Raw genomic sequence first — 55811 nt, 5'->3', positions numbered from 1 at the left:
GATAAAGTGCAAGGAAATGGGGTAGCATCCTTCATAAGTATGGCATCACCTTGCTCAGGTAAAATGTACCCTTGCTCCCCCAGCTCCCCCAGCTTCCCCAGCTTCCCCAGCTCCCCCTCACCACAAGACTTATTCAGCAGCCCCTATTGTAGGTTCTCGCGCACTGCCGAAGGTAATCGCGAGACTTTTTGAAGAGTTTGAGCGATCGCACAAGGTCATTCTCCAGCCAGATTCAACACAGCAGCGCGGGTTTGCAGATCGCACCGGAAGCCAAGTGTCTCAAGCTGATTTAAAATGGGTGATATTGCCTCAATGTATCCAGACTGTTTTGCCTTGAGAATTATACCCAATGTTCCTGTGAAAATGATATTTAGTTGACGGGCGCAACGTCTGGCAAGAGCATCATCAAGTAGGACAAGAGAATCTGGAGTTTCTAGTGCTAAGGTTAAGGCTTCTCGCTCCCCTATTCCCAGATCAGAGGCGGATGGCAAAAGTGGTGATTCTTGCACTGGACGAATGGTTATCCAGGAAAGCAAGTCAGGTTCAGGTAGTGCTACACCTAGAGAACGCCCTTGCGCCAATTCCTCAGCAACGCCTTGGGGCATGATAATTTGATTGTATAAACTAGGGAGTAAGTTCAGTAAATTGGTTTGGTAAAGATACTGGATTGGTGACGTATCGGTAATGACTTCAGGCATTAGCTAAATCTTCCGCTAGTTCTGATTCAGTTAAGCGAAAAGTATCAACACCGAATTCAGCAAGTTTAGATAAAAATACGACTCGTGGAATTCTGGCTAGATTTGCTGCGGCTCCAGAAGAAAGTCGCCCTAATTCATAAAGCTTAACGGCGGCGGCTAAAAGGATCTCACTATCGAGTTTTTCAGGAGTTAGCTTCAGTGCCTGTACTGTTTCTTCAGATATGGACAGTGTAATTTCATACATAGCCAAATTCAAATTCAATCTTCTCTCATTGTAGTTGTCGGGTAGACAGTCGATTTGTAGGGGCGCACGGCGTGCGCCCTGTAACCCTGTGCGCCCTGTAACCCTGTGCGCCCTGTAACCCTGTGTGTCTTTCCTGTCGAGGTTGATGGGCACATATTGGGATTTATCGTCGCACACTGGGGAATGGGCGCATACCATGCGCCCCTACGAGCGGGGTGGTTTCATTAAGCAAGTTTAGATAAAAATACGACTGCCTAATAAACTTTTGTAACAAAGCCTTGACGCTGGGGCATCCATCCTTCAATGTGCTAAGATAATCCAAATTAAACCGAAAACTCTTAGCGCCACTCAAAGCTGTTCCCGCAGCTCTGAGCAGCTAACCCCCAAACTGACCAGACCAGTCTGGAAGCTAGAAGAAATACTAACACTCCTCTAGCCACTCCGACTTCTTATGGCAACTTGTGCGGGGTGGCTAAGATTTTGGGTCAATTGATTTTAGGGTTGAGGATTTAGGCGTTTTCCTGGCAAAACAGCCGATATCGCCACAAATCCAACATCAACTGTCCTAAATCAAACCAATGCTACCGCTCATACCCAAATCAGGAGTGATTTACCATGCCTCGGAACTTGATCACGGCTGGAGTTGTTGATCCTTGCCAATTTTCCCTCGACGAAGTACGCCACCAAGTCGCTACATTTCTTAACATTCCCCTCCAGCAAATCGATCGCGTCGAATGCTGGCACCACCAAATCTGGGTCAAGCTAGCCGAATCCCGTGCTATCTTTGTTAGTTATCGCAACTTGCCCCTTTGGATTGAGGCTGGATTGGCGGCAATTGGGCGCTGTACCTCTCGTTCCCAGCTTGATGAATTAGGCGAAATCTTCCGCCGTGAACGCGACTGGTATGATCAGCATGACCAACCCGAAACCGTGCAAACCTGGCGTCAGGCGTGGGCAAAACAGGCGGAATACTTGAAAAACGAGGAAGAATGCCTGAAACCCATTCGCGCCCATCAGGAAGCTGCACAGGATTGGTATGGGGCTTGGAAACGGGTACTCTACTGTTGCCGAGAGTTTAACCGACTTCAGGGATTAGTCGGAGAAATTAATCAACAAAGTCAGGAGTTTCAGGATTTACCTGAGATTATGCAAAAAATGCAGCAATTGTGGCATCAGCGCTGGCATGAACTATCGGGTGCGATCGCCTAAACCGTAGGGGCTTGGTTACCAAGCCCCTACCAATCCCCTACGGGTGGTGTGCCTACATATAGGGTGTAGTTGAATGATGTATCCTTATATGTGGGGTAGCCAGGGTCAATCTGGATGAATCAGGAATGCTATTAGACCCGTCAGCTTACCATGAAGGTGAGCGATCGCACCCCTTAACTGAATCCTTATCTCTCTTTGTCCTATGTCCTTCGTCGGTCTACATATTCACAGTGACTACAGCTTACTTGATGGCGCGTCCCAACTCCCGCAACTGGTGGATCGGGCGGTGGAATTAGGGATGAGTGCGATCGCACTGACGGATCATGGGGTGATGTATGGCGCGATCGAGTTGATTAAAGTCTGTCGGGGGAAAGGGATTAAGCCGATTATCGGCAATGAGATGTATGTGATTAATGGGGATATTCAAGATAAGACGAAGCGACCCCGCAAATATCATCAAGTTGTTTTGGCTAAAAATACCCAAGGCTATAAAAATTTAGTTAAACTGACGACAATTTCTAATCTGAAAGGAATCCAAGGAAAAGGAATTTTTCAGCGTCCTTGTATTAATAAAGAATTACTCAAACAGTACAGTGAGGGATTAATCGTCACCAGTGCTTGTTTAGGGGGAGAAGTTCCCCAAGCCATTCTCAAAGGTGATGTGCAACACGCCCGAAAAATCGCCCAGTGGTATAAAGAGGTTTTTGGTGACGATTATTATCTAGAAATTCAAGATCATGGCTCGATTGAAGACCGAATTGTTAATGTAGAAATTGTTAAAATTGCTCGTGAGTTGGAGATTAAACTGGTTGCCACAAATGACTCTCATTTTATCTCCTGTTACGATGTCGAAGCCCATGACGCCTTACTCTGTATTCAGACGAGTAAATTAATCGAAGATGAAAAGCGGATGCGCTACTCCGGTACCGAGTATCTTAAGTCTGCTGAGGAGATGGCACAGCTATTTCGGGATCATTTGCCCGATGAGGTGATCCAAGAGGCGATCGCGAATACGTTGGAGGTCGCGGATAAGGTAAAACGTTATGACATTATGGGGGAACCACGCATCCCCAATTATCCCGTTCCCAAGGGTCACAGTGCTAATAGTTACTTAGAAGAAGTTACTTGGGATGGATTATTGGAGCGCATGGGATGTCGTTCTCGCAGTGACATCGATCTCGTCTATAAAGAACGGCTGGAATATGAGCTGAAAATGATGCAGCAGATGGGATTTTCCACCTACTTTTTAGTCGTATGGGATTATATTAAATATGCCAGAGATCAGAAGATTCCTGTCGGTCCAGGACGGGGTTCTGCGGCGGGTTCTTTAGTGGCTTATTCCCTGAAAATTACTAATATTGATCCGGTGCATCATGGGCTTTTATTTGAGCGCTTTCTCAATCCGGAACGGAAATCTATGCCTGATATTGATACGGATTTCTGTATTGAACGCCGGGATGAGGTGATTGAATATGTCACCCACAAATATGGGGCAGATCGGGTGGCACAAATTATTACATTTAACCGGATGACATCAAAGGCGGTATTAAAAGATGTCGCCAGGGTTTTGAATATTCCCTATGGGGAATCAGATCGGATGGCAAAAATGATTCCGGTTTCACGGGGAAAACCCACTAAGTTAAAGGTAATGATTTCTGAGAAAACGCCTACACCAGAGTTTAGAGATGCTTACTTAAATAACCCCGAAGTGCAGCGCTGGCTGGATATGGCAATCCGGATTGAGGGTACTAATAAAACCTTTGGCGTTCACGCGGCGGGGGTGGTGATTTCATCCGAACCCTTAGATGAAATTGTTCCCTTGCAGGTGAATAATGAGGGGGCGGTGATTACTCAGTATTTTATGGAGGACTTAGAATCCCTCGGACTCTTGAAAATGGATTTTCTAGGTCTGAAAAATTTAACCACGATTCAGAAAACGGCGGAATTGATTCGCCAACATCAAAATATAACGTTAGATCTGGATCAGTTACCCCTGGATGAACGTAAGGCGTTTGAGATTGTGGCAAAAGGGGAAATCAAGAAAATACCCGATGACATAAAACAGACTTATAAGGTTTTAGAGAAAGGCGAGTTAGAGGGAATTTTTCAACTAGAATCGTCGGGGATGCGCCAGGTGGTGCGGGAGTTGAAACCGTCGAGTATCGAAGATATTTCTTCGATTTTGGCATTGTATCGTCCGGGACCTTTGGATGCAGGTCTGATTCCTAAGTTTATTAATCGGAAACATGGGAAAGAAAAGGTTGAATATCAACATCCGCTATTAGAGCCAATTTTAAAAGAAACGTATGGTACGCTTTGTTATCAAGAGCAGATCATGAAAATGGCTCAGGATTTGGCGGGGTATTCCCTGGGTCAAGCGGATTTACTACGTCGATGTCTGAGTGGTTCAACGGAGATTATTGATGCAGAAACGGGGCGTTTAGTGTCTCTCAAAGACATTGCATCCAAACCTGAGTATTGGTTGGGACGAGAGGTGTTGTCTCTGGATCAGGTAACGCAAAAGATTACTCAGCAACCGATTAGTGAAATTCATCCGAACGGCGTGCGAGATGTTTGGGAAATCATCACGAAAACCAATCGTAAAATTAAAGCGACAGCGGATCATCGTTTCTATTCATTATTAGGATGGCAGCCTCTGGATCAGTTTAAGGTTGGTAGTCGGATTGGACTAGCTAAGATATTACCACTGGCGGCAGAGAGTGATATATCAGATGCTCAAATTAAGCTAACTGCTTATCTAATAGGTGATGGTCATCTTTCGACAAAGAGTCCTTCCTGTAGTTATTTCTGTAATAGTGACCCTGAACTGATTGCTGATTTTAATCATTGTGCAGAACAACTTTTTGGGACGACTGCACCAGTCGATCATCAGTTCCATCCGAATCGTCAATCTGTAACCTATGTCCGGATTGGTTTTCTTTCTGCCTTTAACCATTGGGTTGATCATTATATTAAACGCGCTCATTCAAGAGATAAAAAAATTCCCAAGTGGGTGTTCACACTATCTCGCCGTCAATTGCAACTGTTTTTAGGAACATTATGGTCAACCGATGGCAGCTTTGATAGTAAAATTGGACATACAGACTATACATCAACCTCTGAAATCCTCATCAGACAAATTCAGCATTTACTCCTGCGACTGGGTATTGTTGCCCTGTTTAACGTTAAAACAATTCAGTACAATGGCAAGCCTCACATTTCCTACAGAGCGCAAATTACAGGGCGTGAGGATATGCTTAAGTTCTGTGAACTGATTCAACCCTTTTTGAGTAGCTATAAATGGCAACAAGCTCAAACGTGTTATGCGGTGATAAAGAATAAGTCGCAGAATCAGTCAAAACATTCAATTCCTCCAGACGTGATTTCCTTAATTGCCCAAGCGAAAAAAGCAAAGGGTATGACGTGGAAACAGATTGATCACGCTGCTGGTGTCCGACAGGGAACCATGTCTTCTGGTTTAAATTTCCAGAAAGTTCCCACTCGGAGTTTAGCACGTCATCGAGTCCAGAATTTTGCCACGGCTTTGCCGGATAAAGCACTGATGGCAATTGCGGAATCCGATGTATTCTGGGATGAAATTGTCTCGATTGAATATGTTGGTCAAGAGGAGGTTTTTGACTTAAGTATTTCCCCAACCCATAACTTTATTGCCAATGATTTTATTGCTCATAACTGTATGGGTAAAAAGAAAGTGGCAGAAATGGAGAAACATCGAGAGATTTTTATCGATGGCGCGGCAAAAAATGGTGTAGCAAAACGGATTGCGGAAGAGTTATTCGAGCAGATGATTCTATTTGCTGAATACTGCTTGAGTTATGATACACAGATTCTCACGGTTGAATATGGCGCTGTGGCAATTGGGGAAATTGTAGAAAAGCAGATTGAGTGTACGGTTTATAGTGTGGATGAGCATGGTTATGTTTACACGCAACCCATTGCACAATGGCATAATCGCGGTGAACAAGAGGTGTTTGAATATGTGTTAGAGGATGGTGCTACGATTCGGGCGACAAAAGACCATAAGTTTATGACAGATGAGGCTCAAATGTTACCGATTGATCAGATATTTGAGCAAGGCTTGGAGTTGAAGCAGGTGGAGGTATTGCAACCTGTTTTTTAAGAGAGGGAAGCCGCAGCATTAACCAGCCTTAGGTTGATAGTCCATTTACAGGGGGAAGGGCTGTATTAACACACCATGCTACCGTTAAGGGCTTAGATTACCTTAGCCGCAACTGTAGCTTTTTAACTATTGTTTCTTTCTACGGAAGACCCGGACAAACCCACAGCTAAAATGTTGGAATAGATTTTACCATTGAATCGGGCGCACGCTATGCGCCCCTACGGTTTCGGGGCGTGATTCTAATTCATCAATTAAGGTGTGTCAGTCCAGTAGTCCAGTAGGGTGGGTTAGGCGGGGTTTTAATCAAGACAATAACCCTTCAATGAAGTATCCGCCGTAACCCACCAATGTCTTGAGCAATGATGCATTATGAATGGTGCGTTACGCTTCGCTCTCCTCACGATGGCGTCGGGTTCTTCCAGACTTAGTGTGCTAAACTATCAGCTTTCAGAGTTCATAACGCTTACCAAATAAGGACTGTAGCGCCTGATTCCATCAAAACGACTTGAAATATGGGAAGAAATGCCTAAAGCTCTTACTATTCAATGTTCGGACTAATCAAACTAACAATTTAGCACCCTAAGTACAGAAGACCCCGGTTTTACCCGGTGCTAAATTGCTAAAACACTTGGATCGTAGGGGTTTATGTCCCTGCAGTACCCCTGAACGGGGGGGACTTCAGTTTAAAGATTATGTGAAGATTAAGGACTAGGTTAGTAAAGATTCTGTAAAGATGATGCTTTAATGTAAATTTATGTTAGATTCATCTGTATTCTATTTATGCGAGAAGCGAGGTTGGGGTGAAAAATGCTCTTGGGAAAAACCGATAATGATGACAATACCGTAATTGTTCCCTTCAATGTTTTTACACCCAACCTAGAAGTATCAGCAGCACAAGTAACTGATGCGGATGGGAATCTGGTAACATCGGTAGCGGCAGATGAAAGGGTTAGTCTGTCTTGGACAGTATTAAATAGTAGTACCACGGCAACGGCAGGAGCCAATTGGTACGATAGAGTTTATATTTCCCAAGATACAACCCTTGATAGTTCGGATGTGCGGTTGGTGAACCAATTTATCACTTCACCTACACCGTTAGCGGCGGGAGATGATTATACAATTACCAGTAACTGGACTATCCCGGAAATTGCCACAGGGAATTACTTCTTCCTGTTTAAGGCGGATGGTAGTGAGGCTCAACAAGAAACAGATGAAACGGATAATATTACGGCGATTCCGATTCAGATTGATGCGCCTAACCTAGAAGTATCCTCAGCGCAAGTCACTGATGCTAATGGGAATCCAGTAACATCGGTAGCCGTAGATGAAACGGTTACTCTGTCTTGGACAGTAATTAATAGTAGCACCACGGCAACGGCAGGAGCAAATTGGTGGGATAGAGTCTATATTTCCCAAGATACAACCCTTGACAGTTCTGATGTTCGGTTGGTGAACTATTTTATCAACTCCCATACACCGTTAGTGGCGGGAAATAATTATACAGTTACCAGTAACCCGATTATTCCAGAAATCCCGACAGGGGATTACTTCTTCCTGTTTAAGGCTGATGGCAGTGAGAACCAACAAGAAGCCGATGAAACTGATAATATTACGGCGATTCCAATTCAAATTGATGCGCCGAATTTAGAAGTATCAGCAGCACAAGTAACTGATGCGGATGGGAATCTGGTAACATCGGTAGCGGCAGATGAAACAGTTACTCTGTCTTGGACAGTATTGAATAGTAGTACCACAGCAACGGCGGGAGCAAATTGGTGGGATAGAGTCTATATTTCCCAAGATGAGACTCTTGATAGTTCAGATACTTTATTACTGAGCGAATATACAAGTTCGTTTACACCGTTGGCAGCGGGAAATGACTATACCATTAACCACAATGCGACTATCCCAGAAATTGCTACAGGGGATTATTTCTTCCTGTTTAAGGCTGATGGCAGTGAGAACCAACAAGAAGCCGATGAAACCGATAATATTACGGCGATTCCAATTCAAATTGATGCACCGAATTTAGAAGTATCAGCAGCACAAGTAACTGATGCGGATGGGAATCTGGTAACATCGGTAGCCGCCGATGAAAGGGTTAGTCTGTCTTGGACAGTATTAAATAGTAGTACCACGGCAACGGCGGGAGACAATTGGTACGATAGAGTCTATATTTCCCAAGATACAACCCTTGATAGTTCGGATGTGCTGTTGGTGAAACAATTGATCAACTCACATACACCGTTAGCCGCCGGAGATGACTATACCATTAACCTCAATGCGACTATTCCGGAAATTGCTACAGGGGATTATTTCTTCCTGTTTAAGGCTGATTACAATGAGCAACAGCAAGAAACAGATGAAACTGATAATATTACGGCAATTCCGATTCAGATTAGTCCGCCTGCTGACTTGGTAGTCAACTCCGTAACTGCACCAGCAACAGCCAACTTTGGTGATACCATCACGATTGATTGGCAAGTTGCCAACTCAGGAGTAGGAACCGCTACCAGAACATGGCGCGATCGCGTCTTTCTTTCTAGTGATAATACCATCAGTACAAATGATACTATCTTACTGACCGAATTTGCTCCGACGACTCTCGCTTCAGGTCAAACCTACAATCAGTCAGTATCCGTTACTTTACCCTTAAATAACTCCATCACAGCGGGGACTTACTTCCTCTTGGCTGAGACGGATAACCTTGAACAACAGTTCGAGACGAATGAAACCAACAATGTTAACCTCAGCCAAATTGAACTGACGATTCCGCCAATACCCGACTTAATTGTTAGTGACATTAGCGCTCCAACTACAGGTTTCTCAGGACAAGGAATAGAGGTTTATTGGACATTGACGAATCAAGGGGATGGCACAGCTAGTGGCACTTGGACTGACCAAGTTTTCCTCTCTGACAATCTAACCGTTGGTAACGATCAATTCCTCGATTCCTTTACTTTTACTGGGACTCTGGCACCCGGAGAATCGATAACTCGCACCCAGACAGTAACGCCGCCAATCGACTTAGCAGGTGATCACTATTTCGTCGTTGACACGGATACAGATAACCAAATCTTTGAGTTTACTGATGACAATAATAACAGCGCGATCGCTGACCAGGCAATCAGCCTAGAATTGTCCCCTACTCCCAACCTACAAATAACCAGTGTTACCGCACCAACAACAGCCTTCTCTAGTCAGGAAACCGTCATCGAATGGATTGTCACCAATAGCGGCACGGCGGCTACCAGTACACCGATTTGGATGGATCAAGTCTGGCTATCTCTAGACCAAACCTTAGATAACAATGATACGTTATTGGGTTCAACAACGAATCCCAGCTTACTAAATGTGGGCGATAGTTATAGTAATAGTCTTACCGTTACGCTACCCCAAGGAATTAATGGTGATTACTTTTTCATTGTCCAAACTGATGCCGGAAATCAAGTCTTTGAATTAAATAACGAAACTGACAATAATGGAGTTAGTCAAACTCTCACGATTACCGTTAATGACATTAACGAATCTCCCACGATTACCTCTAACCCTACAGCTAACCTCGATGAAAACACGACTCTAGTTACCACCGTTACTGCAACTGATCCTGATGGCGATATTCCTACCTTCTCGATTATCGGAGGAAGCGATAGTAGTTTATTTACCATCGACGCCAACACAGGAGAATTAAACTTTAACAACGCTCCCAACTTTGAGTCTCCCCTAGATGCGGATGGAAATAACATTTATGACGTAGAAATTACGGCTGATGATGGTAATGGCGGTAGCGATAGTCAAACCCTCACGATTACTGTTAACGACATTAACGAATCGCCCACAATTACCTCTAACGCCACTCCTAACCTCGATGAAAACACGCCTCTAGTTACCACCATTACTGCAACTGATCCTGATGGCGATATTCCTACCTTCTCGATTACCGGAGGAAGCGATAGTAGTTTATTTACCATCGACGCCAACACCGGAGAATTAAGCTTTAACAACGCTCCCAACTTTGAGTCTCCCTTAGATGCCGATGGAAATAACAGTTATGATGTAGAAATTACGGCTGATGATGGTAATGGTGGTAATGATATTCAAATCCTCACAATTACTGTTAACAACATTAACGAATCTCCCACGATTACCTCTAACGCCACTCTTAACCTAGATGAAAACACGACTCTAGTTACCACTGTTGCCGCCACTGATCCTGATGGCGATATTCCTACCTTCTCGATTACCGGAGGAACCGATAGTAGTTTATTTACCATCGACGCCAACACCGGAGAATTAAGCTTTAACAACGCTCCCAACTTCGAGTCTCCCATAGATACCGATGGAAATAACAGTTACGACGTAGAAATTACGGCTGATGATGGTAATGGCGGTAGCGATAGTCAAACCCTCACGATTACCGTTAACGACATTAATGAAAGTCCCCTTGCTAACAACGATAACTTCAGCACTGATGAAGCTACCGCCTTCACAACTGCCAATGTTTTAGACAACGATAATGACCCAGATTCTAGCGATACAATCAGCATTTCTACCCTTGATACTACAACCACTTTAGGTTTAGTCATCAATAACGACGATGGTACATTCCACTACAATCCAAATGGTCAATTTGAATTCCTGGCTGTCGGAGAAACTGCTATTGATAACTTTAGCTACACAATCGACGATGGTAACGGCAACACTGACACTGCCACCGTTAACATTACCATCAACGGCGTTAACGATAGTCCCACAGCCAATGATGATAATTTCACCATCAACGAAAACTCTGCTTTCACCACAGCTAGTTTCTTAGACAATGACAGCGACATCGACAGCAATGATACTCTTACCTTCGCCAGTATCGATACCAGCAATACCCTCGGCACAGTCACGCTGAATGCCGATAATACCCTCACCTACAACCCCAATCATGCCTTCGCTTTTCTTACCCAAGGAGAAACCGCTACCGACAGCTTCATCTACACCCTAGACGACGGCAACGGTGGCATCGATACCGCTACAGTCACCGTCACCATTAATGGTAGCAACGACGCACCCACCCTGAGTACCATTAATAAATCCGGGGATGAAGACACGACGATTTCCTTCACGGCGACTGACTTTACCACTGTATTTAATGATCCTGAAGGGGATAGTCTCAGTCACATTAATATCCTGTCTCTCCCAGCTAACGGTGTCCTCCGTTTAAACGGTACCGCCGTAACCCCAGGGGAAACGATTGCCGCCGCCAACCTAGATAACCTCAGCTTTACCCCCGATGCCAACTTCAACGGCACCACTAGCTTTATCTGGAATGCCTCGGATGGTTCCCTATTTGCTGCGGGTGCCGCGATTAATCTAACCATTAACTCGGTTAACGATGATCCGGTGAGTGGAGATGATAGTGTCACAATCCTACAAGACACAACGGTAACGATTGATGTCTTGGCTAATGATAGTGATCCGGTAGAAGGAGACTCTGTATTTATAGACAGCTTTGATGCCATTTCCCTTCTAGGTAGCACAATTAGCCAAGATGATAACGGCACACCGAATGACTTAACGGATGATCAACTCGTTTATACGCCTGAATTTGGCTTTGTCGGCACCGATAGCTTCACCTACACAATCTCCGATGGCAATGGGGGAACATCCACCGCCACTGTGGATGTCATCGTCGAACCCATCCAGGATATGACTCTCTTGGGCACTCCCCTAGACGATACCCTCGTCGCTAATATCGGTAACGACACTCTCTTCGGTTTAATGGGTGAGGATATCCTGAATGGAAAAGCTGGCGATGACTTTGCCGACGGTGGTGCCGATGATGATCAGCTTCAGGGAGAGGCTGGAAATGATACCCTTCTGGGTAACTCAGGGAATGACTTCCTCGATGGGGGAGAGGATGATGATCTCCTAGACGGCGATACCGGAGATGATATCCTGCTTGGTGGTTTAGGCAACGATACCCTCAACGGTGGTGCGGATCGTGATTTCCTCAATGGGGGAGTAGGAGACGATCTCCTGGATGGTGGCACCGGTAGCGATCGCCTATTTGGTGGTGCTGGTGCCGATAAGTTCCTGTTACAATCGGGTACGGGAGGGGATCTGATTTTTGATTTTAGCGATAGTGAGGATTCATTTTTACTCACCGATGGTCTAACCTTCGGGCAATTAAGTATTATATCGAATGGTTACAGTACCTTAATTCGTGATAATGACACCAGTGAAATATTGGTGACAGTTTTAGGTGTATCGGACTCTTTAATTACTGAAGCTGACTTTACTTGACACTCCCCGGTCTCGCATACAAGGGGATTCTTTCTTCTCAGGGATTCCTATGAATTTACCCTCAGAAAGCATCTTGACCGTGTGTCCCACGGCGGCAAGTCCACGAATGCAGACTATTTGGGCGGCGGCTACATCTCTATCGGTTGTATAGCCGCAATGATGGCATGAATGGATACGCTCAGATAGTAGCTTTTTACCCGTTTCAGTTAGACACTTAGGGCATATCTGGCTAGTTTTCTTGGCGTCTGTTTTCAGGAAAAATACACCACGCTTAAAACAGCATTGTTCTAATATCTGGAGGAACTGACCCCAACCCGCATCTAAACAATGTTTGCCCAACATCCCCTTAGCTAGTGCTTTTAGGTTGAGCGATTCGGCAAATATCATACCCGCCCAATCACAAAGGTTGTGTGCTAGCTCCCAATGGTAATTTTTTCTAATGTTAGCTATCCGTTCATGCAATCGGTTTACTTTGGCTTGTGCCTTTTTCCGGTTATTACTCCCTAGCCGCTTTCTGGATACTCTACGTTGCAGCAATTTAAGCTTGCGTTCAAGTTTCCGGAAGGGCTTGGGATTGGGGAACAATCTGCCGTTAGAAGTGGCGACAAAATGACTGATTCCTACATCATCCCTATGATACACGACTAATTAACTGTCATCAGAACGATTGTTAAGACTGGTGGCTAAAGCCACTAGCCAGACGCCTTGCTCGGTTTCATCCCCCGGTTGAAACGCAAGCTACTGCGTAGTGGTAAGGCATCCGTCTTCAAGCACTACCCGTTTACCATCGTTCTACACGACAGAGAATGGGAAAACTCTACTGTATTACCGTGCGATCGCATCCCTTAAGCATCCATCTGATTCGATTCTGGTAGGAATTTCGGATTCATAACTTGCTCTGGAGTGTAGGGACATTCCTCTGGAAAAACCTGTTCGCCCAACTGAGTCTCTCGAATCGCCAAAGCTAAGCCGAGTTCGTAAGCAGCGAGGAAAACCTCATCGAGATAAGGCTTTAAACTAGGGCTATCCTGCAAAAGTAACCTAATCTGAACCCGTTGTTCTCGAATAGTGCTCAACCAACTATTGCTGCGTTTGTCAGGTTGAAATTGCCATTTCAGTAGATGTCCTAACAACAGTCCTAATCTATTCCTCAGCTCTTGTCGCTCTTTTCTACCCAATGATTCAATTTCCTCAATCAGGTTAACCGTGTCTAATTGCTCCCATTGCTGAGCTTTGAGCAGCGCCGCCTGCTCTTGAGTCCAGCCATAAAAATCTGTTTGATAGAGGTGAGATGTGTGCATTCTGATCAATAGTTGTAGATTGCTATCAGACTTACGAATTTTTTGACGCTGCGCCTTTGGTGCCATTGCACTTACCAATAAGCAGTTAAATAGCAAAGAGTTAAAGTTTGTCCTCTTGCAAAACGCCAATCTTAGGTAGCTCCTTCCACTCCGGCTCAATCGGCGAATAACGGCAATAACACACAACAATCTCGTCATACTCAGCCGAATCAACCGACTTGAATCGCTCAACTCGGCTCACTTCCCAGTCAGACCAACGAATATGAGTGCTAGCATCGGGGAAGTTTGGATCAACTGACTCTTCAAAACGAGCAAACTCACGCAGGCGATCGCCTGATTCTGGCAACACCTGATCAGAACAATCCAAATACTCAGCCAGCATTCGGGTTAAGTGTCCCGCAGGTTGCAACTTGCGCTCCTTCCACCCCTGGGATGAAGCTGATTCAGTTTTGAAGATAATCCATCTCTTCACAAGTTATTCCTCCCTCTCTTGTTTGGGTTCGTAGGGACTAGCTGGAAACTGGGTTTCGCCGTCAAAAACACAATCAACTTCAAGCACTGAATCGCCAGTTTCCTCAACCCTGACAAGATTCCAGCCGTACTTATCAGCCATGTCCTCACACTTGTCTGGGTCAGTTGCGCCATGCCGTGATATGTTCTCATCCGGGTCGTACCGTGGGCTTCTGGTCATTGGTCATTGATACTTCATTGTAAGTTAGTTTATACCAAGCTATACCAAGCTACCTGTAGGGGCACGGCAATGCCGTGCCTCTACCATAAATGGTGTTTGTGCGTAAGTCCTGTTGGTATTAGATTAACGTTTTTATCGCTCACTCAAGGTGCAGGAGAACCATCGCGGCTGCTACTTTTGAGCAACGGAAACGCAATCACATCCCGAATACTCGCCGAATCCGTTAATAACATCACCAAGCGGTCAATACCAATTCCTAACCCCCCTGTCGGTGGCATTCCATACTCTAACGCCGCGAGAAAGTCTTCATCAACCCCTTGGGCTTCCAAATCTCCAGCGGCTTTGCGGGCGGCTTGTGCTTCTAAGCGTTCCCGTTGATCAATCGGATCAGTTAATTCAGAAAAGCTATTCGCCGTTTCTCGCCCAGCAATAAATAACTCAAAGCGTTCTACTAATCCCGGCTTGGAACGATGGGGTTTAGCCAGAGGAGAAATTTCAATCGGGAAATCGACGATAAATGTCGGCTGAATCAGGGTTTCTTCACATTTTTGCTCAAAGCATTCATTGAGCAGTTTCCCTAGGGATGGACAATCTTCTACCCCTTCAATCCCCACCTTTTTAGCCGCAACTTTTGCTTCATCGAATGTCTTGAACTGATTAAAATCTAAACCCGTCACTTCCTGCACTAACTCATGCATCGTGACGCGACGCCAAGGCGGTGTGAAGTCAATCGTCTCACCTTGATAGGTAATTTCCAGAGTTGTCAAACTATCTTGAGTGACGGTGGTAATTAAATTTTCCGTCAACGCCATCATATCGTTGTAGTCGGCGTAAGCCTGGTACACCTCAATTGAGGTAAATTCCGGATTGTGGCGCGTGGAAATTCCCTCATTCCGGAAAATTCGCCCCAACTCAAATACCTTTTCAAATCCGCCGACAATCAACCGTTTCAGGTGGAGTTCGGTGGCAATTCGCAGGTACAACTCCATCTCTAGGGTATTGTGATAGGTGATAAATGGACGGGCTTCTGCACCGCCTGCTTCTGTACTAAAGACAGGGGTTTCAATTTCAATAAAGCCACGATCCTCTAAATAGCGGCGAATGGCGGCGGTAATTTTAGCACGGCGACGGAAGGTTTCCCGAACGGTGGGATTCACCATCAAGTCAACATAACGCTGGCGATAGCGCTTTTCGGTATCGGTGAGACCATGCCACTTATCGGGTAAGGGTAATAGGGATTTGGTCAGGATAGCATATTCACTGACATAGACGGAGAGTTCCCCTTTATCGGTGCGCTTAATTGTCCCCTTTACGCCTAAAATGTCGCCAATATCCGTGAGTTGCTTGAGAGGGGTGAATGGATTCGGCAGATCCGTCATAGTTGCCGTAATCCGCTTTTTGTCGAGATACAGTTGAATCGTTCCAGTTTCGTCTTGGAGATTGAAGAATGCCAACTTGCCAAAGACACGACGCGCTAGAATACGACCTGCGATCGCGACTTCAAAATCAACCTCTTCACCATTCCCCAGATCTGCGAATTTCTCTTGCAGTTCAGCCGCATGGTGGGTAGACTGCCAGTGATACGCATAGGGCTCAATTCCCAACGCTTTAAGCTGTTGGACTTTTTCCAAGCGGGTAGCACGAATTTCTTCCAGAGTGTTTTGGCGATCGGGTGGAGACTGCTCAGGGGACATAATAGGGAACTGCTCGATGCTAATCTTGTAGGATCTCGGACATCTATCTTAACATTCGACAGAACAGATAACCGGAGCCTCACGCGATCGCACCGAACAACCGGATTCTCGCCATGCTGTAACCGAACACGGTAAATCAATCTAGAATACGCGATCGCTTCAGATGGCAAGTGTTATCAATTTTCTAACTGAATTGGATCGCCTGGTGGTGGATGTCGCCCTACGGCTTTGTCCGCCGCACGAATGTTAATGACTCTTTCTCGATTTAAGGCTAATACTGTAACCGTAGTCCGTCCAACTGGGGTTAAACCGATGATGAATAGTCCATCCGCTGACCAAATAAAATGATTACTCCAATTATCTTGTCTGGGGTTAAACAAAGGGACTTCGGCGTCTGACTGAGGATCGATGGCTGTCATTCGATCTGATTTCTTGCGGTTACAATGGAAGCAAGCTAAAGCCAAATTGTCAAGAGTATCAGCTCCATTTTTCGCGAGTGGAATGATATGCTCGATAGTAAAGGTTACATATTGCCATTGTTCAGAAGCATGACAGTATTCGCATAAAAGATTAGCCCGCTGACGAACTTGGTATTGGATCGTTTCAGAAATTGGACGACGAGCAGGCATCGTTTATAAATTGGATTGATTTTGGGTTAAATAAAGATTGCGGACAGTCCGATTTATAAAACTGAGATAGTCATCAATTTCTTCATATAAATCTAGTTCTTTCTCTTCTTCAGTATTGAGTGGTAATTTTTGTTGTTTCTCTAATAGTGTATTAATCCGTTCTTGAACAGTAATGGATGCACGAAATAGAGGAATTCCTTCAACTAATTCAATACGAACCGCTCCTTCAACAGGGAAACTATTTGGTAAGTTGTGCAATTTAGGTAAAGCTAGCATATTTTTTTTGTGTCGTTTTTCAGGTTTAATTATAAGTGCCACAATAGGGTGACAGGCTAAATTTGAACGTAATCCTTGGGCGTCAATCCCCAGATGCAGATGCATGAAACTCTCACAAGCGGGTGTAGCTTGTCGAGACGTGCGAAACTCTATCATCCATAATTTGGCTAAAGAGTCCTGTCAACTTCATGAGATTCAGCCCATGTTGCCACATTGACGGCGCAAATCGTCCCACCGTCAACGCTACCCGCAAATCCCAGGGTAAGGACATTAAACATACATCGAAACTAATAAACGGCGTTTATCTAATGTCGTAATTACCCTGACGACCACTATCTTAGGAAATTCATCGATACTAATCTTGTATGATGCTAGAAATTTATTTTAACATTGGACAAAGAGATGACCGAAAAAGCACGCGATCGCACCGAACAACCGGATTCTCGCCATGCTGTAACCGAACGCGGCAGTAGTGCGAGCATCTTGCTCGCTACATTGAGCATCTTGCTCGCTACCCATTCCCAATCTAAATGTATCTGTACTAATTCAAGTCAGTTTAACAAAACTTATTCAGTTGACAGCATAAATTTGATCACAATTGAGTTAATTTTCAGCCATAAGCGGATAAGATAAAGAGATTCTGAAGCAGAATCACCGCTAGCGTTGGGGCAGTCGGCAATGTCTTCTCACGAACACCTCTGGAAAAAAGGCTTCACTAAGCCCAATTCGACACCTGTGCCGAATCCCTTCAAGATACAGAGGCGTCGTGTCAAAGCCTTATCACCAAATTTATCGCAACAGGAGAAACTACAGCTCAAACAGCAAGCTGATCAAATCTCCCAGTTAGGTGACAATTCCAACAACATTCCGATTAAACCTCCAAACCCCACAACCGTCGCGAATCCGAGTCTGTCAAAATCCGGTGAGGTGGCAAATCAGCCGACAACGCTAGCTGCTGATGCTGTAGATATTCAAGCAGATGCATTAGAGGAACAAGAGCAAGAAGAAACTCAAGAGCGTGACGAGATTTCTTTAGCATCAGCCTCCGATGGTTCCGCATCAGATGGTACTAGAGAGCGTCAGGAAATAGCCGACAGTGACGCCGAGGAAATCACGGAACCCCAGGTAAACAGCGTCGAGAATTAAGAAGAAGAAACTGATATTCAGGCTAAAGCCGAACAACCCGCTCGTAATTTACTCGAAATTCCGGTAAACGTTTCAGGGATACCATCATCCTCAATTCAGAGACAAGTTAATCTGGGCAAGTTCACCAATTCCTATCCTCAGCAAATTCAACCCGCCTCTCACCCCAGATTAAATCAACTCAATGCTTTTCAAACTGGCAAAGTTGTACAGCCGCAGCGAATTCAGTCGCCTGTTAAGCCAGTCAATCCTGTTTTGAATCAGCGACACACTCAAACTGAGGCAGAAACGGTTCAGAAGCAAGGTACACCACAATCATCTGACGCCAGTGAAGTCGAGGCTGCACCCAATATAGAACAGGAGATTGAACAGAAACGAGGTGGCGGACAACCAATTTCCAATAAAATACGCCAGCCAATGGAGCAGGCGTTTGGGGCGGATTTTAGTCAAGTTCAGGTTCACACAGACAGTAAGTCGAACAAGCTGAATGAGTCAATCCAAGCCAAGGCATTTACTACAGGTAAAGATATCTTCTTTAAACAGGGAGAATATCAACCTGATAATCAGCCAGGACAGGAATTATTGGCACATGAATTAACTCATGTTGTTCAGCAAAATGGTAGTCAAGTTCAGGCGAAAACTGATACCGAAGTCGCAACAAAGGGAAATAAGTTACAGACAAAAGAACGGCTGGTATCCGGTTTTCCGACACAACTGAAAATCCAACGTCGAGAAAATCCCCAAGAACAAACAGTAAAACAGAATAAACCCCAGCCAGCACAACCCACTCCCGCACCCGCGCCAGAATCAGGTGGTGACATGGCTCCAGCCACTCCCCAGGTAGCCAATGAAGGTGGGAGTGCAGCAGCACCAGCCATTCCAGAAGAGGCAGGTAAAGCCCCTGCAACACAAGGCGGAAACCAACAAGCGGCTGGAGCAGGTGGGGCATCAGCTACCCCAGGCGGCGGTGGAGCAAAATCCCCCAGTTCCCCAGAAGAAGATCCCGCATTTAAGGGAGTAGTTAATAAGGCAAAGGAAGTAGCCGATAAAGAAAAACAGCATGACCCCGCCGAAGCTGAATCTAAAGAAGCCCAAGACGCCGCTGAACCTCCTGCAAATGAAGTAGAAAGTAAGGCGCAAGAAAAACAAGTTGGGGAAATGAACCAGCAGCAGCCTGGAACCTTTAATGCGAAGGCTTTCAAGGCAAAGCTGATGGAAAAAATTGGCGCAATTATTCCCGACAACGAAGAAGACGCCAAAAAATTCAAGGAGAGTAATCAGCTTGATTCGGTGAAGCAGGATGTCTCCTCACAAGTAACTGACGAGGAAAAAAAAGCAGCCGGTCCCATTGAGCAGAAAACCAAAGCCGCCCCTGATACCAGTGGTGTTGAACCGAAACCCGTCACGCCAATGCAGCCGCCAGAAGCGGGAGCTGCACCAACTGATATCAATGCCGAGAAAGCTGCACCGAAGCCAAAACCTGATGCTGAAGTATCCGCACCGTTTGAGGCAAATAGTCAAGAACTAGATGACGAGTTAGCCAAGGCGAAAGTCCCGGAAGAGACACTGGAAAAATCAAATGAACCACAGTTTGTGGACGCGCTAAGTGCGAAGAAAGAAGCACAAACCCACGCTAAAGAAGCCCCACAAACCTATAGTCGGGATGAAAAAGCCACTATCAATAAGGCTGAAGCGGAAGCACAAACGACGAGCCAAACTCAGCTCCAGGGAATGCATGGTGAGCGTTCACAACTGTTGAATCAGGTGATGGGCGCTCAGAGTGAAACTCAGGGCAAGGATACCCAGGAACGGACTAAAATTGCTAATGAAATTAATGGTATCTACAACAAGACCAAAGAAAAGGTTGAAGAGGTTCTCAGTAACATAGATGAGGAAGTAACAAAGAAATTTGATGCGGGGGCTGCAACTGCCAAGCAGATATTTGAGAATTACGTTGACCAGAAAATGGAGGCGTGGGAGGATGAGCGCTATGGTGAATGGTATGACGTAACCGGATGGGATGAGCGAGTTAGTGATAGTTGGCATGGGTTGCCACCAGAGGTCAATCAATTCTTTGTCGATGGGCGGCAAATGTATCTCGATTCAATGGATGGTACTCTGACCGATATTGCTAATTTTGTTGCCCAAAAACTGAATGAGGCGAAAGAAAAAATTGCTGAAGGCAAGCAGAAAATTCAGGAATTTGTTGCGGATTTGCCGGAAAATCTCCGGAAAGTCGGACAGGAAGCCGCACAGAACATTCAAGGGAAGTTTGATCAATTAGAAGAGAGTGTTAATAGTAAGCAGGATGAGTTAATTGACTCCCTAGCACAGAAATACAGTGAGAACCTGCAAGAGCTTGATGCCGAAATCGAGAAGCGCAAAGAAGCAAACAAGGGTCTGAAAGATAAAGCGAAAGACGCCATCGTGGGAACCGTTCAAACCATCATGCAACTGAAAGACATGCTGATGGGCGTTTTAGCAAAAGCCGCAGGTGCGATTGACAAGATTATTGTAGACCCAATTAAGTTCTTAGGGAATTTGATTTCTGGGATTAAACAAGGGTTTGAAAGCTTTGTCGGCAATATTTGGCAGCATCTCAAGAAAGGATTACTGGGGTGGCTGACGGGGACAATGGCAAAAGCTGGTATTCAAATGCCAGAAACCTTTGACCTCAAGGGTATCTTTACATTAGTGATGCAGGTGCTAGGGTTAGCGTATGACGCGATTAAGTCACGGACAATTAAGGCTCTGGGTAAGAATGGAGAGAAGATATTTAATGGGCTAGAAAAGACCTTTGAAATTTTTGTCATCTTACATGAGAAAGGATTAGGAGGTCTGTGGGAGTTTATTCAGGATAAGATTGGTGACTTGAAAGCGATGGTGATGGACACCATCCAGAATTTTGTGATTGAGAGTGTGATTAAGCAGGGCGTGCTGTGGGTAATTAGCCTGTTGAACCCAGCCTCGGCGTTTGCCAAAGCCTGCAAGATGATCTATGACGTGGTTATCTTCTTCATTGAGCGTGGTAGTCAGATTGTCGATTTAGTCAACGCGGTGATTGAGTCAGTAACGGCGGTGGCGAATGGTGCGGTTGATGGAGTAGGAAAGCTGATTGAGAATGCTTTGTCTAAGGCGCTACCTGTGGTGATTAGCTTCATGGCGAGTTTGTTGGGCTTAGGTGGTATTAGTGAGAAGATTCAGGAAATCATTCAGACAGTTAAACAGCCGATTGATAAGGCGATTGATTGGCTAATTTCTCAAGCGGTGAAGTTTGCCAAGAAGATTGGTAAGGCACTGGGATTTGGTAAGGGTAAAGGTAAGGGTAAGAAAGAGGGTGAGAACCAAGATGAAAATGAGGGTGAGCAGCTTGAGGATAGTGAAGTGGGTAAAACCGTTAACTTCAGTGGTGGAGGTAAAAACCATCGTCTGTGGATAAAAACTCAGGGAACCTCAACTACCGTCATGGTTGCTAGTACCCCAACTTCTGTTGAGGCGAAGCTGAATGAGTGGCAAGGAAAGCTGGATTCTGTGCCAGAAGGCAAGCGTCCACAGGCTCAATCATTGCTGGGTACTGCTCGTCAGCATTTGGGTACAACTGATCAGAAAGCCCAAAAAACGGCTAAAGAAATGGAGGAGGCGAAGCAAAACTCAACGGATGAGAAGGCTATTAAAGAGGCGGAACAGGCAGATAATCAGACTGAGGCGGCGGAAGAGACTCTAACGGACGTACTTAAGCAGTTATTCGAGTTATTTGGTGAGGAAGATAATGTAATAAAGTGGTGGGAACAGGAAAAAAGCTTTAATAATAAAGCGGGAGAATCACACAAAATTTTCTTCAAAGGACAAGGCAAATCAGCCGAGCTAATGATAGCATCTAATCCTACGGAATTGGAAAAATATCTATATGAACAAGAGCAGTTATATCAAAATGATGAAGATAAATTAACAAAGATAAACAGTGCTAGGGGAATTCATCAAAGTTTGGAAATAATTACCCGCTCAAAAGTGGAACCTAAAGATGCAGAGGTCATAACACAAAAAATTGAACAGTTGAGTGTTTTATTAATTCAGTTAGGTGACTCAACTTCCGAGGATGTTGAATTACCAGCTCAAGCTGATTGGAGTTTTGGAGGAGGTGCTAATAAATTTGCTCAAGTAGAAAAACTATCAACGCAAACAAGTACAGGAGGAACAGCACCAAGTTCATCTGCTTCTCCAAACGGATTTAAAATTCTACGGCTCAATAAACTTACAGAGGATAGCAAGTGGGTACGAATGCATATGATCAGTGCTGCCGTTGGAGGCAAAGGCAAAGATGAAAACCTTATTCCTGCTCCCGGATATATTAATACGGGTAGTCAAGTAAAAAGTTTTGAAAATAATGCTAAAAATCTTGTTGAAAACAAAGATGAAAAAACCAAAAAGCCCAATGTTATATGGATAAGAACACAAGTTAATTCATTTTATCCGGCTAGCACAGGTTCTAGTATAAATTATGGCTCAATTGATTTTGTTGAAAGTGTTAGTATGCGTGCTGGTTTGTACTTTTATGGTCAGAATCAGTGGCAAAAAGATACAAAAGCAATGATTTCTGAAGACATTAACATACCTTTGCCAGATTTCTCAAAATCCAGTGTTATATCTATTAATAATAGTGGAGAGCATAATATTGCAGAGGCTTGTGGTTGTTCAACTACTTTTGCTAGGGAACTCGTAAAAGAACGGAACAAGAATGGAGATTTCTCTAGTATAATAGACGTTGAAGCTAGAATGGAAGATTATTGGAATAACGAGTTAAAACAAAAACAGGGAAATCCATTTAAGGTAAACTTACAAAAAGTTATTAATGCTTTAAACAATAAAAAAATGAAATTCTAGTAGAGATTTATCATCAATTATCATGAAAAATAATTTAATCCAAAATTTTAAAGAATTCTTGGATGAATTCAACCAAAATAATTGCGTCGAAATAATTCATAGAGAAACGAATTTCCCAAATCATAGTGAATCAGTCAGAACTCGTACTTTTGAGTTGTTCAATAAGCGATATGAATATAAAATCCCAGAAAATATGAAAGAACTAGTGTCATTTCCTGCAAAACTTTATCTGTATTGGAAAGTTAGAGACAGTGAAGATCCTGAACTAATAGGAGAATTCTGTCTGCAAAACATTATTAACGTGCTGACTCTAAATGATCGGGTAGATGTTACGAACGAAGACATTGATGAAGACACGAAGGCATTGATGAGAAAAGCTCATTATTTTGACACCCAGCCTGAAAAAAGCTGGACTACATCTACAGTATTGATCCCCGAAGAAAGCAAAAATTTCCCAGATCTTTGGCTACTGGATGATTTGCGATTGTTTAGAATGAACTTGTCAATAGAACAATATTTTGATGTCTTATTTTTGACAAAAGGAATGTACTATTGGCAATATCTTTTTTGTGATAAAGCAGCCTATATAGATACATCATTTTATAAAAAGCGATACATAATGGAAATGCTTAAAATTTTGCCTGAGATCTTTCCAAGGCGAGATTATTCATTACTAATCGAGCGGTTTCACGAAATAAGTGACGAACCTTAATAGGAAATTATAATAGGGAGCATCCAAAATGTGCAAAAACATTGCTAGCTTTTTCTAAACACCTGATTATTTTGCAGTTGATTTTTGGGGCTATTTGCAAAATCGAGATACTCCCTTATAATGCAAGGCTATTTATCAAATCTACTGTTGCCAAATTAAGATTTTAAATATAATGACTATACATGGATAAAAAGATTGAATCGGATAAAATTAATATCAAATTAACCTTAAGTGACTCCTCAAAATTGCCTCTAACCCTTCACACAGTCACCCTAGCCCTAACCAAACAAGACGACGAACTCCTCGAATGTCGTCTCACCTTCCAAGTTAACCCCCAACTCTACCAGCGCATCGACACAGAGGCATTATTTAACCTTAAGCCAGAAGTGCGTAACCCCCTCTCGGCTGGAGAATTCCTGCCAGAATCGGACATGATAATCGATACCATCTTAAAACCCGATTTACTCCCTCGCCTAACAGGACATACTACAACCATTGATGAAACTGCAACCTACATTCTGAATCTCAGCCAAGAACAACCTGATAACCCATTACTCTCTACTGAGAATTGGTTAGCACTGTCGGTCAAACAGCTACAGGAATCAGGCGAGATAGGCTACCGCACCCTCTGGGATTATATTAGTCCAGCTGCCCTTGCTCAAGCCACGACTTCGGGTTCAAGCGAAGAAATTGCAGAAGCAATTACTACCTTCTTCAAAGATTGGACAGAGGCGAATCTATCGGAAGTGACACAGAAAACTACCTCCCAGATGCTTGAGGGAATAACCAATTTCTTCGATGAATTAGCTGATGTTAGTCTGGATGCCCTAGAAAAACAAATACCTAACACCATTACCGAACCTGAACCATCCAGCATCCCGATTTTTGCAGAAATGGTTAATTTCTTCAAACAGGATGATTGGTCTTTTTACCAAATCAAAGGACAACCTGTATTACAAATGGGATTCCAGGGAAAAAATGGTCAATGGACTTGCTACGCTAGAGCTAGAGAAAACGAACAGCAATTCGTTTTTTACTCAATTTGCCCAGTTACAGTACCAAAAGCCAAGCGTCGAACCTTAGGAGAATTCATTGCTAGAGCTAATTATGGCATGGTTATTGGCAATTTTGAGTTAGACTTTGCTGAGGGAGAAGTTGCCTACAAAACCAGTATTGACGTTGAAGGGTCAACACTCACGTTTCCTCAAATGAAGCGCTTGGTTGACACCAACGTGGCGATGATGGATCAATATCTACCGGGAATCAAGTCTGTGATTCAGGGAGATGCATCACCAGAAGAGGCGATCGCACAAATCGAAAAGCAGTAATGCGCGATCGCTGATTCACTGATTATGACCTAACTTTTCACGGGAAGTCTAGAGACCTGAGTAGGGGCGGGTTTAGTCACATCTGGGTGCAACCAAAAAGATAGTTGTGAAACCCGCCCCTACACACTTAAAACTAACGTTGCGCCACATAACGCGAAAAGTCAGATTATGACAGGTTTTGCCGAACTTCCCTTGTATCCCAGACATTTAACTAATTGTTATCAACCGAATGAAGAATGAACCATCAACTATCATCTAATACAGCCAATCTCCCTCAACATATCTAAATGCTTCTGTATCGGTGCAAGAGTATTCGCCGCAATCATCCCACTCGCCGCCACTGCGGGTAACCCAATTCCGGGAAAGGTGGAATCACCACAGCAGTATAATCCGGGTAGAGGTGTACCCACTCCAGGAAAGAAACCCACCCCCGCTGGAATCGCTGGTCCATAAGAACCCCGATACCGTCGCAAAAACCGTTCATGGGTTAACGGTGTACCCACTAAGGTTAAATCACACCGCGATCGCACATCGGGTATAATTCTTTCCAAGGCTTGCCACATCACTTGCGATCGCACTTGCTTTTGCTGTATATAGTCTTCACTACGGCGATCAAGTCCCTGCCACAGTTCGTAAGGTTCATTCCCCGGTGTATATACATGAATTACATGTTTTCCGGGTGGCGCGAGGGAGGGGTCAAGAATCGAAGGAATTGAGATTAACACCACATTTTGCGGCGCACTCACCCCTTTATCCCAATCATTGACCACAATATGGTGACAGGCTAAATCTGAAGGTAATCCTTGGGCGTCAATCCCCAAATGCAGATGCATGAAACTCTCACAAGTCGGTGTAGCTTGTCGAGACTGGCGAAATTCTCTAGGAAGCGCATCGTCGGATATCAGTTTCAGCGTATCCCAAACCGACGCATTGGACACCACTCCCTGACGCGCCCGGATTTCCTCACCCCCGCGTAATCGCACACCAACCGCCCGATTATTCTCCACCAAAACTTGCTCGATATGAGCATTTAGCCTCAGTTGACCCCCGTGTTTTTTCAGTCCCCGTATCAAGGCTTCCACAAGTACGCCACTTCCCCCCACGGGATAATCTAAGACAACACCCGGTTTATACCAATCCGCAAACATAAACGCCATCTCTGCGGCGCTGGTTCCATTCGCTGGGAGTCCCGATAGCAGGAAACAGAGTAGATTTAACCAGTTGCGTAAGAAGGGGTCAAACACCACATCATCCATAATCTGGCTAAAGGGTCCCGTCAGCTTCATGGCATTCAACCCATGTTGTAACATTGACGGCGCAAATCGCCCCACTGTCAACACTACCCCCAAATCCCAGCGTACCGCCGCCGGGGGAATTGCGATCGCAGCTTGTCCCAAAGGTTGCATTACCTGTTGTAATGAACGCCATTCCGCTACCGCCTGATTCCCGCGTAACTGTGCCAGTACCTCAGCAAATTGTGACGCCCCCACCGAGGTGTCAAAATCTCCTTCTGGTAAACAGCATCCCCAGGTATCGTAAGTCAGACAGGGGAGTTCCTCACCAATCGCATCTAGAACTTGGCGTAAGGGGTTCGGGGAAGGACTATAGGATAAGCCAGAGTATAGTGAGGGACCCGAATCAAAGGTATAACCGTTGCGGGTAAAACTGTGTGCCGCCCCACCGGGAATCGAGTGGCTTTCACAAACCGTGACATCTAAGCCATAGCGGGCAAGTAAAGCGGCGCAGCTTAGACCGCCGATACCGCTACCGATAACAATAATATCTGGACAACTCATTATATATTGCGATCGCGAACTAATTGAGGGACTGGATGCCGAAGAGTAAAAGGTTCTTTTGTCAATATAATTAGGGCTTGCTGCACAAAGCAAAAACCGCAAAGCCCATCAATACTTTGAGCTTTATTGACACAGGGTTGGATTCAAGGAAATCCGGTAGGGAACTTGCGGCTTAATAGTATACCAATCAAGCTTGGCTGAGTTGATGAATACAGCTTTCCTCACTGGTACTTTATTTTTACGCAGCTCCCTAGCATCCTTCATAAGCATGGCATCACCTTGCTCAGGACAAATGTACCCTTGCTCCCCCAGCTCTCCCAGCTTCCTCAGCTTCCCCAGCTCCCCCTCACCACAACACTTATTCAGCAGACCCTAATTAGGCATCTATCCGCTGACAATCACGAGTCACCTAATCCTTAAGTAATTATACCCAAGTTATAGGGGTGTTTTTAAATTAAACTAGACTAGGAGGATATATATCGTTAAAAATTGGCAAATTTTTATCCTGTTTTATTTTCGGGATTGTCATGAAGCAAGAAATGATGTTTAGTAAATTCGATTTATTAAGCTTTATATCTTTTTGTCTTATTTGTTCAGTGACGTTTAGTCAAAGTTCAGTCTTAGCACTTCCATTGGAGGAAATCGACGATATTATAGACAGCATAAATGATGGAATTGAGGAAATTAATCGCACTGGGGAAACGATAAATGAAATCACAGATTTTTTAGGGATTGATGGAGATGATGATGAAGAGGATGAAGAGGATGAAGATGATCAGTCCAACAAAAAAGAAAAATTATTCCGACTCTATGCAACATGGTATAAAGGCTTATCTCCATCCGAACAAAGACTTGTTTCCTGGCTGACTTTAGAGTATGCCAAGAATCAAGACATGACTTTCAATATAATTACTTCCCGTGAAGGCTTTTCTGAAAAGCCGCTTCAAGAACAGGCTAAAATTGGTCACATTTACCACACGTTTGATGCCATTTATAAGGCTGTCGAAGAAGATAAAAGTATTTTTTTCTCGTTTGCGTTTTGTGTAAATAGTGGTTCTGATAGTTGCCCAGTCAATGAATTATTATTTTGATGTCAACACCAAGTCATACCTACGGATGTAATATTTCTTGGCATTTGGCGTAATTTGGTCTGAATCAAGCCGCCGAAACTTGGCATTTCTGACGCCAACTCTGCAAATCAGCTAAAGCGCGATCGCGATACGCCCCATACCGCTCTTTTTTCCCTTTAATCCGTACGGCTAAAGGCGGTAAAATACCAAAATTGGGTGGCATGGGTTGAAAGTGTTTCGGTGAGGCGGCACTAATAAACTCAAATAACGCCCCCATCATCGTCGTTGGCGGTAACGTAATCGGTTCCAATCCCAACACCAACCGCGCTGCATTTGTCCCCGCTAACCACCCCCCAGCCGATGCGGCTGTATACCCTTCCGTTCCCATCAATTGACCCGCCGCTAACAGGGTGGGACGATTTTTAAACTGTAGTGTGGGATACAGCAACTCTGGCGAATTAATAAACGTATTCCGGTGCATCACTCCCATCCGCACAAACTCGGCATTTTCCAATCCTGGAATTAACCGAAAGACTCGCTTCTGTTCGCCCCAACGCAGGTTTGTCTGAAACCCAACCATGTTCCACAACTGACCCGCCTTATCTTCTTGGCGTAACTGTACCACCGCATAAGGGCGTTTACTCTGATTTTCGGGGGCGCGAAAATCTCCCTGACGGCTATCAAATAATCCCACAGGCTTTAGGGGACCATAACGCATCGTATCTTCCCCCCGTCGCGCCATTTCTTCAATCGGTAAACAGCCTTCAAAGAACTTTGCCGTTTCTTGCTCAAAATCCTTTAATTCGGCTTTTTCCGCCTGACACAATTCCTGCCAAAACCGTAAATATTCCTCCCGATTCATGGGACAATTCAGATAAGCTGCTTCTCCCTTGTCATATCGGGACGCCATAAACGCAATATCTTGATTAATCGACTCCCCGACGACAATCGGCGACGCGGCATCAAAGAAACTGAAATAGTCCATTCCGGTGAAGCGCTGCAAGTCTGTTGCTAAAGCTTGACTCGTCAACGGACCTGTTGTCAGTACCACAACCCCATCTGGGGGAATTTGTGGCACTTCTCCCCGCCGTAACTCAATCAAGGGATGACTAGCCAGGGTTTTGGTCAAATCGTGGCTAAATACCCCCCGATCCACTGCCAACGCTCCCCCAGCCGGAACTGCATGGTTATCCGCTTTCGCGATAACAATAGAATCCAGACGGCGTAACTCTTCATGCAACAACCCCGCCGCGCGATCGCTTGATAGCGCCCCAAAGGAATTACTACAGACCAATTCTGCTAATTCTCCGGTATGATGGGCGGGACTCATCTGCACTGGGCGCATCTCATGGAGTACCACAGACACACCCGCTTGGGCAATCTGCCACGCGGCTTCCGTACCCGCTAATCCACCACCGATAACCTGAATTGTCTGTTGTTCCATGTCTTATTTATTATCACACGTACTCCCAATTAACCAATGACTAATGACGACGAACCCCTCCTGAAATTTGCCCTCCTAAAATTTGATGGAGTAAATTCTACTCGAGTCTAGCCGTCTAACACACTGGGGTCAATTAGAGTAATATCAAACGGGTCTTGAGATCCGCTTTGTTTGTCTTCGGACTTAAGTCTTTTATCTTCGGGCTTCAGTCGGTAGTATTTCGCACTCACGCCTGAACTACCGCTAAACATAACGTGATCGCTATCTTTAAGTTCGTAAGCACTAATTTTACGACCATTAACCAAGATACCATTGGTGCTAGGTTGACCTTGGAGATTGCCATCCATAATTTTGTAGCAGTAAGACCCGTCATCAAGTGCTATCCGTCGTAACGTCGCATGTTGGTTCGAGACAAACATGGAGAACAAGCGGATATCGCAATTCGGTGATCGACCAAGGGAATAGACTTCCGCGTCTAAGGGAACGATTCGGCGTCCTTCATCATCTTGCACCAGCAATAGATGGCTTTCTTGAGCATCTGAAGCCTCAGAAGACTGATGTAAGTCCTTGGGGGTGCTGTTGTTGGCAGGTTTTTGGAATCGGGAAGTTTCAGTTTGAGACATTTTTTTTATCCTTGGGTTTACCGAAGGCGGTAACAACGACAAGCGAATAACCCACAGTAGTTTGATCTAGTTTAACCATTGGGCGATCGCAACTCTTCGGGACAAGGGAGATAAGGGAGACAAGGGGACAACAAATATCTTAGCAGGTTAGGATTTTCCGCTACTCTACATTAGGCGTCCCCGGAGAACGCTCTAGAGAGCCGAAGAAATAAGATTGCGTTTCTTTCATGCTATATCGAAAACTAAAGGACTGGCGACGCCTAAAAATTCAACCATTGAGACAGGGTTCCCGGAACGGGTAAGAGAATACTCACCAAAACAGTCAGCGCTAGCAATCCGGCAAAATCTCGCCAGTTATCCAATTCTGAAACATCGTTCAACGCGGGTTCATCGACAACGGGTAGCAAGATTAATATAATCGCCCACAGGAGTAAATCGGGTTGTAGGAATGCCAAAACCAACATCAATAAGCGACTCAGTTGACCAATGGCTGCACCAGTTCTCTGTCCAAACATGGCGTGGATAACATGACCGCCATCCAGTTGACCGACGGGCATTAAATTAAATGCCGTGACGACTAACCCAATATACCCAGCCACAGCGACTGGATGCAGGTTGATTGCCATATCGGGCATGAATTGACTACCTAATGCCCATTTGCTGATCACAGACAGCAATAGGGAAAAACGCGGATCTAAGGATTGGATATTCACCAATCCCGATTCTTCCGTCAACGGAACCGGACTAGAATGGGCTAACCCCCAGAATAGCAGGGGAAGGGCAACCAGTAACCCCGCCACGGGACCGGCAATGCCTACGTCAAATAAGGCTTTGCGATTAGGTACAGGCGATCGCATCTGGATAAATGCGCCAAAGGTACCTAAGAAAAAGGGTATAGGGATAAAGTAGGGGAGAGTCGTCCGCATTTTGTAATACATCGCGACGAGGTAATGACCGAGTTCGTGAATCCCTAAAATTGCCATCAGGGCTAAGGCATAAGGCAATCCTCTCAGTAACGCCTCTGGGTTGGATTGCACTTGTTCGGGAGAAAGTCCGGCAATTTGGGTAGCACCCACCACAGTTGTGGTAAACAAGGTAATCACAAAGAGAGCTAATGCTAGCCCCGGTCGGGTTAACTCGTCCTGCAACCGTTTGTCTCTAGACTGGGTGTAGGGGTTGGGAACCAGCGCAAAGAAAGGTTTCCCACTGAAGCTTTCCTGAAAAATCACAAAAAAGCGATCGCCAAATTCTGCCTCAACATTTTTCCGCACTGTTTTGTAAGCCGCATCCGGATTCGTGCGGAGTTTACCCCGACATAAAACCGCTTGGGGACGATACTCCAGATTTTGGAGATAGTAAACCCCCCAGGGAAAACAATTTCGCAGTTCCGTTTCTTCCTGCTTGGTTATTGGACGCAGTCCTAACTTTTCAGCCGCCTGGGAAACCGTTGATCCAGTCGCTGAGTTTTGAGAGGGTGTCGGCATCCGGTTCATCCTGGTAACCGAGTACCTGCCAATAAAGTAGGCAATGAAAACAAGTAAAATTAGGAGTAACCAGAGTTCCATGATGTACAGATAACTATTCGTGATAAAAGCAAAATCTTGACTAAGATTAGTCAAAGTGTCTGATAATTACAGACCCACCCCAATTGTGTAACCTGATTGGTATCAAACGGATCAGTGTGTTTCTTTTCTCAGCTCATCGCCAAATCAATAACCTACTGTGTTCAAATCCCCACGCCCAGTCCTTAATCACATTTTCGCATTTCCACCCAATCGCGACACCTTAGGAGGTACAGCTTATTTCATTGTAGAGAATGGGGCTGGGGTATTGATTGATTGTCCAGCTTGGAATGATGTCACCCACCAATTTTTGCGGGATCACGGCGGTGTATCCTGTTTGTTCATTACCCATCGCGGCGGTATTGGCAAAGCCCAGGAGATTCAGGAAGCCTTTGGCTGTAAGCTGGTGATTCAAGAACAAGAAGCCTACCTGCTACCCAGCGCCCAAGTTACCCCCTTTCAGCGAGAGTTGACAATTTGCGATCGCTGTACGGCTATCTGGACACCGGGTCATTCTCCGGGTTCCGCTTGCCTTTACTACAACCAGGAAGGGGGCGTATTGTTTTCTGGACGCCATTTGCTACCGAACTCAGAGGGAGAACCAATGCCCTTGCGAGTGTCAAAAACATTTCACTGGCAACGGCAACTTCGCAGCCTCCAATTTCTCCTCGATCGCTTTACACCAGACACCTTGAGTTATATTTGCCCTGGAGCAAATACTGGCGCACTCCGAGGAAAAGGCGCGATCGATCAGGCTTATCAACGGTTGTCTCAAATTGACCTAGTTTGATGGTGTAGGGGCGGGTTTCACTATTATCGTTTCCTCCCTCACCCCGATGTCACTAAACCCGCCCCGACTAAGTTTTGACGGCTCGGATCAGCTCTATTAATTTTGGCGTCCCCTGAATCCTGAGGAAGGGCGGGTTTAGTTCAGTTATCGGTTGGTGTCAAAACGTTATGGGTAAAACCCGCCCCTACAGAATCGGCTTCCAGGCTCCCCCAGCTTCCCCAGCTCCCTCTGCTCCTCCTGCTCCCCCCGCTCCCCCCGCTCCCCCATATGTAACTTATGCGGCTTTAGCGGCGAGGACAGAATCCCCCGATAATAACTCCACGGCGGCTTGATATTGGCGATCTGAGGCTGTACCCGCACGAGTCACAGGAACCGGATCAAGAGACACTTCCCAATCCGGCGTAATCCCTAACTTGTTGATATCTCGATGATTGGGAGTTTCGTACTTAGCAACAGTTACGGCTAACCCTGATCCGTCAGATAAGTCAAATAAGGACTGAATTAACCCTTTCCCAAAGGTTCGTTCCCCGACAAGTTCCGCTCTACCATTATCTTGAAGTGCGCCCGCTAAAATTTCACTGGCGCTGGCACTTCCCTGGTTGACTAATACGACTAATGGTGCTTCTGTAACTGCCTGTCCAAAAGCATCAAAACTGCCCATCATGCCATTGCGATTAACGGTATAGACAATAGTGCCACGATCCAGCCAAAGACGCGCAATTTCTAAACCCGCCTGCAATAAACCGCCGGGATTATTCCGCAGATCGAGAATGTAAGCATTTGCTCCTTCTTGTTCAAGTTGGTTAATCGCAGCTTCGACTTCCGTGGGCGCATTGGCACTAAATTGGGTTAAGCGAATGTAGCCAATGGGGATGCTGTTGGATTCAGAATCGAGTGCGGCATAAACTGGATTGAGGGCAATGCGATCGCGCACCAGTTCAATCACCCTAGGTTGCTCGTCCTTACTCTGAATGGATAGGGTAACACTCGTGCCAACGGGTCCACGCATCCGGGCGGCGGCTTGATCAAGGGTTAAAGCGGCTGTGGTTTCGCCATCAATTGCCACAATGCGATCGCGCGGTTGAATGCCGGCTTCCTCGGCGGGAGATCCAGCGATGGGCGCGACAACAGCTAATTGCCCGGTTTCATCATCCAGGGCAATTTGTAACCCCACACCAGACAGTTCACCGGATGTATTCACCTTGAGACTGCGATATTGACTCGGTTTCAGCAGTCGCGTGTAGGGATCATCCAGAGTGGCTAACATGCCCTCAATCGCCTTGTAAGTGGCATCACGGTTCTCTAAATCCTTCTTCAGAGTTTTCTGGCGCACCAGCCACCAGTTTTGCTCGTTAAAGGAGTCATCCACATACGCTTGCGAGACAATCCGCCACGCTTCGGAAAATAGTTGTTGTTCTTGAGTCGATGCTGAAGCTGAGGGAGTCCACCCCACCCATAACAGGACAATTTGGCAAAGGATTATCAGTCCAACCCAGAATGATCGTTTTGGCATAACTCAACAAAAATTAACGCTAGGCTTTGATGCTCTCATTTACCTAGTTTGGCAAAGTCTGAGAAATAAGTGTGCCAGGGGTACAGTTTTCGCCTCCTTACGGTTGGCGCAGATGGGAAGCAGGGGAGCAGGGGAGCTGGGGGAGCTGGGGGAGCTGGGGGAGCTGGGGGAGCTGGGGGAGCTGTAGGGGCGGGTTTTACCGCTAACGTTTGGTTTTCACCCTGATATTCCTAAACCCGCCCCGACAGAGTGCAAGTAGTTTTCAACAAATGACAAAGGACGACTCTTGTCAAGTTATGTTACATTTCTCATAGAGCAATTTCAAATCGGGTCAGTGTTCCCGATACAAAGATTCCGCCCCAGCGGTATTCAACACGCTAGCCCCAGAGCTATCTCATTTCCTGATAGACTTAACCCTATCCAGGATTAGCTCACGCGCTTTCCAGCAATATCCTTCTAAAAATTCTGGCTTCATGTTTTCTAAGCAGGTAACTGAATCAAAAGCTTTTAACTGGTTTGAGGAGCGTCTAGAAATTCAGGCATTAGCTGAAGACGTAACATCAAAGTACGTTCCTCCCCACGTTAATATCTTCTACTGTCTCGGTGGAATTACTCTGGTTTGCTTTATTATCCAGTTCGCTACTGGATTTGCCATGACCTTTTACTACAGACCAACGGTCACTGAGGCATTTTCGTCTGTACAGTACATCATGACGGATGTCAACTTCGGTTGGCTGATCCGTTCCGTCCATCGCTGGTCTGCCAGTATGATGGTGCTAATGATGATTTTGCACGTCTTCCGGGTTTATCTGACAGGCGGATTCAAAAAGCCACGGGAATTGACCTGGGTAACAGGCGTAATTTTGGCAGTCATTACCGTTTCCTTTGGCGTGACAGGATACTCTCTACCTTGGGATCAAGTGGGTTACTGGGCGGTCAAAATCGTCTCCGGTGTTCCTGATGCGATTCCTGTAGTTGGTTCCTTAATCGTTGAACTTATTCGTGGCGGTCAAAGTGTTGGTCAATCTACCTTGACTCGCTTCTACAGCCTACACACCTTTGTTCTTCCTTGGCTCATTGCCGTCTTCATGCTGCTGCACTTTATCATGATTCGCAAGCAGGGTATCTCTGGTCCCCTCTAAACTGCGATTCCTGACAAAGACGTGCTACTCTTTGTTGATTAAGGACATTTAAAATCATGTCAATTCTGAAAAAGCCGGATCTCAGTGATCCCAAATTACGCGAAAAATTGGCTCAAGGCATGGGTCACAACTACTACGGTGAACCCGCTTGGCCCAATGACCTGCTTTACACCTTCCCAATCGTGATTATGGGGACAATCGCTCTATGCGTTGCTCTAGCTGTCCTTGATCCAGCGATGATTGGCGAACCCTCTGATCCGTTTGCCACTCCCCTAGAAATCCTACCGGAATGGTATCTCTATCCTTCATTCCAAATTCTGCGCGTTGTTCCTAATAAACTCTTGGGGATTGCGTTAACGGGAGCGATTCCACTTGGTCTAATCCTGGTTCCCTTTATCGAAAACGTCAACAAGTTCCAAAACCCCTTCCGCCGCCCAGTGGCAACCACTGTCTTTATGATTGGTACCCTGGTTACGCTGTGGATGGGTATTGGTGCAACATTCCCGATTGACAAATCGTTTACTTTGGGTTTGTTCTAAACGTTCAAAGTCTTTGAACTTAACACCTGTCGCTGTCTTAGTTATTTCTCTATCTAAGGCAATGGCAGGTGTTATATTATCAGGGAACAGGGAACAGCCAAATAGAACTTATTCGAGTAATATTGGGGTTAGGAAGAATTTAAACATACAGCATTAGTAGGTCGGGGGAAAAGAAAAAATTGAGGAGTCTAAAGAATACCCCAACTCATCATTTATTTGTTTTTCTAGAGATTTTTGCGATTGAAGGCGGGATTCAATCTTACGTCAAAAATATATTACAAGCTTATATATCCATTCAGGCTCAAACTGAAGCCGAGATAGGCGCTGAGATATTTTTACTCCGGGATAGCCCAGATTGCGACAATCCATTTGATGTTCCCTGTCTAAAATTTCGTTACCTGCAAACCAAACCGCCAATGTTAGGGCGTCTCAGGCTAGCCGCAGCGCTTGGACTTTGTTTGTGGCAAAAACGTCCCAAGCATGTCTTTTGTGGTCATATTAACTTAGCACCTCTGATTCAGTTTCTTTGTCAACCATTGGGTATTCCTTACACCGTTTTGACGTATGGCAAGGAAGTTTGGCAAGAATTACCCAATTCCCAACGTCGGGCGCTGACTGGTGCGACTCAAATCTGGACAATTAGTCGCTACAGTCGCGATCGCGCTTGTGCGGCGAATGACTTAGATCCCCGTCAGGTTAAGATTCTACCCTGTATGGTGGATACAGATGTTTTTACGCCGGGTGAGAAGTCTCCAGCGTTAATTGAGCGATATGATTTGGCAGGGGCTAAGGTACTAATGACTGTAGCCCGTCTGTGGTCAGGGGATATTTATAAGGGAGTGGATGTGACGATTCGCGCCCTCCCTAAAATCGCGACGGTTTTCCCAGATGTAAAATATTTAGTCATTGGGCGCGGTGATGATCAGCCTAGATTAGCCCAATTGACTCAAGAACTTGGTGTTCGCGATCGCGTGGTTTTTGCTGGGTTTGTTCCCACCAGTGACTTAGTTGAACATTACCGCGTAGCGGATGCTTATATCATGCCCTCTCAAGAAGGCTTTGGTATTGTTTATCTAGAAGCCATGGCATGTGGTAAACCTGTATTAGCTGGGGACGCAGATGGATCGGCTGATCCCTTACAAGATGGACGTTTAGGCTGGCGAGTACCGCACCGTGATCCGGACGCCGTAGCAGCAGCCTGTATTGAAATCCTTAAAGGAGAGGATCAGCGCTGTGATGGGAAGTGGTTGCGAGAACAATGTCTGGCTCAATTTAGCCGAGATGCTTTTCAGGAACAGTTTAAACAACTCTTGTATAACTAACTTATAGCGCTTTTCAAGTAAGTAAGGTACACAGACAGATCCCCGACTTCTCCAAGAAGTCGGGGATCTTGCTTCGATGTGTCTACTGCTATACTTACTGTCTCTACCTCCTTAAAACTGCTCTAATTCTTCCTTAAATAAAACATCGAGGAAAATTGCAGAACCTGTAAGGTAGGCAATCAAAATCAAGAATGTCAGCATAACCATCACCTCCACTAGGAAATACGTCCACTTGGCTAGAGGTTATGCACATTAGTTGCAATTCTTTACAATCTTGGTCAACCCCCGGTTTAGCGATCGCAAGTCTATATGCCAATCGCCACCACCCTGCGCTGAACCTGGGAATGTTTCGCACCTGAACCCGAATACCCCTAGTCGCGGACTACCGCTCTATTTACATTTTTTCACTTTTGCGATCGCATGGGCAATAGGAATACCCGAACAAAACCTTTCATTTTACCGTAAATCCAACAAAATAGGAAATTCAAATTCATTATTCATAATTCATAACCATCCCTCATCGCCTTTTGATAAGCTTGAACCTGCCAATCAATCCCCGTAATCGCTGTTCCCACCACCACAGCATCAGCACCTAACTGGAGGGCTTGTTGTGCCATCTGGGGCGAGGCAATCCCCCCTTCACAGATCGTTGGTACTCCTAACTGTTCGACGATTTGGGACAAAAGTTCAAATCCTGGTGGCTGAAGATGTTGGGTTGAAGCGGTGTAACCATACAGGGTTGTTCCCACAACATCAGCCCCAGCGTTCACGGCGGCGATAGCATTTTCAATCGTATCGATATCTGCCATCACTGGTTTCTCTAATTCCGCGTGAATTCGGGGAATTAATTCAGAGAGGGTTTCCCCGCCAGGGCGTTGTCGTAACGTAGCATCAAGGGCAATAATATCAGCCCCAGCTAACGCGATCGCCTGGGCATGATCAAATTGAGGGGTAATGTAAACCTCAGAACCCGCTATCTGCTGTTTCCACAACCCAATAATCGGTGTTGTCGGACATTGCTTTCGCACCGCTTGAATATGGGCAGGGGTATCAATTCGCACCCCAACCGCGCCCTGATTCACGGAGGCTTGTGCCATCGCCGCAATCACCAATGGATCATGGAGAGGCGAGTCAACAGGGGCTTGACAAGAGACAATCAAACCGTGACGTAACACTGAAATTAAGTTCTGAGAATTGGCTGTCATATTCAATTTGGGTTAATTTCCCCCGTTTGGTTGGGATAAGGCAGAAGGCTCCAAGGCAGAAGGGGTAGAAGGCAAAAGTACCCAAGGGATAAAGGGAGTGAAAAAAAGTGATATCATAGCAATCCCCAGTGCTGATGATACACCCATGGAAGAGGCGAATGTAGGGGCGCAAGGCTTGCCATTGGTGTCAACTTAAGGCTGGAAGCCTTACTTATACCGAGTTGCGCTCAAACATAGTAGATAGGAAAAGCAGGGGAACCAGGGGAACCAGGGGAACCATAATTAATCAAAGTCCCCCTTTTTAAGGGGGATTTAGGGGGATCTAAACTTTGAGCGTTAGTGATACAAAGTCTTAAGTTGACACGCTATATCTCGCTTTCATCTTAATTTTTAAATCACAGTAACCGACTTTTGTTTGCGCCGTAACTGGGCAACAACACCACAAGCACCAATCGCCAATAACCCGACAATAGAAGTCGATTCGGGAACTGAAGTTCCATCAGTCAAATCAACTAATCCGCGATCGCAGTCCAAGACGGTTCTCCATTCAGATCATTAATCTTCAGTAACTGAGCAAAGTCAGACGTTGGCAGTTGATCGCGATTCCCTGGATTACTCCCCAACCCCACCAAAACATAAGCCTGTCCCGTCGCATCAAAGGCGATATCATGGGAACCTGTGGCTTCCGTGCCATCTTGGGGGGATGCGATCGAGGGCAAACCTGTCACAATCGGTTCTGTGACTCCATCCTGAATGCGGAGTAACCTACCTGTTGCTCCATAACACAGGTCAACCTCAGGGCGACTTGGCGAGGGAATACAGGAACCTGAACCCCCTTTCCCGGCTTCTGTCGCATAGAGAGCGCCATCAGAACCAATCGTTAAACCTCTAGGACTATTTAAATCACTGGCTAATACGTCAACGTTAAAGCTGGCTGCTTGTGCTGCTTCTGAGACACCAAACGCCATTAATGCAGTTCCCGCCGCCGCGATTGTCAGTTTCTTGAACATGATTAATTTTTGAATTTGAACGGTATCATGTTACCGCTGATTCTTAACTGTTCTGGTGATAGGCTGGAAACGTTTATAAAGCTTTACTTTTTCAGGAATAAAATAGAGTAATTTAGTCAAAATTAACAGCTTATAAAAATATTTATACCTATAGGTGGATTGCGTTTATAACAGCTCGTTATACATTATTATTCTGAAAGCAAGATCCCCGAATTCTTGGAGAAGTCGGGGATCTGTCTGTGTAGCGAAACTGTAGGGGCGCAAAGACTTGCGCCCGATTTAATGGTAAAATCTATTCCACTATGTTAGCTGTGCCACGCCAGTAGAGGGACATAAACTTCAAGGTAGAGAAAGAAAGCCCTATTTGGTATAATTAATCCCATCCTACACCACTCGATTGGTTCTAATACATTCTCGATACCAATCAAAGCTGGCTTTCGGAATCCGGTTTTGAGTGGGATAATCAATATAAATCAATCCAAATCGACGATCATAGCCATAAGACCATTCAAAGTTATCCATCAAACTCCAAAGGAAATATCCATTTAGGGGATATCCTTCAGAAATAGCCCGATGAGCCGATCGCAAATGCTGACGCAGGTAAAAAATGCGGTCAATATCGATAACTTCCCCCTGACTATTTAACTCATCCGCAACAGCACAACCGTTTTCAGTAATCACAATGGGTAAATCGGGACGCCCTACTGTTTCACTAATATGGCGAATGCCCCAATAAATACAATCGGGTAAAATATGCAACCATGGCATATTTAGTTTCGGATAATGTTCGGGAAAATCGATAACCTCATATCCGCATTCATTATCAACAGCGCGAACATAATCACCGAAATAAACATTAAACCCCAGAACATCCAAAGGTTGATGAATGGTTTCTAAGTCTCCATCCTGAATATCGGGCGCATTCTCGCCTAACTGTTCCAACAACGCCGGACTATACTTTCCAGTTAAGGCGGGGAAAATAATCCCGCCATTTTGTCCACAGGTATGAAATGCTTTTTTAGCCGCCTCTATATGATCAGGAGATTCGGTAATCGGTACGGTTACCGCAAAATTATCGACTAAACTAACCGAACAGGGAACAGGAGATGCGGCGCGAATGGCTTGACATCCTAAACCATGGGCTAAAAGGGCGTGGTGAGAGGTTTGCCACACCTGCTTGAGTGAACTCACCCGCGTTCCCGGTGCATGAGGCGGATCAGAATCAACCCCATAACCCCAGTGAGTAAAGCAGGGTATTTCATTTAGCGTCATCCAATGGGTAATGCGATCGCCTAATCGACTGACAACGGCGGTAACATAGTCAGCATAATCGATTGCCATTTGCCGACTTTGCCAGGAACCATAAGCCTCTTCTAACGCCTGGGGGGAGTCCCAGTGAAACAAAGTCGCGTGGGGAGTAATCCCCTTATCCCGCAAGCAATCCACCAAACGCTTATAAAAATCAATCCCTTGTTCATTCACCGTACCACGACCATCGGGAATAATTCGTGACCAGGCGATACTAAACCGATAGTGCTGAATACCCAGTTGCGCCATTAAGTCTATATCGTGTTCGTAGCGATGATAATGGTCACAAGCCACAGCACCTGTATCGCCGTTCAGGGTACGTCCAGGGGTAGCACTAAATGTATCCCAGACACTTGGTTTGCGCCCACCTTCGTTTACTGCACCTTCGATTTGATAGGAAGCTGTGGCACTTCCCCACCAGAACTTCTCTGGAAATTGATAGCTGATCATAACTCACTGTTGGATTAGCTGCCAGCATTGTACCTGAATCAGAGTGGAAAATAATTTATTCAAACCTTATTAAAGTGTTTGGCATTTAAACCTTAATATCAATAATCAGGAAATCCTTGGGGTCTCCCGGATACTTGGTGAAAAACGTAGCATATTATACAAAATAAATGATGAAGAAAGGCTAAAAATCTTGATATGACTAGATTATAAGCTTGCGTTATCACAACAAGTACGGAAGAGCCATCCTTGTAGTGCGTTAAGCGAAGCCATGCGTGTATCACATTGAGTCTGAAAACGCTGTACAAATGACTAATGACCAATGACAACGAACCGATAACGAAATCTGACGGGGTAAATTTTGTACGACTGCTCAAGGTTGTTTAGTCGCGATCGCTAATTTCGCCCCCGGAATCTCACGCAACCGATCCATGACAGCAACAACTTGACCATGATCAACCACAGTATCGGCTTGAACGATAACCAACGCCTCCGAGTTGGGTTCAATAAGCTGGCGCACTTCAGTTTCTAAGCCATCTAGTTGAATCGACTGGCGGTTCAGTGATAACTGTCCTTTCGGATCAATCGTCACGGTAATTTTAGTCGAGGGTTGAACATTAGCTGTTTTTGCCTGGGGTAAATTGACAGGTAATCCTTCAGATCGGGTCAAAAATAGGGTTGAGATAATGAAAAAAGCCAAGATAGCAAAGATCACATCAATCATGGGGACGATGTTGATCTGAGTTGGCACCTCTGGCTCATCAGGTAGATGCATATTCTGGTTCTCCTTTTATCTGTTTTTGTTTTTCGTAGCGACGGCGGTAGAGTAGTTCCAGTTGACCGCCATATTCCTGGATCAGCGCGATTTGACGTAGATAAAACCCGCGAAAAATGTTAGATACCATCAGCGTAAACATCGCCACAACTAACCCGGCGGCGGTAGACACCAACGCTTCACTAATCCCGCCTGTGACACCAGTGGATTGACTTGCGCCGATATCACCCACGCGCAGGGAAGCGAAGGAGTTAATTAAACCCAAGACGGTTCCCAACAAACCCAGCATGGGTGAAAGCCCAATAATGGTTTCAAAGGCGACGCTAAATCGTTTGAGTATCGGTATCTCCGCTTGCGCCTCGCTTTCTAAAGCCAGCCGAAATTCCTCTGGGGTGGGTTGTTCGAGTTCTAACGCCGTCAAAAAGACTCGGGCAATGGGTAGATCCGCATTTGCTTTTAGGGTTTTAATCGCATCTATGGGATCACGTCGATAAAGAGACAGCACGTCTCGCACCAAACGGCGTTGTCGTCGATTCACGCGAAACCAAAACGCCGCACGTTCTATCGCCAGCGCGATCGCTAGCACAGAAAATCCCAGCAGGGGCAACATGACTACGCCACCTGCACTAAATATATTATTGACTTCCATCTAAGAGTGAGACCGTTTTTTGAACAAAGGCAAGACAAGCAACTTGCAAATACCCCATCTACTATGAACCTGTTGGTTGACCCCTTAACCCCGAACCTCTCCCTAGCCCTCTCCTACAAGGAGAGGGAACCGGAATATATTTGTTATGTGGAAAAGGCTTCCATCTCCCCCTTCCCTCGCAGGGAAGGGGGCTGGGGGGTTAGGTTTTTCCAATTCGCCAGCAGTATCCTTGCAGGGAAGGGGGCTGGGGGGTTAGGTTTTCCAAGTTCGCCAGCAGTATCCTATGTGTTTCCGACTGCAAGTTTGTCAACGAATACGCCTGTTGTAGCCCGATTGACACAGTTTGGTGTTCGCCAGTAAATGATACAAGTTCTCAAAAAATGTAGAGCTAGTGAGAATCACTTGTCAAGCCCATTCTGTAAAAAATTTTTTATTCAAAAAGTTTTTAGAGCTGAAAACCCTTTCTATATGGGGATATGGCGATTCAATCGGCACTCTGCAATCAGCCCTCTCAATTAAATTGTGTATTGACATTTGCACAGGGGTCGCTTACGTTACTTAAGCAACTGAAAACTAATGTCAATAAGCTATGGGCTTGTCAACGCTCGCTGTAGAGCAGCGAGACAAAGAAGACGAGGCTATTCGGTCTTTTGTTACCTATAGCCTTGTGGGTTCGCTGGCACTGCATGTCGTCGTGCTGATGCTTACCCATCTTTGGGTCAAAACGCCTGGGCTGGCAGAAGAACCGATTGAAATTATCGTCCTCGATGCGCCCAGCCCTCAAGCTGTAGCACCCAATTCAAACAATCAAGCAGAAGACTCAAACGATTCTGGGGGTAACGCTCAAGGTGGTGGCGCTAATGAAGCCTCTGCTGCATCATCGCCAGCAGGAACGTCTACACCAGATATTGCGCTATCGCCCCCATCGAGTTCTTCGGAAAACTCGTCCGGTTCCATCCAGCCTGTCACTCTGCCAAACCCTATAGCAACGCCTCCTGTAAAACGGAAACCTAAACCTGAACCTATTCAAACACCGGAGGTAGAAACAAAACCCGAACCTGAACCTGTTGAAACACCGGAGGTAAAAGCGAAACCGGAACCTGAACCTATTCAAACACCGGAGGTAGAAACAAAACCGGAACCTGAACCTATTCAAACACCGGAGGTAGAGACAAAACCCGAACCTGAACCCGTTGAAACACCGGAACCGCAAAAAACTCCGGAACCAACGCCGACACCTGTGGCGAATTTGCCAACAGAACCGACCTCAACACCTGAATCGACGCCAAACCAGATAGAGGAACCCCCCTCTGATTCGTCTTGGTTCAAACCCATTCGAGATATTTTCAAGAAACCTGATAATGCGTCAGGAGGTCAAACTGTTACCAGCAATGAAACAGAGTCGTTAAGCGATACCAGTGGAGAAAGTGAGAGCAACTCGTCTTCTGACTCCGCCAACGCCGGGGACAGTAACTCGGGTTTAGATAATGATACAGGCGACACTCAAGCTGGAACCGGGACGGATTCCGGAAATGGTTCCCAGATAGGGGATGACTCAGGGGATTTTGGTGAAGGAATAGGTGAGGAATCTGGAGAGGATTCACCCTTAGCCGCTAAACCGAGTCCACCTTTACCACCCACAACCTTTGATGACGATGAGGAGGATGAGAGCGATAGCCCAAAACCCGGTTCAAGAGACGCTTTGCTCAATTGTCGGAGCTGTCCCGATCCCGACTATCCTCGGAGAGCTAAACGACGAGGTTTAGAAGGAACGGTACAAATAGTCTTCGATGCTGATTCCACAGGAAATGTCAGCAATGTCAGACTTGCCAGTTCTAGCGGTTACGACATCCTGGATGAAACAGCTCTCTCTACTGTAAGACGGTGGCAATTAGCAGCATCAGAGAGTGGCTGGCGTGGTATCTCCGTACCCTTTACCTTTGCTCAACAAGGTTCTGACGTTGAGCGTCAAGCTCGCGAACGCCGAGAACGTCAAGCTCGTGAACGCCAAGCTCTTGAGGAACAACGAGAGCGGGAACGCCAAGCTCGTGAAGAACAGCGAAAGCGGGAACGTCAAGCGCTTGAAGAACAGCGAGAACAGAATAGCTCCGAGCCGCCTGATTTTGGCTTCGACACAGAACCTGTCGTTCCTCCATCACCATCTGTCGAACCATCGCCCATTCCGGAAGTATCGCCAACAACTCCTGATTCTTTCTCAGTTCCCGATGAACCGCCATCGGTGGAACCCTCGCCAATTCCGGAGCCATCAATTCCCCTAGAACCTGTGGAGGAAGCCATACCACCTGAATGAAAGGAAGTTTGTAGTAAGCGCTGTCTTCGCTGATGGCACTAAAGTGCCAACTACGAACCAATGCCGAAAAAAAATTCACTCAGCTATTGACAAGTATTCTTATTTAGCTCTATGCTTCTAAACTTAGATGAGAGAATTTTTTGAGAAACTATTTCAATTGTTTTGACGCTACCTGAAAGACTACTGCACAAGCTAGAGGTATTTGAACGTGCAAAAAGCTGAGAATTATTCTCATTTAGAGGAACCAACCCTTCTATCGCCACAGAGCGATCGCGACCGTAGAAAGGCAGAAGGAATCCATCCTGTTTCACCTGGTCAAGAAATTGGTTGTCAAGTGTCCTTACCGGGTCGAATATCCCACTGGTATCTCCAACGCCAGACCCAACGGGAATCAAATGCCCGCAGCTATCCCCGGCGGATTCCCATTGCCATGCGTGAAGCCAAGGGGATTTATGTTAAAGATGCCGATGGGAACCTGTATTTGGACTGTTTAGCGGGTGCTGGAACTTTAGCCCTGGGACATAATCATCCCGTTGTATTGGAGGCAATGCAGCGTGTGTTAAATGACAATCTCCCCTTACACACCCTAGACCTGACCACACCGATTAAAGACCAATTCGTTGAAGAACTATTCGCCAGTTTGCCACCCGCCTTTGCCCGGAATGCCAAGATTCAGTTCTGCGGACCCTCTGGGGCGGATGCGGTGGAAGCGGCGGTGAAGCTGGTGAAAACAGCAACGGGGCGACGTAGCTTACTCTCGTTCCAAGGGGGATATCACGGGATGACCCACGGGGCGTTGAGTTTAACCGGGAATCTGGCACCGAAAACAGAGGTGGCGGGGTTAATGGCAGATGTGCATTTTCTGCCCTATCCCTATCACTATCGCTGTCCCTTTGGATTTGGTGGGGAAGTGGGCTATAGCTTGGCTAGCCGCTATATTGAACATCTTCTGGATGACCCAGAAAGCGGGATTATTCCCCCAGCCGGGATGATTTTAGAAATCGTTCAGGGAGAAGGGGGCGTGATTCCGGCACCGGATCACTGGATGCGGCAAATCCGACGCATGACCCGCGATCGCACTATTCCCTTAATTGTGGATGAAATCCAGACGGGCTGGGGGCGCACGGGTAAACTGTATGCCTTTGAGCATTCCGGAATTATCCCAGACGTGGTGCTGTTGTCCAAAGCCATTGGTGGCAGTTTACCTCTATCCGTCGTCCTCTATAACCAAGAACTCGACGTCTGGGCACCAGGGGCGCACGCCGGCACCTTCCGAGGTAATCAGTTAGCTATGGCAGCCGGAATCGCTACCTTGGGCTATATCCAGGAAAACCACTTGACGGAACACGCCGCCGCGATGGGTAAGCGGTTGATGAATCACTTGTATCAGATTCAGTCTGAATTTCCCTGCATGGGAGATATTCGCGGACGAGGCTTAATGATTGGCGTGGAAATGGTTAACCCGGAAGCCTCAGCGGATCGGCGCGGCTGCTATCCTGCCCATTCGGGGCTAGCTAAAGCCATTCAACAGGAATGTGTGCATCGTGGCTTAATTGTTGAGATTGGCGGACGTTGGGGTAGTGTGGTTCGTTTTCTACCACCTTTAATTGTCACGGCGGAACAAATTGACCAAATTGCCGAGATCTTCCAAGCCGCCGTTAACGCCGCCCAACAGCAGATGCTGTCAGTGGTTGAGTTTCCGGAGGTGGGCTGATGGTGCAACTAACGCAGACATCCCTGCATAACCTAAACGGCTTTCTCGGTAATTCTGGGGACAGTATCGCCGCCTACCAAGATGCGATCGCAACTGCCCAGCAGGTTGTGATTGATTACTTGGCTAACCAAACTCGACCCTATAGCGGCGTGAATCCGGATGAGTTAGCCCGGATTCTGGCAACTCGTGAGACTTGTCCCGAACAGGGCAAGCAATTAAGAGAGATTCTTAACTATACAGGTGAGACGATTCTCAATAACTCTGTGGTTGTATCCCATCCCACTTGCATCGCCCACTTGCATTGTCCCCCCTTAATCCCCGCCTTAGCCGCCGAGGTGTTAATAGCCGCTAGCAATCAATCGATGGATTCGTGGGATCAGAGTCCCGCTGCTACCTTACTGGAACAACAGGTAATTAATTGGCTGTGTCAGCTATTTGGATACGAACAGACCAGTGATGGTATTTTTACCAGTGGGGGAACCCAATCCAATTTTATGGGATTGTTACTTGCCCGTGATCGTTATCTGCGCGATCGGTTCAATTGGTCTGTACAGCAGCAAGGATTACCGCCAGACGCTTCTCGGTTACGGATTTTATCCTCAGCCGTCTCTCATTTTACCATCCGTCAAGCCGCCGCTTTGCTGGGATTAGGAGAACAGGCTGTCGTCCCCGTTGAAACGGATAGCAACTATCGCCTTTGTCCTCACGCCCTGACCCATCAGTTAGCCCAACTTGATCAGCAAAACCTGTTACCGATTGCCCTAGTTGGCACTGTTGGCACCACCGACTTTGGCAGCATTGATCCGTTACTCGAACTAGCAGCAATTGCCCAAAACCACGGACTTTGGTTCCACATTGATGCCGCTTATGGGGGCGCATTAATAATGAGCGATCGCCATCGGCATAAACTCACAGGAATTGAATTTGCCGACTCTATTGCCGTAGACTTCCATAAGCTATTTTACCAACCAATTAGCTGCGGCGCATTCCTACTGAAAGACCGATCTGAGTTTAACGCGATCGCACTCCATGCCGACTATCTCAATCCTCAGACCAATGTCGAAGCTGGGATTCCCGATTTAGTCACCAAATCCATACAAACCTCCCGCCGTTTTGATGCCCTAAAATTATTTGTTTCCTTACAAACCTTGGGACGTAAAGGATTCGCTAATTTAATCGATACCACAATTGATTTAGCTGTCCAAACTGCCCAATTAATTGACGCCGAGCCCAACCTGGAATTAGTCAATCATCCCACCATTAATGCTGTCGTATTCCGCTATTGTTCCCAGCACCCCTCCTCTAGTAATTCCATCAATCGTCAAATTCGCACAACTTTGATGGAAAACGGAGAAGCCGTTCTCGCCCAAACTCAGATTGGTCAACAAATTTACTTGAAATTCACCCTACTCAATCCCAAGACTACTGTTGACAATATCAGGCAACTTTTACACCAAATTCAACACCTTTGTCATCAATTAGAATTAACCGGAACATGAAATATGATCCCCCTTAGCCCTTTTCACGGGACGTCTATAAACCTGAATCGGGGCGGGTTTAGTCACTTATGGATACAACCCAAAAGATAATAGTGAAACCCGCCCCTACAGACATTGCGCTACATACTTTCTTGATATACCGTAGGGTGGGCATTGCCCACCAGCCTTAAGTCAGCGCCATTCATCTTAAATACACGAACCACCTACTTATAGAAATCATAGACATGATAGAACCCACAATCGTAGAAGCCAGCAATTCCCCAGCCCATCTCAATCCCACGGACAAACAAATTGCCGAACACGCCACGATTCAAAGCTTTCTCAATTGTTATCTGCGAGAAACAGGCATTACCAGTCCCAACCCCCAAGAAATTCGCTGTAATTTACCCCATCAAGGCGTACAACTCATTGCCAAAATACGATATTGGTCTCCTACAGGACGCCATTTATTCTCCTTTCCCCTCTATTACCAAACCGCAAACGGGAATCAGTTAGAACTTGACTATGTAACCTTAGTCGCCCTTCTCACCAAAGAACTTGCGCTCGCCCAAGGGAGTGCGAATCACTGCGATGAATTACTGCTACGAGTGATTCAAAGCTGTTGGAATATTGAACAATTTGTCAAGCATCGCCGTCGAGATGCCGAACTCCTTTATGGATTTACCAGTTCATTTGGCGAAACTGAACAATCTCTCGTATTTGGACATCATTTACACCCCACCCCTAAAAGCCGTCAGGGATTTTCCAATGAGGAACTATTTACCTATTCCCCGGAACTTAAAGGAAAGTTTGCCCTCCATTATTTCCGCGTCCATCATTCAATTGTTCAGGAAGGTTCCGCCCTCCCCCAGACAGCAACATCCCTAATTAAGACACAATTACAATCTGACCCAGAGATAGATAGTGAATTTAAGCAAACCTATTGTCAGGAGTACGACTACAGCCTACTCCCTGTACACCCTTGGCAAGCCAAATTTCTCCAGCATCAACCTACTGTTCAAAGCTTATTCAAGCAGGGATTACTCCAAGATTTAGGACAGCAAGGTCGCGCCTTTCTACCCACCTCATCGATTCGCACAGTCTATCATCCTGAATCAGCATTTATGCTGAAATTATCGTTAAACGTCAAAATCACAAATTCGGTGCGAACCAACTTATATAAAGAATTGGAACGAAGTGTAGAAGTTTATCGCCTGCTTGAGGGTAAAATTGGTCAAGACTTGCGAGAAAAATTTCCTCAATTTTCGATCATTCGTGACCCCGCTTATATTACAATCAAGATGAACGGGGAACCTCAGGATAGTTTCTCAACCATTTTACGAGAAAATCCATTCATCCAGCATCCTGAAACCGATGCCACTTGTTTAATTGCCCTATGTCAAGACTCTATCTTTGGTGATGGTTCGCGATTAGCTCACATTATTCATCAGCTTGCCAAACAAGAACAACAGTCAACAGCAAAAGTTAGTGTAGACTGGTTTCAGCGTTATCTAAAAATTTCCTTGGAACCGATTCTTTGGCTGTATTTTACGTATGGAATTGCCATCGAAGCCCATCAGCAAAATAGTGTATTGCAATTACAAGACGGTTATCCATTCCGGTTCTTTGACCGGGATAATCAAGGGTATTACTACGGACAATCTTTTTCTCAGCAATTAGAGGGTATTTTGCCAGGGATTAGCCAAAAAAGTCAAACTTTTTGCGATAATGCAGTTATTGATGAACGATTAGGGTATTACCTATTCTTAAATAACCTGTTTGGCTTAATCAATGCCTTTGGGGTTGCCGGATTAGTGGATGAAAAGGTACTGTTAGCCGAACTGCGAATGACTTTAGAAAAACAGGCAATTTTGCAGATGGGAGGTTCTGTACTCTTACCCACTCTTTTATCTCAAACTCAACTGCGCTGTAAAGCTAATTTGCTGACTCGTTTTCATGATATGGATGAATTAGTGGGTTCGGTTGCGACCCAGTCTGTTTATGTCAGTATTGATAATCCTTTGGGGAAGAGGGAAGAGGGAATAGGCAATAGCAACAGCAAGTAGGTTGGGTTGAGGAACGAAACCCAACACCATTGCTAACAAACTAGAACCCTGATTTGGGGCGGGTGTAGGGTGCGTTAGCGTAGCGTAACGCACCATTTTAAACGATAGTAATGAAACCCGCCCCTACATGATTTTAATCACTCAAATTAATTCAAGGAATTTGGCTGAAAACAAATGGTACTTCCGACTTCAGATGAGGGCGAGTCAAGAAACATAATCGGCTGTCCCCTAAATGATAATCCAGCGACTCGCCCCTACAAGTACAAGGCAAGACTACATTATTCAAATCAATCGACGAATGTCACCCACAAACACCATTACTCAACCCAAACCTACCTACCAAACCTTTGACCCTGATATCAATAAACACATTACCTTTCGTCCCCTTATTCTCGACCAAGATTTATCCTTCCTTCATAACTGGATGAATCAACCCCATGTTATTCCCTTTTGGAACCTAGCCCTTACCCTAGACCAAATGCGGAACCATTTAGAAAAAACCCTCGCCGATACCCACCAAACCCTTTATATCGGTTGCTTAGATGGCGTACCTATGAGTTACTGGGAATCCTATTGGGCAAGTGAAGATAGAATCGCCCAATACTATTCTGCCCATCCTACAGACCAAGGGATTCACCTATTAATTGGTGAACCTGACTACTTAGGGAAAGGATATGCCCTTCCCTTACTCCGCGCCATGACAACCTTTCAATTTCAACACCCAGACACCAAAAAAATTATTACCGAACCCGATAGCCGCAACGCCAAAATGATTCACATCTTTAAACGCTGTAGCTTTAAACCCCAAACCAATATTCAACTTCCCGAAAAACAAGCCACCCTAATGTTTTGTCATCGCCAAACGTTCTTCAACCGTTAAAAAAATGTCAAATCGCATCTACGATATCATCGGCGTCGGCATTGGACCCTTTAATTTAGGGTTAGCCGCATTATTAGACCCCCTATCGGAAATCGACGCCCTATTTTTAGACCAGAAATCTCAATTCCAATGGCATCCCGGCTTACTCATGGAAGGAACCACCATTCAAGTTCCCTTCCTGGCCGACTTAGTAACCATGGCAAACCCCAGTAGCCGCTTTAGTTTCCTGAGTTACTTAAACGCCCAATCCCGTCTCTATCACTTCTATTTTTTAGAAGACTTTCATATTCCCCGGCGTGAATATAACCACTATTGCCAATGGGTTGCCCAACAATTACAAAGTTGCCGTTTCGGGGAACAAGTAGATACTATTTCCTGGCAAGAATCTCTAGGCTGTTTTGAGGTGAAAACCCAGAACTCAACTTATCACTGTCACAATTTAGTCTTAGGAGTGGGTAGTGTTCCCAAAATACCCCCCTGTTTTCAGGGACTAGAAACCCAAGATATCTTCCATTCTGCCCAATTTTTGCATCAGCGCGATCGCATACGTCATTCCCAGTCAGTTACGGTTATCGGTTCCGGACAAAGTGCAGCGGAAGTCTTCTATGAACTTCTCCAAGAACAACAGACATACAACTATCGCCTAGACTGGCATACTCGTTCCGCTGGTTTCTTACCCATGGAATATTCCAAACTGGGATTAGAACACTTCTCCCCCGACTATATCCACTACTTCCATAGCTTACCTCAACCCAAACGCGATCGCGTACTGTCTCAGCAAAATTTACTGTACAAAGGCATCAGCTTCAATACTATTGCCCAAATCTATGACTTACTCTATGAACGTACCGTTGCGGGTAATCGTCCCGATGTGCGATTGTTACCTTTAGTCGAGGTTAAAGAAGTTGAACCAATCACCACAAACGGGAAAACAACCTATCGACTCAGTTATCGCCATGTCCAACAAGATCAACGATTTACTTATGAAACCAATTGTGTTATTTTAGCAACGGGTTATGAACACCAGATTCCCGATTGTATCGATGGAATTCGCCCCTTAATTCAGTGGGATAACCAAGGGCGTTATATCGTCAATCTTGATTACCGCCTCGCCCTTACCCAAGAGATTCCCAATCAGATTTTTGTCCAAAACGGCGAGTTACATACTCACGGCGTTGGTGCGCCTGATTTAGGCTTGGGTGCTTATCGCAATTCTGTGATTATCAATACCCTTGTCGGACAAACAATTTACCCGGTTCAACGCCATAACGTTTTTCAGCAATTTGGTGTAGCCTGATGAAACAGCGACAGAAATGGGTTTGGGGCGCACTGTTTCTCTGCGTATTCCTAGCCATCTTTAACGAGGTTTTACTCTCGCCATTCTATCCCCAGTTTTTCCGCAAAGTATTCGGCGTAGAAGACTTATCCTATACCGGCTATTACATTTTCGCTTGTCGGTTAACCGTGGTACTCTGCGCCCCAATTTGGGGAATTCTAGCCCGTCGGTTTGAGGTAAAATACTTGCTATTTGTCGGTCAGATAGCAACAGCCGTGATGACGGCGTTAATGGCAACAGCGACAAATCACCAACAGTTTCTTGTCTACACAATTGTGTTGTTGCTGTTTAAAAGTAGTTATTTGTTGGTTTATCCCTTAATTATTCAATTAGCCGGGGAAGCCCAAAGACCAACCGTTGCTGGAACCTATCAAGCGGTATTTCATGGGGCAATTGTCAGCGCGACAATTACTGGCGCTTGGATGGTAAACTTTGAATCGCCGTTACTGTTGTTTTATTGGATTGCCCTAGCTGATGTTTTCCAATTGGGGTTATGTCTCTATGTACTGCGAGGAGTATCAACGCGGCGAGTAGAGTTAGCCGTTGAGGAAGATAAGGGAGATAAGGAAGATGAAAAGCGAAGCGAAGGATTAGACAGGGCGGGTTTTGTACAAAGATTAACGTCAATAGGCAAACGAAAGTCCCTAAACCCGCCCCTACAGACGCATAAGCGCACGTCTCAAAATCATGCCCTCGAAGGTCGTGAAGGGTCAAAACTCAACACTTCCCCAATTAAGGGAGATAACTGGACGTTTTTGATTACCATTGGTGTCGTTATTCTCTCGTTCCATCTGGCAAATAACCTAGTGCGTCCCTATTTTACGGCATACGTCACAGCGGCGACTCCCTTTAATACCAGCCTGCTGACGAGTAGTGTACTCTTTCTCATTCCCAGCCTTATGGCAATTGTCGCCTTACCGTACATTCGCCAAGCTTGTCAGCCAGAACGTTTGAATACTATTTATCCCTGGGGAATAGGTTTAATCATGGTGAGTTTATACCTGCAAGGACAAACACAAAACCTAACAATTTTAGTCTTAGCCCGAATGGTTTACGGTTTCTGTTTTGCTGTTACCCAAGCCGCTTTGGAATTAAAGTTATTTGGCAAAAGTCGCGATAATCGCCTCCATTTCAACTATAGCCTTGCCACTTCCTTTGCCAATGTTGGACATCTAGCCGCCCCATTAATGGCATCTTGGCTAGTCAGTACCCAGAGTTTAGTCGCGCCATTTTTAACCGCCGCCGCAATTTGTGGGTTTAACAGTATTTTTGCCCGATGCGCTGTTTTCCGTTCTTTCAAAAGTGAACAGAGAATGGGAGAGATGGGAAGTTAAATCAACACTTTTGCACTCAGTCAGGGCGGGTTTAGTTACATCTGGGTGAGAGAAGAAACGATAGTAGTAAAACCCGCCCCTACAAACTCAAAACTAATTAATTATCAACTATGGAACATTTAAACAGTCTCAACCATGCTTTACAGCCAGAACGCTGGCAATCTGTCGGTCGTATCCTCTTGGCAAAAATGCTGTCGGAATTTATGTACGAAGAAATTATTCAGCCGGAAGTGATTCAGCAAAATGATGAACCGCCTCTCTATCACCTCTCCTTACCCGAAGGTATCGCCTATCGTTTTGCGGCTAAACCTCGCTTATTTAACAGTTATCGGGTTATCCCAGAATCGATTCAGCGAGGACAAGGACATGATTGGTTACCCGCGTCTAATCCTTTCCAATTTGTCTTAGATGCCCATGTTGCTGTGGGAATGACGGCGGAAACGACTGCCCATTTAATTAAAGAACTCAGTAATACGTTGCTAGCTGATGCCCATATTTATGCCGCAAAAGATAATCAGAATATTGATTGGTTGACCCTAGATTATGCCCATTTAGAAGGAGAAATGGAGGGACATCCTTGGATTACGTTTAACAAAGGACGAATTGGCTTTGGGTATGAAGATTATCTAAACTATGCCCCCGAATGTAAACAGCCTGTCAACCTAAATTGGATTGCTGTTCGCCATGACCGCGCCCAATTTAATTCGGTTGCGGGACTGGACTATTCCCTATTAATTAAAGAGGAATTAGAGGCAGAAACGCTGGCTGAATTTGAGAAAACATTAAACGCCAAAAATGTCAACTCATCAGACTATTATTTCCTACCTGTGCATGAATGGCAGTGGCAAAATATCATCATTCCCCTATTTGCTGGAGAATTAGCGACAGGGGCGATAATCTATCTGGGTTGTAGTCGCGATCGCTATTTACCGCAACAGTCGATTCGCACCTTTGCTAATATTAGTTATCCCCAAAAACGCCACGTTAAATTGCCCTTAAGTATTCTGAATACTTTGGTATATCGCGGGCTACCAGGAGACAGAACTGTCATCGCACCCCAGGTTACAGAATGGGTAAAATCGATTTGCGATCGCGACCCATTTTTAAGGCATGAATGTCGTCTAATTCTACCGGGAGAAGTTGCCAGTATTAACTATGATCATCCCTACTACGCCCAACTCCCCAGCGCCCCCTATCAATATAAAGAAATGCTGGGGTGTCTGTGGCGGGAAAGTGTCTTGGCTTATGTTGAACCTGATGAACGGGCGATTACTCTAGCCTCACTGCTTCATGTCGATGGTAGTGGTCAACTGTTTGCGTCTCGTTTAGTGGCGGAATCAGGACTCAGTTTAGATGCTTGGTTAGAGCCCTTGTTCAATACAATTTTGCCGCCTCTATTACACTGTCTTTACCGTTACGGGCTTGTATTTTCTCCCCATGGTGAAAATACGATTCTGGTTCTTAAAAATTCTGTTCCTCATCGTTTAGCGATGAAAGACTTTGTGGATGATGTGAATATTAGCCGTCATCCGTTACCCGAACTGGAATCATTACCGCCAAATTTGAAAGCCGTCTTATTAACGGAACCGCCAGAAGGACTTTGCCAATTTATTTTCGCGGGGTTGTTTATCTGTCACCACCGTTATCTATCGGATTTGTTGGAACTTCACCACAATTATCCAGAACGTCAATTTTGGATACAAGTGCGCCAAAGTATCTTAAAGTATCAACAGCGTTTTCCCGAATTGCAGGAACGATTTGAGTTATTTAATTTACTTGCACCCGAATTTACTAAACTCTGTCTGAATCGGAATCGTTTGCTGACTTATGGGTATGCAGATGATGGCGATCGTCCTCATGCTGCTGCTTTTGGCAAGGTTAGTAATGCGTTGTACGAAGTTGGAAAAGAGCCGATTTTGTCATGAAATTGACCGATCGTTGTAGGTTAGGTTGAGGAACGAAACCCAACAGATCTCCTAAGAGTTGGGTGACTGTTCGATCAAGCTTTAGCCAATTTAGATGACCTAACCCCCCAGCCCCCTTCCCTGCGAGGGAAGGGGGAGAATCTAAGCCTCTCCCCGCGTCGGGGAGGGGTTTGGGGAGGGGTCTTTCCCCTAATTAGGGCTTGCTGCACAAAGCCGAAACCCTTAGCTATCAATACTTTGAGCCATATTGACAGTGGATAAAGTGCAAGGAAATGGGGTAGCATCCTTCATAAGTATGGCATCACCTTGCTCAGGTAAAATGTACCCTTGC

Annotated in this window: 42 protein-coding genes and 1 pseudogene; 23 read left to right on the top strand and 20 right to left on the bottom strand. The window is 45.5% G+C overall.

Features of this window, described 5'->3' with window-relative positions; genetic code table 11:
* Positions 1 to 215: 215 nt before the first annotated feature.
* Both RIB93_RS24905 and RIB93_RS24900 read right to left on the bottom strand, forming a co-directional pair.
* The gene (locus RIB93_RS24905; protein WP_446376705.1) at positions 216 to 698 is read right to left on the bottom strand and encodes a DUF3368 domain-containing protein; all 483 of its coding nucleotides are present in this window, start codon (positions 696 to 698) and stop codon (positions 216 to 218) included.
* Positions 691 to 942 carry a UPF0175 family protein gene (locus tag RIB93_RS24900; RefSeq protein ID WP_446376703.1) on the bottom strand — a complete coding sequence of 84 codons (252 nt, stop codon included), beginning with the start codon at positions 940 to 942 and terminating at the stop codon, positions 691 to 693. Before RIB93_RS24900 ends, RIB93_RS24905 begins: the two co-directional genes overlap by 8 nt.
* 615 nt (positions 943 to 1557) lie before the next feature.
* Between RIB93_RS24900 and RIB93_RS24895 the strand changes: the two genes are divergently transcribed.
* The 3 genes from RIB93_RS24895 (at position 1558) to RIB93_RS24885 (ending at position 12586) form a co-directional block, all read left to right on the top strand.
* On the top strand, positions 1558 to 2151 hold the full coding sequence (locus RIB93_RS24895; RefSeq protein WP_446376701.1) for a hypothetical protein: 594 nt from the start codon (positions 1558 to 1560) through the stop codon (positions 2149 to 2151).
* A gap of 202 nt (positions 2152 to 2353) precedes the next feature.
* Positions 2354 to 6292 carry a DNA polymerase III subunit alpha gene (gene dnaE / locus RIB93_RS24890; protein ID WP_446376699.1) on the top strand — a complete coding sequence of 1313 codons (3939 nt, stop codon included), beginning with the start codon at positions 2354 to 2356 and terminating at the stop codon, positions 6290 to 6292.
* Positions 6293 to 7105: 813 nt separating this feature from the next.
* A complete protein-coding gene (locus tag RIB93_RS24885) occupies positions 7106 to 12586 on the top strand; it encodes an Ig-like domain-containing protein (protein WP_446376697.1) in 5481 nt (1826 codons plus the stop codon).
* Here the strand turns inward: RIB93_RS24885 and RIB93_RS24880 are convergent.
* Positions 12560 to 13213, bottom strand: a pseudogene (locus tag RIB93_RS24880) (RNA-guided endonuclease InsQ/TnpB family protein); the annotation flags it as partial. The gene RIB93_RS24885 and the pseudogene RIB93_RS24880 overlap by 27 nt on opposite strands.
* A 78-nt stretch (positions 13214 to 13291) precedes the next feature.
* Between RIB93_RS24880 and RIB93_RS24875 the strand changes: the two are divergent.
* Positions 13292 to 13435 carry an RRXRR domain-containing protein gene (locus tag RIB93_RS24875; protein WP_446376695.1) on the top strand — a complete coding sequence of 48 codons (144 nt, stop codon included), beginning with the start codon at positions 13292 to 13294 and terminating at the stop codon, positions 13433 to 13435.
* Here the strand turns inward: RIB93_RS24875 and RIB93_RS24870 are convergent.
* The 6 genes from RIB93_RS24870 to RIB93_RS24845 all read right to left on the bottom strand — a co-directional run bounded on the left by RIB93_RS24870 (position 13432) and on the right by RIB93_RS24845 (position 17177).
* Positions 13432 to 13887: a DUF29 domain-containing protein gene (locus RIB93_RS24870; RefSeq protein ID WP_446376713.1), complete on the bottom strand. Its 456-nt coding sequence runs from the start codon at positions 13885 to 13887 to the stop codon at positions 13432 to 13434. The genes RIB93_RS24875 and RIB93_RS24870 overlap by 4 nt on opposite strands.
* Before the next feature lie 100 nt (positions 13888 to 13987).
* Complete coding sequence (locus RIB93_RS24865) at positions 13988 to 14359, bottom strand: hypothetical protein (RefSeq protein ID WP_446376693.1); 372 nt, start codon at positions 14357 to 14359, stop codon at positions 13988 to 13990.
* Positions 14360 to 14362: 3 nt separating this feature from the next.
* A complete protein-coding gene (locus RIB93_RS24860; protein WP_446376691.1) occupies positions 14363 to 14578 on the bottom strand; it encodes a hypothetical protein in 216 nt (71 codons plus the stop codon).
* A 143-nt stretch (positions 14579 to 14721) separates the two neighbouring features.
* Positions 14722 to 16272, bottom strand: a complete 1551-nt coding sequence (lysS, locus tag RIB93_RS24855; protein WP_446376689.1) for a lysine--tRNA ligase — start codon at positions 16270 to 16272, stop codon at positions 14722 to 14724.
* A gap of 176 nt (positions 16273 to 16448) precedes the next feature.
* Positions 16449 to 16901 carry an HNH endonuclease gene (locus tag RIB93_RS24850; RefSeq protein WP_446376687.1) on the bottom strand — a complete coding sequence of 151 codons (453 nt, stop codon included), beginning with the start codon at positions 16899 to 16901 and terminating at the stop codon, positions 16449 to 16451.
* A gap of 3 nt (positions 16902 to 16904) precedes the next feature.
* A complete protein-coding gene (locus tag RIB93_RS24845; protein ID WP_446376711.1) occupies positions 16905 to 17177 on the bottom strand; it encodes a hypothetical protein in 273 nt (90 codons plus the stop codon).
* Positions 17178 to 17579: 402 nt separating this feature from the next.
* On the opposite strand from RIB93_RS24845, the gene RIB93_RS24840 reads away from it, so the two are divergent.
* The 5 genes from RIB93_RS24840 (at position 17580) to RIB93_RS24820 (ending at position 25241) form a co-directional block, all read left to right on the top strand.
* Entirely contained in the window at positions 17580 to 17810 is a 231-nt protein-coding gene (locus RIB93_RS24840; protein ID WP_446376685.1) for a hypothetical protein, read from the top strand.
* Between the two features lie 45 nt (positions 17811 to 17855).
* Positions 17856 to 18323, top strand: a complete 468-nt coding sequence (locus RIB93_RS24835; protein ID WP_446376683.1) for a hypothetical protein — start codon at positions 17856 to 17858, stop codon at positions 18321 to 18323.
* 252 nt (positions 18324 to 18575) lie between these two features.
* Complete coding sequence (locus RIB93_RS24830) at positions 18576 to 23201, top strand: eCIS core domain-containing protein (RefSeq protein WP_446376682.1); 4626 nt, start codon at positions 18576 to 18578, stop codon at positions 23199 to 23201.
* Positions 23202 to 23223: 22 nt separating this feature from the next.
* Positions 23224 to 23913, top strand: a complete 690-nt coding sequence (locus RIB93_RS24825) for a hypothetical protein (RefSeq protein WP_446376680.1) — start codon at positions 23224 to 23226, stop codon at positions 23911 to 23913.
* A 182-nt stretch (positions 23914 to 24095) separates the two neighbouring features.
* Positions 24096 to 25241, top strand: a complete 1146-nt coding sequence (locus RIB93_RS24820; RefSeq protein WP_446376678.1) for a YbjN domain-containing protein — start codon at positions 24096 to 24098, stop codon at positions 25239 to 25241.
* A gap of 251 nt (positions 25242 to 25492) precedes the next feature.
* Here RIB93_RS24820 and RIB93_RS24815 read toward each other — a convergent pair whose 3' ends face one another.
* Positions 25493 to 27037, bottom strand: a complete 1545-nt coding sequence (locus tag RIB93_RS24815) for a phytoene desaturase family protein (RefSeq protein WP_446376676.1) — start codon at positions 27035 to 27037, stop codon at positions 25493 to 25495.
* A gap of 527 nt (positions 27038 to 27564) precedes the next feature.
* Here RIB93_RS24815 and RIB93_RS24810 point away from each other — a divergent pair.
* The gene (locus tag RIB93_RS24810) at positions 27565 to 28128 is read left to right on the top strand and encodes a hypothetical protein (protein ID WP_446376674.1); all 564 of its coding nucleotides are present in this window, start codon (positions 27565 to 27567) and stop codon (positions 28126 to 28128) included.
* A 64-nt stretch (positions 28129 to 28192) separates the two neighbouring features.
* Here the strand turns inward: RIB93_RS24810 and trmFO are convergent, their stop codons facing one another.
* The 3 genes from trmFO to RIB93_RS24795 form a co-directional block, all read right to left on the bottom strand.
* Positions 28193 to 29551 (bottom strand): FADH(2)-oxidizing methylenetetrahydrofolate--tRNA-(uracil(54)-C(5))-methyltransferase TrmFO, encoded by a 1359-nt coding sequence (gene trmFO, locus RIB93_RS24805; RefSeq protein WP_446376672.1) that lies wholly within the window; start codon positions 29549 to 29551, stop codon positions 28193 to 28195.
* A gap of 107 nt (positions 29552 to 29658) precedes the next feature.
* A complete protein-coding gene (locus RIB93_RS24800) occupies positions 29659 to 30174 on the bottom strand; it encodes an FHA domain-containing protein (protein ID WP_446376670.1) in 516 nt (171 codons plus the stop codon).
* 260 nt (positions 30175 to 30434) lie between these two features.
* The gene (locus RIB93_RS24795; RefSeq protein WP_446376709.1) at positions 30435 to 31739 is read right to left on the bottom strand and encodes a site-2 protease family protein; all 1305 of its coding nucleotides are present in this window, start codon (positions 31737 to 31739) and stop codon (positions 30435 to 30437) included.
* Between the two features lie 157 nt (positions 31740 to 31896).
* On the opposite strand from RIB93_RS24795, the gene RIB93_RS24790 reads away from it, so the two are divergent.
* Complete coding sequence (locus RIB93_RS24790; protein WP_446376668.1) at positions 31897 to 32526, top strand: MBL fold metallo-hydrolase; 630 nt, start codon at positions 31897 to 31899, stop codon at positions 32524 to 32526.
* Between the two features lie 274 nt (positions 32527 to 32800).
* Here the strand turns inward: RIB93_RS24790 and ctpA are convergent, their stop codons facing one another.
* On the bottom strand, positions 32801 to 34039 hold the full coding sequence (gene ctpA / locus RIB93_RS24785) for a carboxyl-terminal processing protease CtpA (protein WP_446376666.1): 1239 nt from the start codon (positions 34037 to 34039) through the stop codon (positions 32801 to 32803).
* Positions 34040 to 34108: 69 nt separating this feature from the next.
* On the opposite strand from ctpA, the gene RIB93_RS24780 reads away from it, so the two are divergent.
* The 4 genes from RIB93_RS24780 (at position 34109) to RIB93_RS24765 (ending at position 37042) form a co-directional block, all read left to right on the top strand.
* On the top strand, positions 34109 to 34264 hold the full coding sequence (locus RIB93_RS24780) for a hypothetical protein (RefSeq protein WP_446376664.1): 156 nt from the start codon (positions 34109 to 34111) through the stop codon (positions 34262 to 34264).
* A gap of 248 nt (positions 34265 to 34512) precedes the next feature.
* Entirely contained in the window at positions 34513 to 35181 is a 669-nt protein-coding gene (gene petB, locus RIB93_RS24775) for a cytochrome b6 (protein WP_446376662.1), read from the top strand.
* Between the two features lie 56 nt (positions 35182 to 35237).
* Positions 35238 to 35720, top strand: a complete 483-nt coding sequence (gene petD / locus RIB93_RS24770; RefSeq protein ID WP_446376661.1) for a cytochrome b6-f complex subunit IV — start codon at positions 35238 to 35240, stop codon at positions 35718 to 35720.
* Positions 35721 to 35899: 179 nt separating this feature from the next.
* Positions 35900 to 37042 carry a glycosyltransferase family 4 protein gene (locus RIB93_RS24765; protein WP_446376659.1) on the top strand — a complete coding sequence of 381 codons (1143 nt, stop codon included), beginning with the start codon at positions 35900 to 35902 and terminating at the stop codon, positions 37040 to 37042.
* Positions 37043 to 37539: 497 nt separating this feature from the next.
* Here the strand turns inward: RIB93_RS24765 and RIB93_RS24760 are convergent, their stop codons facing one another.
* The 6 genes from RIB93_RS24760 to RIB93_RS24735 form a co-directional block, all read right to left on the bottom strand.
* A complete protein-coding gene (locus tag RIB93_RS24760) occupies positions 37540 to 38247 on the bottom strand; it encodes an N-acetylmannosamine-6-phosphate 2-epimerase (RefSeq protein WP_446376657.1) in 708 nt (235 codons plus the stop codon).
* 390 nt (positions 38248 to 38637) lie between these two features.
* A complete protein-coding gene (locus RIB93_RS24755) occupies positions 38638 to 38781 on the bottom strand; it encodes a PEP-CTERM sorting domain-containing protein (protein ID WP_446376655.1) in 144 nt (47 codons plus the stop codon).
* Positions 38760 to 39257 carry a ScyD/ScyE family protein gene (locus tag RIB93_RS24750; RefSeq protein ID WP_446376653.1) on the bottom strand — a complete coding sequence of 166 codons (498 nt, stop codon included), beginning with the start codon at positions 39255 to 39257 and terminating at the stop codon, positions 38760 to 38762. The genes RIB93_RS24755 and RIB93_RS24750 overlap by 22 nt, the downstream gene beginning before the upstream one ends.
* 384 nt (positions 39258 to 39641) lie before the next feature.
* Positions 39642 to 41015 carry a GH1 family beta-glucosidase gene (locus tag RIB93_RS24745; protein WP_446376651.1) on the bottom strand — a complete coding sequence of 458 codons (1374 nt, stop codon included), beginning with the start codon at positions 41013 to 41015 and terminating at the stop codon, positions 39642 to 39644.
* 370 nt (positions 41016 to 41385) lie between these two features.
* On the bottom strand, positions 41386 to 41787 hold the full coding sequence (locus tag RIB93_RS24740; RefSeq protein WP_446376649.1) for an ExbD/TolR family protein: 402 nt from the start codon (positions 41785 to 41787) through the stop codon (positions 41386 to 41388).
* A complete protein-coding gene (locus RIB93_RS24735) occupies positions 41774 to 42436 on the bottom strand; it encodes a MotA/TolQ/ExbB proton channel family protein (RefSeq protein ID WP_446376647.1) in 663 nt (220 codons plus the stop codon). The genes RIB93_RS24740 and RIB93_RS24735 overlap by 14 nt, the downstream gene beginning before the upstream one ends.
* A gap of 589 nt (positions 42437 to 43025) precedes the next feature.
* Here RIB93_RS24735 and RIB93_RS24730 point away from each other — a divergent pair.
* The 8 genes from RIB93_RS24730 to RIB93_RS24695 all read left to right on the top strand — a co-directional run bounded on the left by RIB93_RS24730 (position 43026) and on the right by RIB93_RS24695 (position 55480).
* On the top strand, positions 43026 to 44747 hold the full coding sequence (locus RIB93_RS24730; protein ID WP_446376645.1) for a TonB family protein: 1722 nt from the start codon (positions 43026 to 43028) through the stop codon (positions 44745 to 44747).
* 334 nt (positions 44748 to 45081) lie between these two features.
* Entirely contained in the window at positions 45082 to 46461 is a 1380-nt protein-coding gene (locus RIB93_RS24725) for a diaminobutyrate--2-oxoglutarate transaminase (protein WP_446376707.1), read from the top strand.
* Complete coding sequence (locus RIB93_RS24720; RefSeq protein ID WP_446376643.1) at positions 46461 to 47960, top strand: pyridoxal phosphate-dependent decarboxylase family protein; 1500 nt, start codon at positions 46461 to 46463, stop codon at positions 47958 to 47960. Before RIB93_RS24725 ends, RIB93_RS24720 begins: the two co-directional genes overlap by 1 nt.
* A 224-nt stretch (positions 47961 to 48184) precedes the next feature.
* The gene (locus RIB93_RS24715; RefSeq protein ID WP_446376641.1) at positions 48185 to 50005 is read left to right on the top strand and encodes an IucA/IucC family protein; all 1821 of its coding nucleotides are present in this window, start codon (positions 48185 to 48187) and stop codon (positions 50003 to 50005) included.
* 298 nt (positions 50006 to 50303) lie between these two features.
* On the top strand, positions 50304 to 50885 hold the full coding sequence (locus tag RIB93_RS24710; RefSeq protein WP_446376639.1) for a GNAT family N-acetyltransferase: 582 nt from the start codon (positions 50304 to 50306) through the stop codon (positions 50883 to 50885).
* Between the two features lie 4 nt (positions 50886 to 50889).
* The gene (locus tag RIB93_RS24705; RefSeq protein ID WP_446376637.1) at positions 50890 to 52182 is read left to right on the top strand and encodes a lysine N(6)-hydroxylase/L-ornithine N(5)-oxygenase family protein; all 1293 of its coding nucleotides are present in this window, start codon (positions 50890 to 50892) and stop codon (positions 52180 to 52182) included.
* A complete protein-coding gene (locus RIB93_RS24700) occupies positions 52182 to 53555 on the top strand; it encodes an MFS transporter (RefSeq protein ID WP_446376635.1) in 1374 nt (457 codons plus the stop codon). The genes RIB93_RS24705 and RIB93_RS24700 overlap by 1 nt, the downstream gene beginning before the upstream one ends.
* A gap of 110 nt (positions 53556 to 53665) precedes the next feature.
* Positions 53666 to 55480, top strand: a complete 1815-nt coding sequence (locus tag RIB93_RS24695; protein WP_446376633.1) for an IucA/IucC family protein — start codon at positions 53666 to 53668, stop codon at positions 55478 to 55480.
* Positions 55481 to 55811 lie beyond the last annotated feature (331 nt).

It is taken from the genome of Coleofasciculus sp. D1-CHI-01 (genome assembly GCF_040218875.1).
Lineage (GTDB): Bacteria > Cyanobacteriota > Cyanobacteriia > Cyanobacteriales > Coleofasciculaceae > Coleofasciculus.
This window is presented reverse-complemented; position numbering and strand designations above follow the sequence as displayed.

Coding starts and splice junctions, on each gene's coding strand:
- RIB93_RS24905 (WP_446376705.1), bottom strand. CDS start 698: ATGCCTGAAGTCATTACCGATACGTCACCAATCCAGTATCTTTACCAA.
- RIB93_RS24900 (WP_446376703.1), bottom strand. CDS start 942: ATGTATGAAATTACACTGTCCATATCTGAAGAAACAGTACAGGCACTG.
- RIB93_RS24895 (WP_446376701.1), top strand. CDS start 1,558: ATGCCTCGGAACTTGATCACGGCTGGAGTTGTTGATCCTTGCCAATTT.
- dnaE (WP_446376699.1), top strand. CDS start 2,354: ATGTCCTTCGTCGGTCTACATATTCACAGTGACTACAGCTTACTTGAT.
- RIB93_RS24870 (WP_446376713.1), bottom strand. CDS start 13,887: ATGCACACATCTCACCTCTATCAAACAGATTTTTATGGCTGGACTCAA.
- RIB93_RS24860 (WP_446376691.1), bottom strand. CDS start 14,578: ATGACCAGAAGCCCACGGTACGACCCGGATGAGAACATATCACGGCAT.
- lysS (WP_446376689.1), bottom strand. CDS start 16,272: ATGTCCCCTGAGCAGTCTCCACCCGATCGCCAAAACACTCTGGAAGAA.
- RIB93_RS24850 (WP_446376687.1), bottom strand. CDS start 16,901: ATGCCTGCTCGTCGTCCAATTTCTGAAACGATCCAATACCAAGTTCGT.
- RIB93_RS24845 (WP_446376711.1), bottom strand. CDS start 17,177: ATGCTAGCTTTACCTAAATTGCACAACTTACCAAATAGTTTCCCTGTT.
- RIB93_RS24840 (WP_446376685.1), top strand. CDS start 17,580: ATGACCGAAAAAGCACGCGATCGCACCGAACAACCGGATTCTCGCCAT.
- RIB93_RS24835 (WP_446376683.1), top strand. CDS start 17,856: ATGTCTTCTCACGAACACCTCTGGAAAAAAGGCTTCACTAAGCCCAAT.
- RIB93_RS24825 (WP_446376680.1), top strand. CDS start 23,224: ATGAAAAATAATTTAATCCAAAATTTTAAAGAATTCTTGGATGAATTC.
- RIB93_RS24820 (WP_446376678.1), top strand. CDS start 24,096: ATGGATAAAAAGATTGAATCGGATAAAATTAATATCAAATTAACCTTA.
- RIB93_RS24815 (WP_446376676.1), bottom strand. CDS start 27,037: ATGAGTTGTCCAGATATTATTGTTATCGGTAGCGGTATCGGCGGTCTA.
- RIB93_RS24810 (WP_446376674.1), top strand. CDS start 27,565: ATGAAGCAAGAAATGATGTTTAGTAAATTCGATTTATTAAGCTTTATA.
- trmFO (WP_446376672.1), bottom strand. CDS start 29,551: ATGGAACAACAGACAATTCAGGTTATCGGTGGTGGATTAGCGGGTACG.
- RIB93_RS24800 (WP_446376670.1), bottom strand. CDS start 30,174: ATGTCTCAAACTGAAACTTCCCGATTCCAAAAACCTGCCAACAACAGC.
- RIB93_RS24795 (WP_446376709.1), bottom strand. CDS start 31,739: ATGGAACTCTGGTTACTCCTAATTTTACTTGTTTTCATTGCCTACTTT.
- ctpA (WP_446376666.1), bottom strand. CDS start 34,039: ATGCCAAAACGATCATTCTGGGTTGGACTGATAATCCTTTGCCAAATT.
- petB (WP_446376662.1), top strand. CDS start 34,513: ATGTTTTCTAAGCAGGTAACTGAATCAAAAGCTTTTAACTGGTTTGAG.
- petD (WP_446376661.1), top strand. CDS start 35,238: ATGTCAATTCTGAAAAAGCCGGATCTCAGTGATCCCAAATTACGCGAA.
- RIB93_RS24760 (WP_446376657.1), bottom strand. CDS start 38,247: ATGACAGCCAATTCTCAGAACTTAATTTCAGTGTTACGTCACGGTTTG.
- RIB93_RS24750 (WP_446376653.1), bottom strand. CDS start 39,257: ATGTTCAAGAAACTGACAATCGCGGCGGCGGGAACTGCATTAATGGCG.
- RIB93_RS24745 (WP_446376651.1), bottom strand. CDS start 41,015: ATGATCAGCTATCAATTTCCAGAGAAGTTCTGGTGGGGAAGTGCCACA.
- RIB93_RS24740 (WP_446376649.1), bottom strand. CDS start 41,787: ATGCATCTACCTGATGAGCCAGAGGTGCCAACTCAGATCAACATCGTC.
- RIB93_RS24735 (WP_446376647.1), bottom strand. CDS start 42,436: ATGGAAGTCAATAATATATTTAGTGCAGGTGGCGTAGTCATGTTGCCC.
- RIB93_RS24730 (WP_446376645.1), top strand. CDS start 43,026: ATGGGCTTGTCAACGCTCGCTGTAGAGCAGCGAGACAAAGAAGACGAG.
- RIB93_RS24720 (WP_446376643.1), top strand. CDS start 46,461: ATGGTGCAACTAACGCAGACATCCCTGCATAACCTAAACGGCTTTCTC.
- RIB93_RS24715 (WP_446376641.1), top strand. CDS start 48,185: ATGATAGAACCCACAATCGTAGAAGCCAGCAATTCCCCAGCCCATCTC.
- RIB93_RS24710 (WP_446376639.1), top strand. CDS start 50,304: ATGTCACCCACAAACACCATTACTCAACCCAAACCTACCTACCAAACC.
- RIB93_RS24705 (WP_446376637.1), top strand. CDS start 50,890: ATGTCAAATCGCATCTACGATATCATCGGCGTCGGCATTGGACCCTTT.
- RIB93_RS24700 (WP_446376635.1), top strand. CDS start 52,182: ATGAAACAGCGACAGAAATGGGTTTGGGGCGCACTGTTTCTCTGCGTA.
- RIB93_RS24695 (WP_446376633.1), top strand. CDS start 53,666: ATGGAACATTTAAACAGTCTCAACCATGCTTTACAGCCAGAACGCTGG.